Source organism: Pseudomonas sp. B19125, from assembly GCF_044218855.1.
Taxonomy (GTDB): Bacteria; Pseudomonadota; Gammaproteobacteria; order Pseudomonadales; family Pseudomonadaceae; genus Aquipseudomonas; species Aquipseudomonas edaphica.
In genome coordinates, this window is the sequence record NZ_CP162589.1 from 6,055,811 (window position 1) to 6,110,899 (window position 55,089).

The window sequence follows — 55,089 nt, forward strand, 5'->3', positions numbered from 1 at the left end:
TCACAAAGGCGATCGAACATATGCGGCACGATGTATCCACAGGTGTGCCGTTGAACCAGTCCATGGCCCACAGCGGGCTGTTCCCCGGCATGGCCATCCAGATGACGGCCATCGGTGAAGAGTCGGGCACCCTGGACCTCATGCTGGATAAAGTCGCCAACCACTATGAAGCCGATGTGGAAAACCTGGTCGATAACCTCACCAGCCTGATGGAGCCACTGATCATGGTGGTGTTGGGGGGCATTGTCGGCGCGTTGGTGATTGCGATGTATCTGCCGGTGTTCCAGTTGGGGTCGGCGTTTTGAGCCTGCTGCTGGGTGAACAACCCTGGGTCTTTGTCGGGATGGCGTTGGTGCTCGGCCTGATCGTCGGCAGCTTTCTCAACGTGCTGGTGTGGCGCCTGCCGAAGATGCTCGTGCGCGAATGGCGCGCCCAGGCCCAGGAAATACTCGGCCTGCCGGCCGACCCCGCCGGCCCTGTCTACAACCTGATGCATCCCAACTCGTGCTGTGCGCATTGCAGCCAGCCGATTCGCCCCTGGGAAAATATCCCGGTACTCAGCTACCTGCTACTCAAGGGGCGCTGCGCCCGCTGCCGCGAGTCTATCAGCGCGCGTTACCCCTTTACCGAACTGGCCTGTGCGCTGCTCTCGGCCATGGTCGCCTGGCATTTTGGCTTCGGCTGGCAAGCTGGCGCAGTGATGCTGCTGAGTTGGGGCCTGCTGGCGATGAGCCTGATCGACATCGATCATCAACTGCTGCCGGATGTGCTGGTGTTGCCACTGCTGTGGCTGGGGCTGGTCCTCAATAGCGGCGGCTTGTTGGCGACGCTGCCCGATGCGCTGTGGGGCGCAGTCATAGGCTATGTGTGCCTGTGGAGCGTGTTCTGGGTGTTCAAGGTGGTCACCGGCAAGGACGGCATGGGTTATGGCGATTTCAAGCTATTGGCCCTGCTCGGTGCCTGGGGTGGTTGGCAGATCCTGCCGATGACGCTGCTGATAGCGTCGCTGCTGGGCGTGTTCGCAGGCCTTGTCCTGATGCGTTTGCGCAAGTCCCAGGCATCGGTGCCGATGCCATTTGGCCCGTGCCTGGCAATTGCCGGCTGGATTGCATTGCTCTGGGGTGGTCAAATAACCGACTTCTATTTGCAGTCTGTCGGTTTCAGATGACCACTTGTGTCGCAACACCCTGGATTCTAGGCCTCACCGGCGGCATCGGCAGCGGTAAAAGCGCGGCCGCCCAGCACTTTATCGACCTGGGCATTGACCTGGTCGATGCCGACCATGCCGCACGCTGGGTGGTCGAACCCGGCCGGCCAGCACTCGCACGCATTGCCGAGCATTTTGGTGCAGGTGTGCTGCAGGCGGACGGCCAGTTGGACCGCGCCGCCCTGCGCAAGCTGATCTTTGAAGTTCCCGAAGAACGTCGCTGGCTGGAAGCCCTGCTGCACCCGTTGATTGGCGAAGAAATTCGCAGCCATCTGGCGCGTGCGCAATCGCCTTACGCGATCCTGGTCTCACCGCTGCTGATCGAGTCCGGCCAGTACAGCATGACCCAGCGCATCCTGGTGATCGACGTGCCGCAATCGCTGCAGATTCAGCGTACCCTGCAGCGCGACGGCATCAGCGAACAGCAGGTGCAGGCGATCCTCAAGGCTCAGTCCAGCCGTGAAGACCGTCTGAACCATGCCGATGACGTGCTGGTCAACGACAAGGACCTCGCCTGGCTGCACAGCGAGGTCGAGCGACTGCACCACTTTTACCTTACTTTGCGTGGAGGCCGATCATGAGCCAACCCTTGACCGTCGACTGCCCAACCTGCGGCGCACCCGTGGAATGGAAACCCGACAACCTCAACCGGCCGTTCTGCTCGGACCGCTGCAAGCTTATCGACCTTGGCGCCTGGGCCGCGGAAGAACACAAGATTCCGGTGAGCCCGGATGCCGAGGACGAGCTGTTCTCAGAAGACCTGCCGCCGCGCCACTAAGGCCGCATAAAGGCGTATTCCTGCTGGTCGTCGAGGTTTTCTGCAAGGTATTGCAGCTCGTCGGCCAGGTCTTCAAAACTGCGCACACCCTTGCTCTGCTGCACCACCGCACTGAGCATGGCGCGCAGGGTAAGGCCTGGGTCAAAACCGATTTCCTGTGCCGCATCCTGGCTTCTGCGCAACTCTTGCCGCGCCCATTCGTACACACTCATAGTCTGTGCCCCGCCCTGCTCAGTAAAATTTCGCAGAGCATGGGCCTGCGCGGCCGCCTGGGATTTGATCTGGATCAACGCCGCGAATCGTCATCCTTCCACGGCGCCGACAGGTAGCGCGTACGGTTGAAGGTCTCCAGCCATTCCGGGCAGAACACCACCAGGGCACTGACGACCATGCCGTTGATAAACGCCTCGGGGAAGATGATCAGCCACAGGTAACCGACGAAGTCTTCCAGCCACTCGGGCATGGCAAAACGGCCGTCAAACCACAACAACCCCAACGCCGCCAGCAGGCACAGCAGTGCCGACAGCGCTGCGGCGAAAAAGCCGGAACAGAAGATATACACAAAGGGGTTGCGCGGTTGCGCCCGCTCCACCAGCAGCGCGCAGGTCTCGGTGACCAGCACCGGCAAACCAATCAGCAGCAAACCATTGACCCCGACCGCCGCCAGGTCCTGGCGCCCCAGCAGCACCAAACCCAATTGCGCGGCCAACCCGCCGACGATAGCCAGGGGCCAATCCAGCAGCAGGGTCACGGCGGTCATGCCGATAAAGTGGTAAGACACACCGGTGTCGAAATCCCGCCGTACCAGCCAGAGCATAAACAGGGCAAACACGGTGCCGAACAGCAAATGCTGGCGCCGCCGGTCGGCAAACAACTCGACCCACGGTGCGCGCAGGATCGCCCACATGACCAATGGCGCGTAAAACAGCCAGCCAATGATGAGCGTTTGCGGCGCCAACACTGCAGCGCTGATCACGAGCGTAATGCCTTTGCAGAAAACCTCACCACACACCTCGTCCATGCAGTTGCTGTTGAATGAGCAGTCTACACCGGCGTTTCAAAGCAAGACTTCCTGCGGTCATCAATTGGACGCTAAGCTGCCAATATGGATGACTCAGATTATTTGCGCCTGCTCACCGTAGCGGCCGAACAAGCCAATGCGTTCCTGTCCAATGCCCGCAAATGGGAGCGTGAGCGTTGGGTCTGCCAGCGCCTGCTGCAAGGCTTGAACGTGCCTTACCGTGCCGAAGAGTTTCACCCCGCCGGCCAAGAGCCGCCGGACGTGTTGTTTCGCGACGCCAGTTTCGAAGTTTTTTTCGTATTGGATGAAGGCCGGCGCCTGAACGACGAATGGCGTGATGAGTTGCTGCGGCGGCGCAGTGCGTTTTCCTTGAGCCAGTTGGTGCGACGCGAAGCCAAGCCACGGCGCATTCCGGCCCATGAATTCCTGCTGCGCCTGGCGCCGACGTTGCGCAAAAAGGCACATAACTACAAAGAACGCGGCATAGACCTGGGCGAGTTGGACCTGATTGCCTTCACCAGCCTCAAGCGTGAAGTGCTGGACCTCAACAGCCATTTCCCACCGCCTACCGAATACCTGCGCCAAGGCTGGCGCTCGCTGTCGTTGGTAGGCCCGACCTTTGCGCGCGTACTGTTTGCCCACCCGGACGCACCGGACTTCTTGCGCAACAACCTGGGGCGCAGCATAGTATTCGATGTGGGCATCAGCCTGTGACGCGGGCACCGGCTACGCTTGCGGCGAGCCCGCCAACCTTCTGGCTGTAACGTGGCGCCCTTTTGCAACGTCTACCTGACGAGGCCTTTATGACCAGCCGCCTGAACCCCGATGACCAACAGCATGTCGAAGAGTACCTGCAACTCTCCCAAAACCGAGTCGAGCGCAAGCCTTTCCGGCCGTGGCTGCTCCTGGGTGTGGTGCTGTTGGTGGTGATCGGGCTCGGCCTGCTGAGCCGCCTTTTGAGTTACCTGACGCTATGAGCTGCATCGCGCTCGCGAGGGTAACTGCTCCGATTTCTTTTAGCCTTGCGAGATATCCCCATGACCCATCGTATTATTATCGTCGGCGGCGGCGCCGGCGGCCTGGAGTTGGCTACCCGCCTGGGTAAGACTCTGGGCAAGCGCGGCACCGCCAGCATCACGCTGGTGGACGCCAACCTCACCCATATCTGGAAACCGCTGCTGCACGAAGTGGCCGCCGGTTCGCTGAACTCTTCGGAAGACGAGCTCAATTACGTCGCCCAGGCCAAATGGAACCACTTCGAGTTCCAACTGGGGCGCATGAGCGGGCTTGACCGTGAACAGAAAAAAATTCAGCTGGCCGCGACCCTCGATGAAGAAGGCCGTGAACTGGTGCCTGCGCGCGTGCTGGGTTATGACAGCCTGGTGATCGCGGTCGGCAGCACCACCAACGATTTCGGCACCGAGGGCGCGGCGCAACACTGTCTGTTCCTCGACACCCGCAAACAGGCCGAGCGCTTCCATCAACAATTGCTCAACCACTATCTGCGCGCCCATGCGGGCCAGACCGACGTGGAAGAGAACATCAGCGTCGCTATCGTCGGCGCCGGCGCGACGGGCGTCGAGTTGGCTGCCGAGTTGCACAACGCCGCCCATGAACTGGCCGCCTATGGCCTGGACCGCATCAAACCGGAAAACATGCACATCACCCTGATCGAAGCCGGCCCACGGGTATTGCCCGCGCTGCCGGAGCGGATCGGCGGGCCTGTGCACAAAACCCTGGAGAAACTTGGGGTAACGGTACTGACCAACTCGGCGGTCAGCGAAGTGACCGCGGATGCGTTGATCACCAGCAGCGGCCAGGTCATTCCAGCGAGCCTCAAGGTCTGGGCTGCGGGTATCCGCGCACCGGCCTTCCTCAAGGATATTGACGGGCTGGAAACCAACCGCATCAATCAATTGCAGGTATTGCCGACGCTGCAAACCACCCGTGATGAAAACATCTTCGCCTTTGGCGACTGCGCCGCCTGCCCGCAACCGGGCACCGACCGCAATGTGCCGCCACGCGCCCAGGCCGCTCACCAGCAGGCTTCACTGTTGGCCAAGTCGCTGAAACTGCGGATCGAAGGCAAGGACCTGCCGTCCTACAAGTACACCGACTACGGTTCGCTGATCTCGCTGTCGCGTTTTTCGGCGGTGGGTAACTTGATGGGCAACCTGACGGGCAGCGTGATGCTCGAAGGCTGGCTGGCGCGGATGTTCTACGTGTCGCTGTACCGCATGCACCAGATGGCGCTGTACGGGTTCTTCCGCACGGCAATGCTGATGCTGGGCAGCAAGATTGGGCGTGGGACTGAGCCTCGGCTCAAGCTCCATTAACAGCACAAACTAATGTGGGAGCTGGCTTGCCCGCGATGGCGATCGATCAGCACAAGATGCACAGGCTGATACACCGCTATCGCAGCGGTGCGACGATTCGACAAGCCAGCTCCCACATTTTTTGCGTAATATTTAAGATTTGCGCGCACAAAAAAAATCCCCGTATCTTTCGATACGAGGATTTTTAATATGGTCGGGGTAAGGGGATTCGAACTCCTGACATCCTGCTCCCAAAGCAGGCGCGCTACCGGACTGCGCTATACCCCGGTAAAAAAAAGGCGACCTCTCAGTCGCCTTCTTCGATCAGTGCTTTTGGCCTCTGATCTTAAGATTCGATTCCAGCGTTAACTGGTCTCAAAAATGGTGGGTCGTGTGGGATTCGAACCTACGACCAATTGGTTAAAAGCCAACTGCTCTACCAACTGAGCTAACGACCCAAAAATGGTCGGGGTAAGGGGATTCGAACTCCTGACATCCTGCTCCCAAAGCAGGCGCGCTACCGGACTGCGCTATACCCCGGTTTTGAAATTGGCTCCGTGACCAGGACTCGAACCTGGGACCCAATGATTAACAGTCATTTGCTCTACCGACTGAGCTATCACGGAACTACATATTTCAAATTTACAACTTCTACTGCTTTACAACCTTCTCATCGGCTTGTCCGTATCGCTACGTTCACGTCTCTGAGGCGCGCTATTCTACAATCTTAAAAACCCCTGTCAACCCTTTAAATTGCTTTTAAGACAATGATTTGCGCTTGTTTCTGATTTCTTCTTGGGGAGAAGAAACCCGTGGGCTGACGTTGCTGCGGGGCGCACTTTACAAGCCTTTGCCTTACAGTTCAACGCCCTATCGAAAAAAAAGGCCCCGCAATGCGGGGCCTCCTCTTATCGCCTTACAGTCTGGGCTTAGTGGAAGACGATTTCGTCGTTTTCCACCGTGGCCGCCACGCTGGTCCCCGGCATGAAGCTGCCCGACAGGATCAACTGCGCCAACGGGTTCTCGATCCAGCGCTGTATCGCACGTTTCAGAGGCCGTGCGCCGTACACGGGGTCGTAACCCACCGCGATCAGCTTGTCCAACGCCTCGCTGCTCAGCTCCAGGTCAAGCTCACGCTCGGCCAGGCGGCTACGCAGACGGCCCAACTGGATCTCGGTAATACCCGCGATCTGATCCCGCGCCAGAGGCTCGAAGATCACCACTTCATCGACCCGGTTGATAAATTCCGGGCGGAAGTGCGAGGTCAGCGCATCCATCACCGCAGCGCGCTGGGCCTCACGATCACCGACCAGCTCCTGGATCTGCGCCGAGCCCAGGTTAGAGGTCATCACGATCACCGTATTGCGAAAGTCCACCGTGCGCCCGTGGCTGTCCGTCAACCGGCCATCTTCCAGCACCTGCAGCAAGATGTTGAACACATCCGGGTGGGCCTTCTCGACCTCATCCAGCAGGATCACCGAGTAAGGCTTACGCCGCACGGCTTCGGTCAGGTAACCGCCTTCTTCATAGCCCACATAGCCTGGTGGAGCACCGATCAGGCGCGCCACCGAGTGTTTCTCCATGAATTCGGACATATCGATGCGCACCATGGCCTCTTCAGTATCAAAGAGGAACTCGGCCAATGCCTTGCACAGCTCGGTCTTACCCACGCCGGTTGGGCCGAGGAACATAAACGAGCCGCTCGGACGATTCGGGTCGGACAAACCGGCCCGCGAACGCCGTACCGCATTGGACACTGCCACCACGGCCTCTTCCTGGCCGATGACGCGCTGGTGCAGCAGGCTTTCCATTTTCAGCAGCTTGTCGCGCTCGCCTTCAAGCATTTTCGACACGGGAATGCCGGTCCACTTGGAGACCACTTCGGCAATTTCTTCCTCGGTCACCTTGCTGCGCAGCAGCTGATTCTCGGGCTTGCCGTGCTGGTCAACCATTTGCAGGCTGCGCTCCAGGTCCGGGATCACCCCGTACTGCAACTCGGCCATGCGGTTCAGGTCGCCTTTACGGCGCGCTGCTTCCAGCTCCTGACGGGACTGCTCGATCTTTTGCTGGATCTGCGCAGAACCCTGCACTTCGGCTTTTTCCGAGGTCCAGATTTCTTCGAGGTCCGAATACTCGCGTTCCAGACGCAGGATTTCTTCCTGAAGTTTTTCCAGGCGTTTCTTCGCTGCGTCGTCCTCTTCTTTCTTAAGTGCCTGGGATTCAACTTTCAGCTGAATCAGGCGCCGATCCAGGCGGTCGAGCACTTCCGGCTTGGAATCGATCTCCATGCGAATGCGGCTGGCCGCTTCGTCGATCAGGTCGATGGCCTTGTCCGGCAACTGACGGTCGGTGATATAGCGATGGCTCAGTTTGGCCGCCGCAATGATCGCGCCGTCAGTGATCGCCACCTTGTGGTGCACCTCATAACGCTCTTTGAGGCCACGCAGGATGGCGATGGTGTCTTCTTCGCTCGGTTCTTCCACCAATACTTTCTGGAAGCGGCGCTCAAGGGCCGCGTCCTTTTCAATGTACTGGCGGTATTCGTTGAGCGTGGTCGCGCCAACGCAATGCAACTCACCGCGCGCCAACGCCGGCTTGAGCATGTTGCCGGCGTCCATCGAACCTTCGCCCTTGCCGGCGCCGACCATGGTGTGCAGTTCATCGATAAACAGAATGATCTGCCCTTCCTGTTTCGACAGTTCATTAAGCAGGGACTTCAGGCGTTCTTCGAACTCGCCACGGAACTTGGCACCGGCGATCAGCGAACCCATGTCCAGCGACAACAAGCGCTTGCCTTTAAGGCCGTCCGGCACTTCACCATTGATGATGCGCTGGGCCAGGCCTTCGGCAATCGCGGTCTTACCCACGCCAGGCTCACCGATCAGCACAGGGTTGTTCTTGGTGCGGCGTTGCAACACCTGGATGGTGCGACGAATTTCGTCGTCACGGCCGATCACCGGGTCCAGCTTGCCTTCTTCGGCGCGCTTGGTCAGGTCGACGGTGTATTTGTCCAGGGCCTGGCGCGACTCCTCATGATTGGGGTCATTCACCGCCTCGCCGCCACGCAGGTTGTTGATGGCGTTTTCCAGAGCTTTTTTGCTCACGCCTTGGCCCAGCAACAATTTGCCAAGCTTGCTGTTGTCGTCCATCGCGGCGAGCAGCACCAGTTCGCTGGAAATGAACTGGTCACCTTTCTGCTGGGCCAGGCGATCGGCCTGGTTAAGCAGGCGCGCCAAGTCCTGCGACATGTTCACGTCGCCGGTAGGGTTTTGGATTTTCGGCAGTTGGTCGAGCTCTTTGCTCAACTCCTTGCGCAAGCTGTTGACGTCAAAGCCCACCTGCATCAGCAAGGGTTTAATAGAACCACCTTGCTGTTCCAGGAGCGCCTGCATCAAGTGCGCAGGCTCAATCGCCGGGTGGTCGAGGCCGACCGCCAGGGATTGGGAATCCGAGAGTGCCAACTGCAATTTGCTGGTTAAACGATCAATACGCATTAGTCACCTTCCTTTTGAGCAGGCCGGAGCTAGAAATACACATCCTGAATGAAGAAACCTGCCAGATACCCTTATAGATGGGGTGGATTCTGGAAGATTCAAGCAACTGATCCTTGATGTGGATCAGCATTGACCCAAGTCAGGAGAGTCTAGCGCTCAAGCCAGATAAGGGAGGCGAACCGACCGGTGCGCGGGCTGCGACGATAGGAAAAGAAGCGTGGGTCGGTAACGGTGCATAAACCGCCACCATATACAGCGGTGACACCGCGCGCGGCCAGGCGCAGGCGCGCCAACTGGTAAATATCGGCCATGTACTTGCCGGGGTTGCGGCTAGGTACAAAGGCCTCGGCCGTGGTCGGCAATTGCTGCATGAAGGCTTCACGCACTTCGGGGCCGACCTCAAACGCTTGCGGGCCAATGGCCGGGCCTAGCCACACCAGTACTTCATCGGGCTCGGCATTCAAGCTTTCAAACGCAGCCTCCAATACACCGGCCGCCAGCCCGCGCCAACCGGCATGGGCAGCCGCCACACGTGTGCCGGCGCGGTTGCAGAACAACGCGGGCAGGCAATCGGCGGTCATTGAGGTGCAGGCGACGCCGGGCGTGCTGGTCCAACTGCCATCCGCTTCGGCAATGCGATCCGGATCAGCCTCGACCACGCGCACCCCGTGGACTTGGCGCAGCCAGGCCGGCTGAATATCAAAGGTATCAGTGAGGCGGCGGCGATTTTCAAGGACGGCCTCAAGGCTGTCCTCGACATGATCGCCCAGATTAAGGCTGTCGAACGGCGCCAGACTGACGCCGCCCGCACGGGTGGTGACGCAGGCTTTGACTCCCGACGGCGCGGGCCAGTCAGGAATCAGCCAGTCACTCATCCTACAAACGCCTCGCGATCCTGCTTGAGCAGCGACAACAACCAGACCAGATCGTCCGGCAGAGGCGATTCCCAGCTCATCCGCTTACCGCTCGTCGGATGATCCAGCTCCAGGAAACGTGCATGCAGTGCCTGGCGCGGGAAGGTTTTCAGCGATTCAACCATGGTCTGGCTGGCCGCTGGCGGAATACGGAAGCGACCACCGTAGGCCGGATCTCCGACCAACGGGAAGTTGATGTGCGCCATATGCACGCGAATCTGGTGCGTGCGGCCGGTCTCCAGCTTCACCCGCACATGCGTGTGGGAGCGGAAACGCTCCAGCACACGGTAGTGGCTGACGGCCGGCTTGCCGCCTTCCATCACAGCCATACGCTGGCGCTGCTGGCCGTGGCGGCCGATCGGGGCGTTGATCTTGCCACCCGCCACCACCACGCCGATCACGATGCATTCGTAGATCCGGCTGACACTGCGGGCCTGCAATTGTGTGACCAACTGCGTCTGCGCCTGAATGGTCTTGGCCACCACCATCAAGCCGGTGGTGTCCTTGTCCAGGCGGTGCACGATGCCGCAGCGCGGCACGTTGACGATGTCCGGCACGTGGTGCAACAAGGCATTGAGCAAAGTGCCATCAGCGTGCCCGACCGCCGGGTGAACCACCAGGCCTGCAGGTTTGTTGATGACCAGGATGTCATCGTCTTCATAGACGATATCCAGCTCGATGTCTTGGGCGACCCATTCTCCCTGGGCTTCCTGCTCGGCAGTCAGCTCAAGAATCGCACCGCCATGGACTATGTCTCGCGGGCGGATAACCGCTCCATCCACAGTCAGGCGGCCGTCTTTGATCCAGGCGGAAAGGCGCGAGCGCGAGTGCTCAGCGAATAATTGTGCGGCGACTTGATCGAGGCGTTGGCCGCCCAATTCGGACGGCACCTCTGCGCGAAGTTCAATTTTATCGGACATGCTCAGACTAGGCGTGGCACAGCCTTTGGTTTCGGCTGCGCGCTTGTGGTTAAATACGGCGTCTTTTGCCCCGAGGCTTTCAACGGGGCGCTCATCATAACAGGACGGCCCCGCCCAAGACAGCGGCCGTCATAGGGACGCAAGCCGCCATGCAAGTGAAACACCTGCTGCTGATCGCCATCCTCGCCATGACTGCTGCTTGCTCGTCAACAAAGGAAGTCGTCGACGAAAACCTGAGCGAAGTCGAGCTGTATCAATTAGCTCAAAAAGACTTGGACAATAATAGCTACACCAGTGCCACAGCCAAGCTGAAGGCCCTGGAGTCGCGCTATCCGTTCGGGCGCTATGCCGACCAGGCACAGCTCGAGCTGATCTACGCCAACTACAAGAACGCGGAGCCGGAAGCTGCAAAATCCGCCGCCGAGCGTTTCATCCGCCTGCACCCGCAGCACCCGAACGTGGACTACGCCTACTACATGAAGGGCCTGACCTCGTTCGACCAGGACGTTGGCCTGCTGGCGCGCTTCCTGCCGCTGGACATGACCAAGCGTGACCCTGGTGCTGCCCGCGACTCCTTCAACGAGTTCGCCCAGCTCACCAGCCGCTACCCCAACAGCCGCTACTCGCCGGACGCCAAGCAGCGCATGATCTACCTGCGCAACCTGCTGGCGTCCTACGAGATTCACGTGGCCGACTACTACCTGACCCGTCAGGCGTATGTAGCTGCCGCCAACCGTGGTCGTTATGTAGTTGAGAACTTCCAGGAGACCCCATCCGTGGGTGATGGCCTGGCGGTGATGACCCAGGCTTACCAGGCATTGCACCTGGATGCATTGGCAACCACCAGCCTGGAAACCCTGAAGCTCAACTACCCGGACTCCCCAAGTCTGAAAGACGGCCAGTTCGTGCCTCGGGTAGCTGAAGCAGACAACCGTTCCTGGTTGAGCAAATACACCCTGGGCCTGATCAGTTCCCGCCCACCGTTGCCGCCGGGCGAAACCCGCGCCAACCAGGACGTGATGAAGCAGTTCCAGGACGCCAAGGAAGCCATTCCTTCGGAGCTCAAGCCGCATGACGCCAATGGCGACGTGATCGAAGAAGAAGCACCGCAGGCCCTGGGCAACAATGAAGACCGTTCGTGGTTCAGCTACATGACCTTCGGCGTGTTTGACTGATTGCACACAGCGTCATCAAGAAGGAGCCTCTCGAGGCTCCTTTTTTGTGGGCGTCTTGTTATTGCGCTGTGCGCTTGCCACGCGCTTGGCTAAACTGGCGCATTCCCTGTCGAGAAACTGCCCATCATGCTTCGTCTACTGTTCTGGATTGCCGTCATTGCTGCCGCGGTATGGTTCTGGCGCAAATTCAAAAGCCCGGCGGCTAAACAGCAACGCTCCGCCGAGCCGGGCGCGGCCCTGATGGTGCGCTGCGCCCACTGCGGCGTGCACCTGCCGCAAGATCGCGCACTCAATTCACGCCAGGAGTGGTACTGCACCCAGGCGCACCTGGAACAAGGGCCGAAATCTATTCAGCGTTGATCCGACCGGCGGGCGCATACGGCGCCGGGTCAATGATCGGGGGACGCCCCAACAGCAAGTCAGCGAACAGTTGACAGGATGCCGGCGCGAGCACCAGCCCATTGCGATAATGCCCGCAGTTGAGCCAAAGCCCTTTGAAACCGGGCACTTCACCGATGTAAGGGATACCTTCCGGTGAACCGGGGCGCAAACCGGCCCAGTGACCTACGACCTGCGCGTCTGCCAGCGCGGGAATCAACTCCACCGCCGACGCCTTGAGACTTTCCAAGGCCGACTCGGTCGGGGTCTTGTCGAACCCTTCATGCTCCAGCGTGCTGCCGATCAGAATGTGCCCGTCACGCCGCGGGATCGCATAACGCCCTTTGGCCAGCACCATGCTCGACAAAAAATCCGACGCACATTTGTACAAAATCATTTGGCCTTTGACCGGCTCCACTGGCAGCGACAGACCCAGCTTGCCGAGTATTTCGCCGCTCCAGGCGCCCGCAGCCAGCACCACCTGATCGCCCAGGATCGGCCCCGCAGCGGTATTTACACCCACGACGTTGCCACCTTCAATAACAAACCCCTCCACTTCGCACTGCTCATGAAGGGTCACGCCCGGCAACGCCAACAGCGCAGCCTTGAGGGATTTGACCAGACGCGGGTTGCGCACATTGGCCACGTTCGCCATGTAGATCGCCTGGGAATATCCACCGCCCAGCACCGGCACGGCATCATGGGCGGCCGACACATCTACCTTGCTCAACGGGCGACCTTCTCGGGCAGCCCAAGCCAACGCTTGGGCTTCATCTTCCAGGTCCAACCAGTACAGGCCTGTGGTGTGAACCTCTGGATCAACCCCGGTGGCCGCAAACAGCCGCTCTGCCAACTGCGGGTAAAAATCCTGCGACCAATGGGCCAGTGCGGTGACCGCCGGGCTGTAGCGCCATGGATACAGCGGCGAAACAATGCCGCCACCCGCCCAGGAAGACTCCTGCCCAAGCCCCGACCGCTCCAGCAGCACCACGGCCTGCCCCTCCGTGGCCAGGTTAAACGCGGTCAACAAGCCGATGACACCGCCACCGACAATCACCACTTGCTGTTGCTTAGCCATCATTTGATCCAGCCGATAAAAAGGGAAAAGCGCACCCGGCGCCCATTCATCCAGTACTCTCATCATTGCCCCCAACACGCCTGGCGCGACATTTCAGGTATCGCGCCCGGGTTGCTGCGAACGCCGGTGCTGGACAAGCTGAACTCACCGCATGGGTCATTTGCCATGATGGCGCCGACTGCAGGCGAGGCGACCAGTGTGAATGACTGGGGGCTCAATGCAGTGCTGATTCTATAGTGATCATTGCCGGCAATGGCGCCGCTTGCATCAATAAAAGTGCCGTGGCGCGTGTAAAAACGTTCGAGGTGCTGCGCCTGCTCAATCAACAGTGCAACGATCTGCGCGCGGTAGGCTTTTTTCACCTGCCCGGTATACGCGGGGTAAGCAATCCCGGCCAAAAACGCGATGATCGCGACCGCGCCCAGTAACTCGATCAGGGTAAAACCTTGGCAATCCTTGCCCATTGATACGCTCCTCACTAGTGAAGTTGTCGCCATAGCACCCGATGAACGCTCAGACCGCCCTCTGCCTGTGCATAGACCGCCTCCAGCACCGTGCGCACTTGGCCACTGCTCCCAACCGCCGTCACGCGGTACAACGCGGCCGGTGTTTCGGCAGGCAAACCCGCCATCCCCACGCCCACTCCCAGGGATTGCACGCCATACAGGCCACCCTTCAGGGCAACCCAAGTGACCGCTGACACGGGGTTTGTGCCTGCCTCTATCACCTGCGACGACTCGACCGGCGGCGCACAGGAATTGATTGCCCGACACACCGGCAGTGTCGCGCCTGCCCGCCGGATCACCGACTCACCCAACCGCAGGCCACTTTCGGCGCTTTGGAATGACTGGTTTCGATGCCATACGCTGCCGGTAATCTTTTGTTGGGACACCGCCCCTTGCATCGATGCCAGGCCGATCAGTGACAGCACCAGCAGAAACACCAGGCTGATCAGTAAAACCATGCCGGCTTGCCCTGCATAAAAGCGTTGATGATTGAACATGCTGCCCTACCCCAACCGGTTTCGCAGGGCTGCGACGACGCTGTAGGCCTGATCTTTCACGCGCCCGGTCGGGTCTTGCAGCGTCATGCGCAAGCGTACGCTGCGGATCAGCGATTCATCCGCCGGGCTGGCGTCATAGCGCGCTACCTGAGGCGAACCTGGTTTGCCCGCCACGCCGAAACTGATGTCGAAGGCCTGCACGTTGTCCAACAGCACCGCCTTGGCCGGCGCCGCAGGCGTACTGACCTTCAATTGCCCAGTTTCATAGGTGTAGGTGAGTTGGCGCAGCGCAAAGCGGATCTGCCCTGGCGTCGGTGGCGGTGAATTCCCCGCGTAGGCCTGGGCCGTGCCGAGGCAGTCAGAGAGCACCGTCCAGTCAGGCGTGCCGCCCTCACCTGCGACATCGGCGGTGACCAGCGTCAGCGACCAGGAACTGCCTGCAGAATGCCAACCCACAGGTTGATCAAAGGCTGGGGGTGCGTTGTCGATAGCGGCTGTCGCCAGGCAGCCGAACATGCCCGCCTGGCGGATATCCCGGATCATCTTGCCCAGCACAAACCGCGCGTCATCCTGCAGCAGCATGGCGGCCTGTTGGCTGGCTTGAGTCGCGCGAGCGCTGATCGTCACCTGGCTGACACCCAGCACCAGCAGCAACCCGACAGCCAGCGCGAGCAACAACTCCACCAGGCTGAAGCCACGGACAAAGCTTCTCATTGAGGCACCTGCGGGTCGCTGGTAATGCGGCTGGTGAGGGTGAAGGTTTCCCGCGCCCCGGGCGTATTCGCCCCACGGGCGTCATCCCAACTGATGCTCACGGTTACCTCGCCACCGCTGATCACCACCGAGCCTTTGGCGTCCTCGCCGGCGAAGCCGATGATATTGGCTTCGAAGTCATGCAGGTCCAGGTCCCGCACGCTGGCCGTCGCGCTAAGGACGGGGGCGGTTTGCGCGCCCCCCCATGCATAGTCGGCACCTGAGTTGGCGCGGATTCGGTCGAGCATATCGTAGGCAATGAAACTGGCCTGGCTGGTCATCCTTGAGCTGTCGGTGTACTTGAGTGCATTGAGCTGGGTCACTGCGGCGCCCAGCAACCCGACGGCGAGAATCAGCACCGCCACCAGCACTTCGATCAAGGTCATGCCGGTTTGCTGTCGAGGCAGCACGCAGGGAAAAAGTCTGTTCGGGCAGGCAAGCATTACCGTCGTCATCCGTGTCGAAGGCTGAAAAAAGCAGCGCAATGCTGCTGTGAGACCCAAGACTAGCGCCGGTTTTTGGCTCGCGCTGCTATCGGAACAAAGGGAAATACTTTGGACATAAAGGCCATCATTCAGCCCCGCCGCCGGGCGCTATACCTAGGTCTCCAAACCCATTTTTACCCTTGCCCATGGAGGGACAGACTATGCAACAACGCGGTTTCACCCTGATCGAACTTCTGTTCGGCCTGTTACTGGGCGGCATCCTGGTGACCGTGGCAGTGCCCGCCTTCAAGGGGTTGCTTGCGTCGCAGCAGCAACGCAGCGCGGCACACTCACTTGCCGAAGGCCTGCGGTTGGCGCGCACTGAGGCAATCACCCGCAATCGCGCAGTGATCATTCAGGCGCTGGAGAACGATTGGAGCCGAGGATGGCAAATCATCGTGGATACAAGCGGGCGCGGCGAGCCGGGTACCGACAACCCTATACTGCTGGAACGGCAGGGCAATGGGCGCGTGCTGATGGCGGGCAATGGGCCAGTCAAGAGCCAGGTACGCTTCAGCGGGCTGGGTGAGCCGGTGTTTGCGGGAGGTGGCTTCCGCGCCGGTACGGTGCACATCTGCGGCACCGACCCGGTACAGAGCCTCTATCAAGTGGTGCTGGCGCCCAGCGGGCGCATCAGCCTGCGCAGTGAGGCCACCGAGCAGGCGCTGTGCGGCTCCGGCACCGTGGCACTCAGAGCAGCGAACGAACCCGCAGCTCTTTGGGCATGGAGAACGTGATGTTCTCTTCGCGACCGGCCAATTCATCCGCGCCGGTGGCGCCCCAGGCCTGCAGTTGCTGGATCACACCGCGCACCAGCACTTCTGGAGCGGAAGCCCCTGCGGTGATGCCAATACGCTCAACGCCGTCGAACCAACTGCGCTGCATGTCTTCAGCGCCATCGATCAGGTAGGCCGGCGTGGCCATGCGTTCAGCCAGTTCGCGCAAGCGGTTGGAGTTGGAGCTGTTGGGGCTGCCGACCACCAGAACCACATCGCATTCGTCGGCCAGTTGCTTGACCGCGTCCTGGCGGTTTTGCGTGGCGTAGCAGATGTCATCCTTGCGTGGGCCGCCAATTGCCGGGAAACGCGTGCGCAGGGCATCGATCACACGGCTGGTGTCGTCCATCGACAGGGTGGTTTGCGTCACGAAGGCCAGGCGATCAGGGTTTTGAACCTGCAACTCGGCCACGTCTTTTTCGTCTTCTACCAAGTAGATGGCGCCGCCATTACTGGCGTCGTACTGCCCCATGGTGCCTTCGACTTCCGGGTGACCGGCGTGGCCGATCAGGATGCATTCACGGCCGTCGCGGCTATAGCGCGCGACTTCGATATGCACCTTGGTCACCAGCGGGCAGGTGGCGTCAAACACCTTGAGGCCACGGCCCGCCGCTTCGGTACGTACTGCCTGGGACACGCCGTGGGCGCTGAAGATGACGATAACGTCGTCCGGCACCTGGTCGAGTTCTTCGACAAAGATAGCCCCGCGTGCGCGCAGGTCTTCAACCACGAATTTGTTGTGGACGACTTCATGGCGCACGTAAATCGGCGGCCCGAACACTTCCAGGGCGCGATTGACGATTTCGATCGCCCGGTCCACACCGGCGCAGAAGCCACGGGGGTTGGCGAGTTTGATTTGCATGCTGTGCCTCGTGTCTTGCAGGGCAAGAAATTGGATCAACTCAACTCTACAGGAGTAAGCCCCTGTGGGAACCTGGCTTGCCCGCGATGCAAACGACCGGGTGTATCAGGTACACCGAGGTGATGCTATCGCAGGCAAGCCAGCTCCCACACAAGCCGGCCCCATAAGCGCCGGTTTCGTCAGTCAGAGCGCTTTAACGTCGATGATTTCAACGTCAAACGTCAAGGTTTTACCGGCCAACGGGTGGTTGAAGTCGATGGTCACTTGCGCGTCATCGAAGGTTTTAACCACGCCGGGCAGCTCGGTGTTCGCCGCATCGTTGAAGATCACCAACAGGCCTTCCGACAGGTCCATGTCCTGGAACTGCGAGCGCGGGATGATCTGCACGTTTTGCGGGTTGGGCTGGCCAAAGGCGTTTTCCGGCAGGATCTGCAAGGTGCGCTTGTCGCCGGCCTTGAAACCGAATAGTGCCGCTTCAAAACCCGGCAGCAGGTTGCCATCACCGACTTTGAAGGTCGCCGGGGCTTTGTCGAACGTGCTGTCGACCGTGTCGCCATTCTCCAGGCGCAGTGCGAAATGCAAAGTGACTTCCGTGTTCTGGCCGATGCGTTGCTCAGCCAATACCTGATCAGTCATTGACGGTCTCTCCGGTTTTCTTGCTTTTGAACATGTCCAACGCCAGCATGATTGCACCGACGGTGATGGCGCTGTCGGCAAAGTTGAACGCCGGGAAGTACCAGCGGTTCTGCCAATGCACCAGAATAAAGTCGATCACATGGCCCAGGGCAATGCGGTCGTACAGGTTGCCCAGCGCGCCGCCCAGCACCAAGGCCAGGGCAATGGCGAGCCAGGTATCATCACGGCCCAGACGCTTGAGCCAGACCACCAGCACAGCGCTGACAACCACCGCGATCAAGGCAAACAGCCAGCGCTGCCAGCCGCCGCTGTCCGCCAGGAAGCTGAAGGCAGCACCGGTGTTGTAGGCCAGGGTCCAGCTGAAGTAGTCAGGAATGACCACAATCTGCTGGAACATCTGCAGGGAGCCTTCGAAATGAGCCTTGCTGACCTGGTCAATGACCAGGACCAGCACGCTCAGCACGAGCAAACCCAGACGTCCGAAACGACTGGAAGCATTAGGCATAGTGGCGAACCTCGCCAGCACCGCTGATGTTGTCGACGCAACGACCGCAGATTTCCGGATGCTCTGGGTTCACGCCGACGTCTTCACGGCAGTGCCAGCAACGGGCGCACTTAGGAAAGGCCGACTTGACCACTTTGAGCTTGAGGCCCGGCACTTCGGTGGCCACTGCGTCCGCAGGTGCCTGGGCAAACGGTGCCAGGCTCGCGGTCGAGGTGATCAGTACGAAGCGCAGTTCGTTGCTCAGCTTGGCCAGGTCGGCGGTCAGGCCTTCCTCGGCAAACAGGGTGACTTCGGCTTGCAGGTTGCCACCGACGGCCTTGGCCGCGCGCTGAACTTCCAGCTCCTTGTTCACCGCAACCTTGACGGCCATCACGCCTTCCCAGTACTCGCGGCCCAGTTCGAAGTTGGCCGGCAATTCGGTCAGGCCTTCGTACCAGGTGTTGAGCATCACCGATTCGTTACGCTCGCCCGGCAGGTATTCCCACAGTTCGTCAGCGGTGAAGGCCAGGATCGGTGCGATCCAGCGCACCAGCGCTTCAGAGATGTGGTACAGCGCGGTCTGCGCCGAGCGGCGCGCCTTGCTGTTGGCGCCGGTGGTGTACTGGCGGTCCTTGATGATATCGAGGTAGAAACCACCCAGCTCCTGCACGCAGAAGTTGTGGATCTTGGAGTACACGTTCCAGAAACGGTATTCGCCGTAGTGTTCCTGCAACTCGCGCTGCAGCAACAGCGTACGGTCCACGGCCCAACGGTCCAGGGCGAGCATGTCCTCGGCCGGCAGGATGTCGGTGGCCGGGTTGAAACCGGTCAGGTTCGACAGCAGGAAGCGTGCGGTATTACGGATACGGCGGTAGGCATCGGCGCTACGGGCCAGGATCTGGTCCGACACGGCGATTTCGCCCGAGTAATCGGTCGAGGCGACCCACAGACGCATGATATCGGCGCCCAGGGTGTCGTTGATCTTTTTCGGCTCGATCACGTTTTTCAGCGACTTGGACATCTTGCGGCCCGTCTCGTCGACGGTGAAGCCGTGGGTCAGCAGTTCGCGGTACGGCGCGTGGTTGTCGATGGCGCAGCCGGTCAGCAACGACGAGTGGAACCAGCCACGGTGTTGGTCCGAGCCTTCCAGGTACAGGTCGGCACGCGGGCCGGTGGCGTGACCCATCGGGTGCGAACCGCGCAGCACGTGCCAGTGGGTGGTACCCGAGTCGAACCACACGTCGAGGGTGTCGCTGATCTTGTCGTACAGCGGCGCTTCGTCGCCCAGCAGTTCGGCGGCGTCCAGCTTGAACCAGGCTTCGATGCCTTCCTGCTCAACGCGCAGCGCCACTGCTTCCATCAGTTCAACGGTACGTGGGTGCAGCTCGCCGCTTTCCTTGTTCAGGAAAAACGGGATCGGCACGCCCCAGTTACGTTGGCGGGAGATGCACCAGTCCGGACGGTTGGCGATCATCGAGTGCAGGCGCGCCTGGCCCCAGGCCGGGACGAACTTGGTGTCTTCGATGGCTTTGAGCGAGCGCACACGCAGGGTGTCGCCGCTGGTCGGCTCTTTGTCCATGCCGATAAACCACTGCGCGGTAGCGCGGTAGATCAGCGGGGTCTTGTGACGCCAGCAGTGCATGTAGCTGTGCTTGATGGTTTCGGTGTGCAGCAGCGAACCGACTTCACGCAGTTTGTCGATGATCGGCTCGTTGGCCTTGAAGATGAACTGGCCGCCAAAGAACTCCAGCGACGGCGCGTAAACGCCATTGCTCTGCACCGGGTTGAGGATGTCATCGTTGACCATGCCGTAGGCTTTGCAGGTCACAAAGTCATCAACGCCGTAGGCCGGCGCGGAGTGAACCACACCAGTACCCGAACCCAGCTCCACGTAGTCAGCCAGGTACACCGGCGACAGACGGTCATAGAACGGGTGACGGAAATTGATCAGTTCCAGCGCAGTGCCGGTGGTGGTGGCGATGACCGAACCTTGCAGCTCGTAGCGCGCCAGGCAGGCCTCGACCATTTCTTCGGCCAGCACCAGCAGGCGATCACCGACGTCCACCAGGGCGTAGGTGAATTCCGGGTGCACGTTCAGCGCCTGGTTGGCCGGGATGGTCCACGGGGTGGTGGTCCAGATCACGATGGCTGCAGGCTTTGGCAGGCTCGACAGGCCAAAGGCTTGGGCCAGCTTGTCGTCGTCGGCGATCGGGAAGGCCACGTCGATGGTCGAGGACTTCTTGTCTTCGTACTCGACTTCCGCTTCAGCCAGGGCCGAACCGCAGTCGAAGCACCAGTTCACGGGCTTGAGGCCCTTGAACACGAAACCGCCTTTGACGATTTCAGCCAAGGCACGGATTTCACCGGCCTCGTTCTTGAAGTTCATGGTCTTGTACGGGTTGTCCCACTCGCCCAGCACGCCCAGGCGGATGAATTCGGACTTCTGCCCTTCGATCTGCTCGGTGGCGTAGGCACGGCACAGTTCGCGGGTTTTATCCGCGCCCAGGTTCTTGCCGTAGGTCACTTCGACTTTGTGTTCGATCGGCAGGCCGTGGCAGTCCCAGCCCGGAACATAAGGCGCGTCGAAGCCCGACAGGGTTTTCGAACGCAGGATCATGTCCTTGAGAATTTTGTTCAGCGCATGACCGATGTGAATCGTGCCGTTGGCATAAGGAGGGCCGTCGTGCAGGACGAACTTCGGACGATCCTTGCCAATTTCGCGCAACTTTCCGTACAGGCCAATACTGTCCCAGCGCTGCAGGATCTGCGGTTCGCGCTGTGGCAGGCCGGCCTTCATTGGGAAGGCGGTGTCCGGAAGGTTTAGCGTGGCTTTATAGTCGGTCATTTAAGGCTCTTCGGTTAGCGATGGGCGCTAGGTGCGGCTAGTGCACGGGCGGCGGCGACATCCGCATTGATCGCCGTTTTCAACGCCTCAAGGGAGGCGAAACGCTGCTCTTCACGCAGCTTCTGGTGGAAAACCACCGTTAAACGCCGGTCATACAAATCACCGGCAAAATCCAAAAGGTGAACTTCCAGGTGGGCCTTTCCATCACCTGCAACCGTGGGCCTGACGCCTATGTTGGCGACTCCCGGCCACGATTGGCCGTCGATGTCGACACTTACCAGGTAAACCCCGGTGAGTGGCACACGACGACGCTTGAGCTGCACGTTGGCGGTTGGCGTGCCCAGTTGGCGCGCCAGCTTCTGACCGTGCAATACCCGCCCGGCAATGCGGAACGGGCGACCGAGCAAACGCTCGGCCAAGGCGAAGTCGGCAGCCGCCAGTGCGTTACGCACCTGGGTACTGCTCACGCGCAGGCCGTCCAGTTCGACGGTTTGCGCGGCTTCGACGGTAAAACCTTGATTCACACCAGCGTGTTGCAGGAAGTCGAAATCGCCGACGCGGTCGCAGCCGAAACGGAAGTCGTCGCCGACCTCCAGGTGCTGCACGCCCAGGCCATCTACCAGGATACGGTCAACGAACTCGGCGGCGCTGAGGCTTTGCAAACGCTGATTGAAGGCCAGGCACAGCACACGGTCCACGCCCTCTTCAGCCAGCAGTTGCAGCTTGTCGCGCAGGCGGGCCAAGCGCGCCGGAGCCGTCTCGGGGGTAAAGTATTCCCGCGGCTGTGGCTCAAAAATCACCACGCAGCTGGGCACGCCCAACTCGACCGCACGTTCACGCAGCCGGCCCAGGATAGCCTGGTGGCCACGGTGAACACCGTCAAAGTTGCCAATAGTGGCGACGCAGCCCCGATGCTCGGGGCGCAGGTTGTGGAGACCTCGAACCAGCTGCATAACGCGCTTCTTGCTCATAAAGTGGTCGATTATAACCACACCCGGCCCCGGACGACAGGCAACAGCGCAGGCCAAATGGATCGAATCGATAAAACAACCGTTTTATCACGGCAAAGTCTCTAGCCAAGCGACTTTCGATTGAAATCACGCAGACGGAAGCCTTGCAACAGCAACATCCCGAAGTACACCACCACACCTGCCACGACCAGAACACCCAGGCGCATGAAGCGTTCAAGCATATGGCCTTGATCCCAGGCGGGCATGAAGTGCATCAGGCCCAACAACACCGCCGACATCATCGCCACCGCCACCAGCAGCTTGAGGGCAAACAGGCCCCAGCCCGGCTGCGGCTGATACATCTGCTGCTTGCGCAGTTGATAAAACAGCAGGCCCGCGTTGATGCAGGCACCCGCGCTGATGGCCAGGGCCAGGCCGGCATGGGCCAACGGGCCAATAAACACCAGGTTGAGCAGTTGCGTGACGATCAGTGTGAAGATTGCGATCTTGACCGGCGTGCGGATGTTTTGCTGGGCGTAGAAGCCCGGCGCCAGCACTTTGATCACGATAATGCCGAGCAGACCGACGGAGTAGGCGACCAGTGCGCGCTGGGTCATTGACGCGTCAAACGCGCTGAACTGGCCGTATTGGAACAGCGACACGGTCAACGGCTCAGCCAGAATGCCCAGGGCCAGGGAACACGGCAACACCAGCATAAAGCACAGGCGCAGGCCCCAGTCGAGGATGCGCGAGTACTCCTGGCGGTCCTTGCTGGCATAGGTGCGCGACAGCGTCGGCAGCAAGATTGTGCCCAAGGCTACACCCAGTACGCCGGACGGCAACTCCATCAAGCGATCGGCGTAGTACATCCAGGAGACCGAACCGGACACCAGCAAGGATGCGAACGCAGTGTTGATGATCAGGGAAATCTGGCTCACCGACACGCCCAGGATCGCCGGCAGCATATTGCGCATCACGCGCCATACGCCGGTGTCCTTGAGGTTCAGGCGCGGCAGCACCAGCATGCCGATTTTTTTCAGGTGCGGCAGTTGGTACAGCAGCTGCGCCAGGCCGCCGGCCAGCACCGCCCAGCCCAGGGCCATAACCGGCGGGTCGAAGTACGGCGTCAGGAACAGCGCGAAAATAATCATGCTGACGTTCAGCAATGTCGGCACGAAGGCCGGTACCGAGAAACGGTTCCAGGTATTGAGGATCGCCCCGGCCAGGGAAGACAGCGAAATCAGCAATATATAAGGAAAGGTCACCCGCAACAGGTCAGTGGTCAGCGCGAATTTTTCCGGGGTATTGGCAAAACCGGGGGCCGTGGCCCAGATCACCCAGGGCGCGGCAAGCATGCCGACGAGGGTTACCAGCATCAGTACCAGGGTCAGCAAGCCCGAGACATAGGCAATAAAGGTACGGGTCGCCTCTTCGCCCTGCTGGGTTTTGTATTCGGCCAGGATCGGCACGAAAGCCTGGGAGAATGCGCCCTCGGCGAAGATCCGCCGCAACAGGTTGGGCAGTTTAAAGGCAATAAAGAACGCATCCGTGGCCATGCTGGCGCCGAAAATGCGCGCCAGCAGGGTGTCACGCACAAACCCTAAAACCCGGGAGATCATCGTGATAGAGCTGACGGCAGCCAACGATTTGAGCAGATTCATTGAAAGAGTTTGCGCCTTTAGATAAAGAGCAGGCGAACAAAGCGCCCACTTATGCGATACTGCGCGCCTGCAACAGCACAGAGCCAAAGCTCGCGAGTTTACAGGTCAAGCGCCGGAAATAAATCACCCGCCTCTTCAGATCGACCACTCAGCAGTTCGCATCAGCCGCCCTTGACAACCCATCAAGTCATCGGCATGATTCGCGGCCTATTTTGTTTGCTATTTCCTAAAAAGTCTTTCGAGGAGCTCGACGGTGGCCAACACACCTTCCGCCAAAAAACGTGCAAAACAGGCTGAGAAGCGTCGCAGCCACAACGCCAGCCTGCGTTCCATGGTTCGTACCTACATCAAGAATGTAGTTAAAGCCATCGACACCAAAGACGCTGAAAAAGCTCAAGCTGCTTACGTTCTGGCTGTGCCTGTTATCGACCGTATGGCCGATAAAGGCATCATCCACAAGAACAAAGCCGCTCGTCATAAGAGCCGCCTGAATGGCCACATCAAGGCTCTGAACGTCGCTGCAGCAGCCTAAGTGGTAACAACTGCCGCGTAACTCAGGTTACGTAACAGTTAAGAAATGCCCCGAACCGAAAGGTCCGGGGCATTTTTGTTTGTGCTCAATAACTTGGGCGCACGGATCAAAATGTGGGAGCGGGCTTGCCCGCGATTGCGGTGGGTCCGTGGTGAACAGGCCAGCTGACACGCCCCCATCGCGGGCAAGCCCGCTTGTGTCTTGATCTGGGAATAAACTCTGAGGTGAGAGGGGTGGATGGCAAGCTGTGAGTCCGCGGTGCTAGAAGCACGAGTGGGAGCAAAGCTGCCATCCACCTTTCCACTCTGGCCGACAAGCCCGAACAGTTGGACGAGCACCACTCGAATCACAAGCGTGGGCATAGCCAGAGCACTCTCACTCCTGAGTGTAAGAGGGTTTTGCCATGATTTCCTGGGTCGGCATCGATATCTCTAAATTAAACCTTGTTGTCTGGGTTCAACCTCAGAAAGAAGGCTTCGAGATTCCAAACACATCTGAAGGCTTTGTTGAGCTGATCAAACGATTGAGCTGCTATGAGGTTGGCCGGGTATTGCTGGAGGCCACGGGAGGCTACGAGCGCCAGGTCATGGCGGCACTGCAACAGACGAATTTCCAAGTGCTCCGAATCAATCCTCGTCGGGCCAGAGCCTTCGCGGTGGCCATGGGCAAAAATGCCAAGACCGACCCGATTGATGCGGCAGTTCTGGCTGATTTTGCCGAAGTGCTGCATGGGTCTCACGAAAAGGTCATTTCTCCTGAGCGCGAAGCTCTGCGCGAACTGATCCAATTACGTGAGCACTTCGTTCAGCAGCGCGACGACAATAAGCGTCGACTTCAGCAGGCTCAGTTGCCAACCGTTGTCAGCGCTACCAAAGATCATATTCGCTACCTGCAAGCGCAGATCAAAGCCCTGGAAAAACACCTCGTTCAGGGCATGTTTGATTTGGATGCAGAAAAGGCCAGGCGACTCATGTCTGTGAAGGGGATTGGCAAAGTCGCGGCCGCCAGTTTGCTGGTTTACTTGCCGGAGTTGGGCGAGTTGGATCGCAGAGAAGTGGCGGCGTTAGCGGGCATAGCCCCTTACAACGACGACAGCGGAAACCACAATGGAAAACGGCAGATATACGGAGGAAGAACCCGTGTCAGGCATGCGTTATACATGTCGAGTTGGGTTGTTATCCGCTTTCAAGCAGACTTTAAAACGCGCTACGAGGCTCTAAGGGAGCGAGGCAAGAGCGCGAAAGTCGCGCTCATCGCCTGCATGCGGATACTGCTGATCAGACTAAATGCCATGCTGCGAGACGGTACAGAATGGCGCTGACGGACGGTGGGTTAAGACAGTTGCTCCCACATGGCTGTGCCTGTTATCGACCGTATGGCCGATAAAGGCATCATCCACAAGAACAAAGCCGCTCGTCATAAGAGCCGCCTGAATGGCCACATCAAGGCTCTGAACGTCGCTGCAGCAGCCTAAGTGGTAACAACTGCCACGTAACTCAGGTTGCGTAACAGTTAAGAAATGCCCCGAACCGAAAGGTCCGGGGCATTTTTGTTTGTGCGCGATAAGATCAAAAATGTGGGAGCGGGCTTGCCCGCGATTGCGGTGGGTCAGTGATGTATAAGGCGGCTGACACGCCCTCATCGCGGGCAAGCCCGCTCCCACACTTGAACTGCAGTGTATTTTCGGGCGCAAAAAAAACGCCCCGAACCAGTCGGGGCGTTTTTGCTACCTATTGATCAAACCACAATCAATGGTGATGACCGCCTTCACCGTGGACGTGGCCGTGGGCCACTTCTTCCTGGGAGGCGTCGCGGATAGCAACGATCTTCACTTGGAAGTTCAGCCGCTGACCAGCCAGAGGGTGGTTGCCGTCGACAGTCACGTCGTCGCCGTCCAGATCGCGGATGGTGACGATCTGCATCTGGCCGTCCGGAGCGGATGCGTGGAACTGCATGCCCACTTCCAGCTCATCAACGCCTTCGAACATGCTGCGGCTCAGGGTGCTGACCAGTTCGGCGGAGTATTCGCCGTAAGCATCTTCAGGTTCTACGGCGACAGTCAGTTCGTCACCGACGTTCTTGCCTTCCAGAGCCTTCTCCAGGCCCGGGATGATGTTACCTGCACCTTGCAGGTAGACCAGCGGCGCGCCGCCGGCGGAGCTGTCGATGACCTCACCAGCGTCGTTGGTCAGGGTATAGTCGATGGAGACAGCCTTGTTAGCGGCGATCGTCATGGGGCGAGACCTTTTGCATAAGAATGAAGAACGGACAAGTCTAAACAAGGATTTGCCCGAAAGCGAACAGAACCCGGACAGACGGAACCGATCAACGGCATCCTTCATCATCGGTTTCCATCAGGATGAGGACAACCATTGGGTGGCCGAGCTGTCTTGCGGCCACACCCAGCACCTGCGCCACCAGCCGCCATGGCAGTCGCGCGCCTGGGTACTCGATACCGCGCAACGTCTTGAAAAAATAGGCCAACCCTTTACGTGCGGCTGGTGTGCGCAAGCGCCTGAATAACGATAACCTTGGTGCCTGATTCCCGGTAGGCGCTCAGCCATAGAACGCCACCGAAGCCATGCACCTCCAGAGAATTCGCATGCAGACTTTTTTTATCGCGCCCACCGATTTTGGTGTGGGTCTGACCTCCATCAGCCTTGGGCTGGTGCGCACCCTTGAGCGGGCCGGGCTGAAAGTCGGCTTCTTCAAACCGATTGCCCAGCCACATCCGGGTGACACCGGCCCCGAGCGCTCCACCGAACTGGTGGCGCGCACCCACGGCCTTAAGCCACCACAACCCTTGGGCCTGGCCCATGTGGAACGCATGCTCGGCGACGGCCAGCTCGACGAGCTGCTCGAAGAAATCATCACCCTGTACCAGCAAGCCGCCGTGGGCAAAGACGTGCTGATCGTCGAAGGCATGGTGCCGACCCGCAGCGCCAGCTATGCGGCGCGGGTCAACCTGCACCTGGCCAAGAGCCTCGACGCAGAAGTGATCCTGGTGTCGGCACCGGAAAACGAAGTGCTCACCGAGCTATCGGGCCGCGTGGAATTGCAGGCCCAACTGTTCGGCGGCCCCAAAGACCCGAAAGTGCTGGGCGTGATCCTCAACAAAGTGCGCACCGACGAAAGCATGGAAGCCTTCTCGGCGCGCCTAAAAGAGCATTCGCCCCTGTTGCGCAGCGGCGATTTCCGCCTGCTCGGTTGCATCCCTTACCAGCCCGAACTCAACGCCCCGCGCACCCGCGACGTGGCCGACCTGATGGGCGCACAGATCCTCAACGCCGGCGACTACGAAACCCGGCGCATGACCAAGATCATCATTTGCGCGCGCACCATGCGTAACACCGTGGAGCTGCTAAAGCCGGGCGTGCTGGTGGTAACGCCGGGCGACCGTGACGACATCATCCTGGCCGTCAGCCTCGCCGCGATCAACGGCGTCCCCTTGGCCGGCCTGCTGCTGACCAGCGACACCCTGCCCGACCCGCGCATCATGGACCTGTGCCGTGGCGCCTTCCAGGCCGGGCTGCCAGTCCTTTCCGTGAGCACTGGCTCCTACGACACGGCCAACCAGCTCAACAGCCTGAACAAAGAAATCCCGATTGATGACCGCGAGCGCGCGGAGATCATCACCGATTTCGTCGCCAGCCACCTCGATGCACGCTGGCTGCACCAACGCTGCGGCACGCCACGGGAAATGCGCCTGTCGCCCGCGGTGTTCCGCTATCAGTTGATCCAGCGCGCCCAGGCCGCCAACAAACGCATCGTGTTGCCCGAGGGCAGCGAGCCGTTGACCGTGCAGGCCGCCGCCATCTGCCAGGCCCGGGGCATTGCGCGCTGCGTGCTGCTGGCCAAACCTGCCGACGTGGAAGCCGTCGCCCGCGCCCACGGCATCGAATTGCCCGAAGGCCTGGAGATTCTCGACCCGGACCTGATTCGCCAGCGCTATGTCGAGCCAATGGTCGCACTGCGCAAGAGCAAGAGCCTCAACGCGCCGATGGCCGAGCAACAATTGGAAGATACGGTGGTGATCGCCACCATGATGCTCGCGCTGGATGAAGTGGACGGCCTGGTTTCCGGGGTTATTCACTCCACCGCCAACACCATCCGCCCTGCCCTGCAGCTGATTAAAACGGCGCCGGGCTGCACCTTGGTGTCGTCGGTGTTCTTTATGCTGTTCCCCGAGCAGGTGCTGGTGTACGGCGACTGCGTGATGAACCCGCACCCAAGCGCCGTGGAACTGGCGGAAATCGCCCTGCAAAGTGCCGACTCCGCCGCTGCCTTCGGCATTACGCCACGGGTGGCGATGATCAGCTATTCCAGCGGTGATTCGGCCAGCGGCGAAGAAGTGGAGAAAGTCCGCGAAGCCACCTTGCTCGCCCACGAACAGCAAAGCTCGCTGCTGATCGACGGCCCATTGCAATACGACGCCGCCGCCAATGAAACCGTCGCCCGGCAGTTGGCGCCCAACAGCCAGGTCGCCGGTAAAGCCACGGTGTTTGTGTTCCCGGACCTGAACACCGGCAACACCACGCACAAGGCCGTGCAACGCAGCGCCGACTGCGTAAGCCTGGGCCCCATGCTGCAAGGCTTGCGCAAACCGGTGAACGACCTGCCGCGCGGTGCACAAGTGGACGACATCGTGTACACCATCGCCCTGACGGCGATTCAAGCCGCCAACCGACCTATGGATATCTAAATGCTGGATTTTCTACCTGCCGCCGTACGCGGGGTAATCGCGTCCTTGTTGTTGGCGCTGAACACGATCCTGCTGTGTTCGTTCCTGTTTGTTGTCGCGCTGTTCAAGGCGCTGCCATTTGCCAAACGCTTCAGCGAATGGCTGATGAACCACACCCACGAAGCCTGGGTGACCAACAACAAGGGCTGGATGAACCTGGTGCGACGCACACGCTGGCACCTGACTGGCCTTGAAGGCCTGGACTACCAGCACTCGTATCTGGTGACCAGTAACCACCAGAGTTGGGTCGACATCATGGTGCTGCAATACGTGCTCAATCGCCGGATTCGGCCGCTGAAGTTCTTCCTCAAGCAGGAACTGATCTGGGTGCCGGTGATTGGCCTGGCATGGTGGGCGCTGGGCTTCCCGTTTATGAAGCGCTACACCAAAGCTTATCTGGAGAAGCACCCGGAGAAGAAAGGCAAAGACCTGGAAACCACGCGCAAGACCTGCGCGAAGTTTCGCGACAACCCGGTGGGTATTTTCAACTTTGCCGAAGGCACGCGGTTTACGCCGGGCAAGCACGCACAGCAGAAATCGCCGTTCCGTTACCTGCTCAAGCCCAAGGCCGGTGGCATTGCGTTTGTGCTGGATGCCATGGGCGAGCAGCTCAAGTCATTGGTGAACGTGACCATCCACTACCCGGCCGGGCGTCCAGGGTATTGGGATTTGTTGTGCGGGAATGTGAAAGACGTGGTGGTGCACTTTGAGGAAGTGCAGATTCCAGCCGTGTTTATCGGCAAGAATTATGAGCAGGATGGGGAATATCGGTTGGCGTTCCAGGGGTGGATCAACCGGTTGTGGGAAGACAAGGATGCGCTGCTGGATAAGCTTCACACAGAATACCCAGGCCGCCACTGACCGACCTGTGAATGCAATCTAACGTGGGAGCTGGCTTGCCTGCGATAGCTGACTGTCAGTTGATGGGTATGTTGCTGACCCACCGCTATCGCAGGCAAGCCAGCTCCCACAGTGACCGCGCCAGACCTTGAGAAAGTAAAAAGCCCGCCACCGAATGATCGGTGGCGGGCTTTTTTGTGGCGGCGAGGTTTAGATCGCGCCGCGCTGGCGCAACAGCTCCAGCACTTGCTTGACGCTGTCTTCCAGCGACGTGGCCTGGGTGTCGATCACCAAGTCGGCATTCAACGGCACGTCGTACGGGAAGGACTCGCCTGGGATGTTGTCCCCGCCCGCCGCGTACAGGCCTTGCGGATCACGCTCGGCGCACACCAGCGGCGAGGCCTGCACGTAGACGGTGAGCAAGCGGTCGCTGCCGATTAACGCCTTGGCCTGTTCACGGCCTTCGGCATCCGGGGCAACAAACGCGGCCAGGGTCAGCAGGCCGGCTTCGTTGAACTGACGCGCCACGTGAGCAGCACGGCGCCAGTTTTCGGTACGCCCGACGCGGTCCTGCGGCAAGCCCTTGTTCAAGTCGCGGCGCAGGTTCTGGCCATCCAGTACGAATACCGCACGGCCCATGTCAAACAGCTTGCGCTCAACCGCGTAGGCCAAGGTGCTTTTGCCGGCGCCGGACAGGCCGCTGAACAACACGGTAGCCGGTTGCTGGCCGAAGCGTTGGGCGCGCTCTTCGGTGGCTACATGAGCAAGGCGGCCGTGTTGCGCAGCGCCACCATGGCCCACCGGCGGCGCAATAATCATGCCCGCAGCCACAGTACCGTTGGTCAAACGGTCGATGACGATAAACGCACCAGTGGTGCGGTTGCTGTCATAGCCATCCAACGCAATGGCGGCGTCGAGGCTGACCTTGACCCGGCCAATCTCGTTCAGTTGCAGCGAACTTGCCGGGCCTTCGGCCAGGGTGTTCACGTCCACGCGGTGCACGATGCTGGTGATCGAACCCGGCACGTAGCTGGTGGCGCGCTTGATGTCATATTTCTTGCCCGGCAGCATCGGCTCTTCGGCCATCCAGACCAGCATGGCGTCGAAAGCGTCGGTGACTTGCGGCACGTTGTCGGCATGCACCAACAGGTCCCCACGGGAGATGTCGATCTCGTCTTCCATGGTCAGGGTCACGGCCTGGCCTGGGCCTGCGTGTTCCAGCTCGCCCTCGAAGGTGACGATGGATTTGACGCGGCTGCTCTTGCCCGACGGCAGCACCACGACTTCATCGCCCTTGTGCACGATGCCGCTGGCGAGGGTGCCGGCGAAACCACGGAAGTTCAGGTTCGGACGGTTGACGTACTGCACCGGGAAACGCAGGTCGGTGTAGTTGCGGTCGTTGGCGATCTCGACGGTTTCGAGGATCTCCATCAGCGACTGGCCGGTGTACCAGGGCGAGCGCTCGCTCTTGTTCACCACGTTGTCGCCCTTGAGCGCCGACATCGGTACGAACGCCATGGTGCTCGGCTTGAACGCAATGCCCTCGGCAAACTTCAGGTAATCGGCCTTGATCGACTCGAACACGCTTTGGTCAAAGCCATTGATGTCCATCTTGTTGACGGCAATCACGATGTGCTTGATGCCCAGTAACGAGGCGATATAGCTGTGGCGGCGGGTCTGGGTCTGCACGCCGTAGCGGGCGTCGATCAGAATGATCGCCAGGTCGCAGGTGGACGCACCGGTGGCCATGTTGCGGGTGTACTGCTCATGGCCGGGGGTGTCGGCGATGATGAATTTGCGCTTGGCGGTGGAGAAGTAGCGGTAGGCAACGTCGATGGTGATGCCCTGTTCACGCTCGGCCTGCAGGCCGTCGACCAGCAAGGCCAGGTCGATATCGTCACCGGTGGTACCGGATTTTTTTGAATCACGAGTGATGGCTTCCAGGTGATCTTCGTAGATCATCTTGGAGTCGTGCAGCAGGCGCCCGATCAGGGTGCTCTTGCCGTCGTCGACGTTGCCGCAGGTCAGGAAGCGCAACATCTCTTTGCGCTCGTGCTGGCCCAGGTAGGCGAGGATGTCCTCGCTGATCAAATCAGATTGATGCGACATTGGTGACAGCCCCTTAGAAATAACCCTGACGTTTTTTATCTTCCATCGAGCCTGCGCCATCGTGGTCGATGACCCGGCCCTGGCGCTCGGAAGTTCGCGTCAGGAGCATTTCCTGAATGATGTCCGTCAGCGTCTCGGCTTCGGACTCCACCGCGCCCGTCAACGGGTAGCAGCCAAGGGTACGGAAACGTACTTTCTTTTTGACGATTCGGGCTTTGTCTTCGTCGGACAAGTGCTCGAGGATGCGGTCGTCGTCGATCATGATCAACGTGCCGTTCTTCTCGATCACGTCGCGCTCGGCGGCGAAGTACAGCGGCACAATCGGGATGCCTTCGAGGTAGATGTACTGCCAGATGTCCAGCTCGGTCCAGTTGGACAGCGGGAACACACGGATCGACTCGCCTTTGTTGACGTTGCCGTTGTAGACGTTCCACAGCTCCGGGCGCTGGTTCTTCGGGTCCCAGCGGTGTTTGCTGTCACGGAACGAGTACACACGCTCTTTGGCGCGGGACTTCTCTTCATCGCGACGGGCACCGCCGAAGGCTGCGTCGAAACCATGCTTGTCCAAGGCCTGCTTGAGGCCTTCGGTCTTCATGATGTCGGTGTGCTTGGCGCTGCCGTGGGTGAACGGGTTGATGCCCTGCGCCACACCATCAGGGTTGACGTGGGTGATCAGGTCCAGGCCCAGTTCTTCGACCATTTTGTCGCGGAACTTGTACATCTCCTGGAATTTCCAGCGGGTGTCGACGTGCATCACCGGGAACGGCAATTTGCCCGGGAAGAAGGCCTTGCGCGCCAGATGCAGCATCACGGCGGAGTCTTTACCGATCGAGTAGAGCATCACCGGGTTGTCGAACTCGGCGGCGACCTCGCGGATGATGTGGATGCTTTCCGCCTCCAGCTGTTTCAGATGCGTCAGTTTGTCGACCATGGCTACTCACGGAAAAACGATCTTATGGACGGCCAGCGGGCCGTGTTCGAGCGGGGCATGCTAGCACAGCACCTTCTTCTATTCAGGGAGCCAGCTAGATCGAAACGGTATATGAATATGCCCCTCAGTTTGGCTTGTGGTAGCTGGCTTGTCTGCTCTACAGGCACCTCAGTCATTCAGGCAAACCGAGGTGATGCAATCGCAGGCAAGCCAGCTCCCACATTTGAGCCTTGGTGTTCTTTAGATTGGGTTGGGGCAATCGATGAACAGATGTTCCAGCGCGAAACGCCGTGCCAGATAGTCACCCAGTGCCTGCACGCCATAACGCTCAGTAGCGTGATGGCCCGCAGCAATAAAGCTGATGTCGTTTTCCCGCGCGCTGTGGAAGGTCTGCTCGGACGCTTCGCCGCTCAGATACAAGTCAACGCCTGCGGCAATAGCATCATCAATGTAGCCTTGGCCGCCGCCGGTGCACCAACCCACCCGGCGGATCATCTCGCTGCCTTCGATCAACAGTGGCTCGCGACCCATTACATCCTGCACGCGTCGGGCAAAATCACGCGGCGACAAGGGTTCGGCCAGGGAGCCGACCAGGCCGACGATTTTCGGGTTGCTGGGGTCCAGCGGGCCTTCGACGGTGATGTCCAGCTGACGGGCGAGTTGCACGTTGTTGCCCACCTCCGGGTGCAGGTCCAGCGGCAGGTGGTAGGCCAGCAGGCTGATGTCGTGCTTGAGCAGGGTTTTCAGGCGGCGTTGCTTCATGCCGGTGATGCACGGGTTTTCGCCCTTCCAGAAATAACCATGGTGCACCAGCACCAGGTCGGCCTGGGCTTCGACGGCGGCGTCCAGCAACGCTTGGCTGGCCGTGACGCCGCTGACAATGCGCATCACCTGCGGGCGCCCCTCGACCTGCAAGCCATTGGGGCAATAATCGGCAATTTTTGCGCTGCCAAGGTAGCGGTCCGCTTCCTCGACCAGGGTGCTAAGGGGGACAGCCATAAAAGACTCCTAAATATCCCGTTCCGAGGCGCTCGCAGCCTCGTATAATGCGCGACATTATGGGCGCTATCCCGCCCCCTGCAACCTGTCAGGACTTACTTGATGCTCAAGGCACTGCGTTTTTTTGGATGGCCATTGTTGGCTGGCGTGCTGATCGCGATGCTGATTATTCAGCGTTATCCCCAATGGGTGGGCTTACCCAGCCTTGATGTGAACCTGCAACAGGCCCCACAAAGCAGCTCGGTGGTGCAAGGCCCGGTCACCTACGCCGACGCGGTGGTCATCGCCGCGCCTGCAGTGGTCAACCTGTACACCACCAAGGTCATCAATAAACCGGCGCATCCGTTGTTTGAAGACCCGCAGTTTCGCCGCTATTTCGGCGACAACGGGCCCAAGCAGCGCCGGATGGAATCCAGCCTCGGTTCCGGGGTGATCATGAGCCCGGAAGGTTACATCCTCACCAACAACCACGTGACCACCGGCGCCGACCAGATTGTGGTGGCCCTGCGCGACGGCCGTGAAACCCTGGCCCGCGTGGTCGGCAGCGACCCGGAAACCGACCTTGCGGTGCTGAAGATCGACCTCAAGAGCCTGCCCTCGATCACCATCGGCCGCTCCGAAGGGCTACGCGTCGGTGATGTCGCGCTGGCCATCGGCAACCCGTTCGGCGTCGGCCAGACCGTGACCATGGGCATCATCAGCGCCACCGGGCGTAACCAGTTGGGGCTCAACAGCTACGAAGACTTTATCCAGACTGACGCGGCGATCAATCCGGGGAACTCTGGCGGCGCATTGGTGGATGCCAATGGCAACCTGACCGGTATCAACACGGCGATTTTCTCCAAGTCCGGCGGTTCCCAGGGCATCGGCTTTGCGATCCCGGTGAAGCTGGCAATGGAAGTGATGAAGTCGATCATCGAGCACGGCCAGGTAATCCGTGGCTGGCTGGGCATCGAAGTACAGCCGTTGACCAAGGAACTGGCCGAGTCGTTCGGCTTGACCGGGCGCCCGGGCATCGTGGTGGCCGGGATCTTCCGCGACGGCCCGGCGCAGAAAGCCGGCCTGCAATTGGGCGATGTGATCCTGAGCATCGACGGCGAACCGGCCGGTGATGGCCGCAAGTCGATGAACCAGGTGGCGCGGATCAAGCCGACCGATAAGGTGTCGATCCTGGTAATGCGCAACGGCAAAGAGATCAAGCTGTCGGCAGAGATCGGCCTGCGCCCGCCACCCGCCCCGGTGAAAGAAGAGGAATAACGGCTACGGGAGCCCGTTCGCGGGCTCCTGTTACCGAATATTTCAAAAGAAATCCATTCTCAATGGTCATGTTATATTGTTTCAATATCGCTATTGGAACGCTCTATCATGCCGTCTCAAAGATTCGCCCCCGTTGCTGGCCTGGCCTTGGGTTTGCTGCTGGACCCCGCCTACGCCGATGACAACACTGTCGAACTGGACACCATCAGCGTCACCTCCGACGCCTATGAATCCGCCACCGGCCCCGTCAAAGGCTACCGCGCCACCCGTTCCGCCAGCGCGACCAAAACTGACACCGATCTGCGCGACATCCCACAATCAATCAGCGTGATTCCTGCCACGGTGCTCGAGGACCTGGGCAGCACCAGCGTGGAACGTGCTCTGGAGTTTGCCGGCGGCGTGTCCAAGCAAAACAACTTCGGCGGCCTGACGCTTTACGAGTACAGCGTGCGCGGCTTCACCACGTCGGAGTTCTACCAGGACGGTTTCAGCGCCAACCGTGGCTACCCGAGCACCCCGGACGCGGCCAACATCGAGCGCATTGAAGTGCTCAAAGGTCCCGCAGCCAGCCTGTACGGCCGTGGCGATCCGGGCGGCACCGTGAACATTGTCACCAAGAAGCCGCAGCCCGAAGCCTTTACCACCGTGCAAACCAGTGCCGGCAGCTGGGACCGCTATCGCACCGCACTGGATGTGAACACGCCGCTGGACAGCGAAGGCCGCGTGCTGTCGCGGGTCAACCTGGCCGTGGAAGACAACCACAGCTTCCGCGATCACGTCGACGCCCAGCGCGTGTTCGTCGCGCCATCATTCAGTTGGCAGTTGGACCCCGACACCAGCCTTCTCGTAGAAAGCGAGTTCGTGCGCCACAGCTCCACCTTCGACCGGGGCATCGTCGCCAACCATGGCATGTCCCGCTCGACCTTCCTCGGCGAACCCAACGACGGCAATATCCGCAACCACAACAATCGCATCCAGGCCGCGTTGGAACATCACCTTAATGACGCCTGGAAACTGCGCCTGGCCAGCCACTACAAACAGGGCAGCCTGTGGGGTGACGCCTCGGAAAGTCGTGCGCTGAATGCCAACGGCCATACCGTTAACCGCCGCCTGCGGGAACGCTCCACCGGTTGGCACGACAGCATCACCCAGCTGGAACTGCGCGGCCAGTTCGACATCGGCAGCTGGCAGCACGAACTGTTGATCGGCGGCGAATACGAGGACTACCGCAAGAAGGAACGCGTGTCGGCGGTTGCCGGCAGCCTCTACCCCATCGACATCTATAACCCGATCTACGGCCAAACCAAACCCAACGGCGCACGCACCGGCACCGACGTCTTCGAACAGACGAAAAGCCAGGCGCTGAACCTGCAAGACCAGATCATCTTCACCGACCGCCTGCGCGGCATGCTCGGTGCGCGCTTCGAGCATGTCGAACAACGCACCGACGACTTCACCCGCAACCACGCCAAGAGCCGGCATACCCACGACGCCCTGACTCAACGCGCCGGTCTGCTCTATCAGCTAACGCCGCAAGTCGGGGTGTTCGCCAACGCGTCAACCTCGTTCAAACCCAACAACGGTGTGGATGCCGGCGGCAAATCCTTCAAGCCCGAAGAAGGCGTGGGCTATGAAGTGGGGATCAAGAGCGAGCTGTTCGACGACCGTTTGAGCACCACGCTCGCCGCCTTCCATATCGAAAAAGAAAATGTTCTGACCCAGGACCCGGCCACCCTCAACAACAGCCGCGCCATAGGCAAGGCGCGCAGCCAGGGCTTTGACCTGCAACTGAGCGGGCAAGTGACGGACGCGGTACGCGTGATCGGCGCCTTTGCCTATATCGACGCCGAAGTGACCAAGGGCGACAAATCCATCCCCACCGGCAGCCGGATTCTGGGCGTAGCCAAGCGCAGCGGCAGTCTGCTGGGTGTGTATGAATTCCAGAATGGCGCGCTGCGCGGCTCGGACCTGGGCGCGGCGTTCACCTACGTTGGTGATCGCTCCGGCGAGGCCGGCAGCCAGTTCGAACTGCCCGCCTACCACACCGTCGACCTGCTGGCGCATTACAAAGCCAGCGATAGCGTCACGGTGGGCCTGAACCTCAACAACCTATTCGACGAAAAGTACTACGAGCGCTCCTACAGCAATTACTGGGTCACTCCCGGCGAGCCGCGCAACTTCACCGTCAGCCTGACCCTTAACCTGTAAAAGGATGCCCCATGCAAGCCTTCAAATCCCTGGCCGTGATCGGCCTGCTGTTTGCCAGCCAAGTCTCGGCCCACGGCCTGTGGACCGAACAACGACGCGGCAATATCGAAGTGATCTACGGCCACGGCGCCGAAGACAATGCCTTCAAGGCGCAGAAAATCAGCGGCGCCTGGGCGTATGACGCCAGCGGCAAAATGATCCCGGTCACCGTGGAGCGCCTGGCCGACCACGCACGCCTCAAGCCACTCAAATCGCCCGCCGTTTTAGCCGTGGCGTTGGATAACGGGATGTGGTCGCAGACGCCGGACAAGAAGTGGATCAACCAGGGCCGTAGCCAAGTGCCAGGCGCGATTGAGTCGACCCAGACCTTCAAGTACAGCCTGGCGATTTACCAGCCGGGGGCGAAGCTGCCCAAACTGGATCAGATCAAGCTGCTGATCCTGCCGGAAGTCGACCCGCTGACCGTAGGGCCAGGCAAGTCACTGCCGGTGCGGGTGCTGCTGGACGGCAAACCGGCGGCGGGGATCAAGCTGGTGGGCGATTATCGCAATGCGCCGAACACCTTGAGCACTGAGACCGACAAGGACGGCCGCGCCCAGGTGCTGGTGCGTAATGAAGGGTTGAATGTGATTGCCGCGCAGGTGGAGATTCCGCTCAAGGACAACGCCGACGTGGCCACCCGCGGGCTGTTTACTTCGTTGACCTTCCTCGGTGAACCGCATCACGAATAAACCCTGAAAAACACTGTGGGAGCGGGCTTGCCCGCGATGGCGGCCTATCAGTCACCCAATATGTCGACTGACAAACCGCCATCGCGGGCAAGCCCGGCTCCCACAGTTGATCTCTATCGTTTCGACACTCGGACTACAGCGCTACTGGCGCCCGCTCGCACAGCGTATTAAGCGCCACCGCCCACTGCGGCTCATCGTTCAAGCACGGCACCAACACCAACTCCTCGCCCCCTGCCTCGCGGAACTGCTCCAGCCCGCGATCACCAATTTCTTCCAGCGTCTCAATGCAGTCCGCTACAAACGCCGGGCACATCACCAGCAGCTTTTTCACGCCTTGCTGGGCCAAGGTCTCCAGGCGGGCCTCGGTGTAGGGTTCGATCCACTTGGCACGGCCCAGCCGTGACTGGAACGCCACCGACCACTTGCCCTCCGGCAAGCCCATGCGCGCGGCAAAGTCGCGCGCCACGCTGAAGCACTGGGCGCGGTAGCAGGTGGCAAGCACCTCGGGCGAAGCGTTCTTGCAGCAGTCAGCATCCTTGAAGCAATGCTGGCCTGTGGGGTCGAGTTTTTTCAGATGGCGCTCAGGCAACCCATGGAAGCTCAGCAACAAGTGATCGAATTCCTGTGCCACGTACGGCCGGGCGCTGGCGACCAAGGCGTCGAGGTATTCCGGCTGATCGTAGAACGGCTGCAAGATAGAAAACTGCACGTTGAGCTTCTTGTCGCGGACCACACGCTTGGCTTCTTCGATCACCGTGGTCACGGTGCTGTCAGCGAACTGCGGATACAACGGCGCCAGGGTGACTTTTTGAATGCCTTGAGCCGCGAGGCGCGTGAGGGTGGTTTCAAGCGACGGCTCGCCGTAGCGCATCGCCAGCTCCACCGGGCCGTGTGTCCACTGCTGGGTCATTTGCGCTTGCAAGCGACGGCTCAGGACCACAAGCGGCGAACCCTCTTCCCACCAGATCGAGGCGTAGGCATGCGCCGATTGCTCAGGGCGCTTGATCAGGATCAGCGACACCAGCAAGCGCCGCACCGGCCACGGCAGGTCGATCACATAAGGGTCCATCAGGAACTGATTAAGGTAGCTGCGCACATCGGCCACCGAAGTGGACGCCGGTGAACCCAGGTTGACCAGTAACAACGCGTGATCCGTCATGCAACATCCTATGGCTAGAGGCGGCTGGACAAGTCTTCCAGTGCCGCGTGCAACTCAGTGAACTGAAAAGTGAAACCGGCGGCCAGCAACCGTTCGGGGACGGCCTTCTGCCCGCCCAGCAACAACCCGGACAACTCGCCCAGGCCGACCTTCAAGGCAAACGCCGGCATCGGCATGAACGCTGGGCGGTGCAGCACCTGGCCCAGGGTGTTGGCAAACTCGCGATTACGTACCGGGTGTGGCGCGCAGGCATTATAAGGACCACTGGTGTCGCCGTTGTGCAGAAGAAAATCAATCAGGGCGATTTGATCTTTGATATGGACCCACGGCATCCACTGCCGACCATTGCCGATCGGCCCGCCCAGCCCCAGTTTGAACGGCAGCAGCAGGCGCGACAAAAAGCCGCCCTTGGCCGCCAACACCAGGCCAGTGCGCACCAGCACCACGCGGGTGCCGAAGGCTTCGGCGCGCAACGCGGTTTCTTCCCAGGCGATGCACAGTTGGCTGGGGAAATCATCCTGCACCGGGCCACTGGCTTCGGTCAGTTCGCGCTCGCCGCCGTCGCCATACCAGCCTACTGCAGAGCCGGAAATCAACACCGCCGGCTTTTGCGCCAGGCCTTGCATCCAAGCCAGCAAGGTTTCGGTGTGGCCGATGCGGCTGCTCCACAGCAATGCCTTGCGCTTTTTGGTCCATGGGCGATCGGCAATCGGCGCGCCCGCCAGGTTGACCACCGCATCCACCGTGCCGATCACGTCTTGCAAGCGGCCAACACCGAGCACCTCGGCACCGCACCATTTGGCCACGGTATCCGGCTCGCGGCTCCACACGGTCAGGCGATGCCCTTGGGCAAGCCAGTGCAGACAGAGTTGGCGACCGATCAAGCCCGTACCGCCGGTCAGCAAAATATGCATGGGTTTCTCCTCATGTAACGTTTGCCGCCCATCGCTAGTCTATTTTATAAGCATGGATCTTTTGTAAGTGGGCGTTACGTTGGTTTCAGAGGCCGGTTCAGGCCTCCTTCTTAACCCCTCACCCTTAACCTTAGGTCACGCCGTTAGAACAGGTACGCCAAAACTTATACCAAAAAACAATATTGTACAGCTATGGGTGTCGGCGTAGTCTGTACCCAAAGGTAAAACGAGGCCCCCAATGACTGTTCCCATCGCGATCATCGGCACCGGCATCGCCGGTCTTTCCGCCGCCCGAGCGTTACGAGACGCGGGGCACGTTGTACAACTCTTCGATAAAAGCCGTGGCAGTGGTGGCCGCATGTCCAGCAAGCGCAGCGATGCCGGCGCGTTGGACATGGGCGCACAATACTTCACGGCCCGCGACCGGCGCTTCGTCAACGAAGTACAGCGCTGGCAAAGCAACGGCTGGGCCGAACAGTGGAAACCGCAGCTGTACAACTTCAAGTCCGGCCAGCTCACGCCCTCCCCCGACGAGCAGATCCGCTGGGTCGGCACGCCGCGCATGAGCGCCATTACCCGCGCACTGCTTGACGACTTGCCGGTTGAGTTCGGTTGCCGCATCACCGAAGTGTTCCAAGGCAAGCAGCACTGGAACCTGCTGGACGCCGACGGCGGCAATCATGGCCCGTTCAGCCACGTAGTCATTGCCACGCCGGCGCCCCAGGCCACCGCCCTGCTGGCCGCTGCGCCCAAGCTTGCAAGTGCGGCCGCCGGGGTGAAGATGGACCCCACCTGGGCCGTCGCGCTGGCCTTTGACACGCCGCTGGATACGCCGATGCAAGGCTGCTTTGTGCAAGACAGCCCGCTCGACTGGCTGGCGCGCAACCGCAGTAAACCCGGGCGTGACGCCACCCTCGACACCTGGGTGTTGCATGCCACCAGCGCCTGGAGCAAGGCCAATCTCGACTTGCCCAAAGAGGCGGTGATCGAACACCTGCACGGCGCCTTCGCCGAACTGCTGCACAGCGCCATGCCCGCACCGTCCTTTAGCCTGGCCCATCGCTGGCTTTACGCCAGGCCGTCGGAGCGGCATGAATTTGGCGTGCTGGCCGACGCCGACCTGGGCTTGTATGTGTGTGGTGACTGGTGCCTGTCCGGGCGGGTCGAAGGCGCGTGGCTCAGCGGCCAGGAGGCCGCACGCCGCCTGATCGAACACCTGCAATGAACCGCCTCAACCCGACGAAATTGCTGTTGTCGAAGTGGACAGCAGCACGCCCGCGCAACAAGGAAAAACACTTCCTCGTCACCGAACTGTTCCGTGATGACGAAGGCACCGTGCTCGAAATCGAGCTGCAAGCGGTCATGACCCGCCGCGCCGAACGCCTCCCGTGGCAAACCCTGCAAAATGCCGAAGACTGGCGCATGGGTTGGAAATAGCGGGCGCTGAAAATACTTATACAAACAATTTGACTTGTACAGCATCAAACCTATGATGAGATTTAATTGTACAGAGTTATAAATCTGTATAGGAATTTCGCAGAGGGTTGAGCATGTCCAGCAGCGCAAAACCGAAGATCGCCATCAGTGCCTGCCTGCTCGGCGAGAACGTGCGCTTTAACGGCGGACACAAACAATCCCTGCTGTGCAGCCAAACGCTCGCCGACTATTTCGACTTCGTGCCGTTGTGCCCCGAAGTGGCGATCGGCATGGGCATCCCCCGCGAACCGATTCGCCTGGTGGGCGACCCTGCCCACCCGCAGGCGGTCGGCACCGTGCACCGTGACCTCAATGTGACGCAGCCATTGGATGCTTACGGCCAGCAGATGGCTGTGGAACACACAGACCTGTGCGGCTACATCTTCATGCAGAAGTCGCCGTCGTGCGGGCTGGAGCGGGTCAAGGTCTACCGCGACAACGGCACGCCCGTTGATGGCGGCGGGCGCGGCATTTATGCCCAGGCGTTTTGCGCACGCCACCCCAACCTGCCGGTGGAAGAAGACGGCCGGTTGAATGACCCGGTGCTGCGCGAGAACTTCCTCACCCGCGTGTTCGTGTACGCCAGCTGGCAAGAATTGCTGGCTGAGGGCATCACCCGTCACCGCCTTTTGGCGTTCCACGCGCGCTACAAATACCTGCTGATGGCCCACAGCCCTGTGCATTACAAAAGCCTTGGCCACCTGCTGGGCAGCATGGGCAAGAGCATCAACCTGGATGAACTGGCCGCCGGCTATTTCAGCGAGTTGATGACCGGCCTGAAAAAGTGCGCCACACGCGGCACCCACACCAATGTGCTGCAACACATCAGCGGCTACCTCAAACAAGCCATCAGCGCCGAGGACAAGCAGGAAATGCAAACCGTCATCGGCCAATACCGCACCGGCATCGTGCCGCTGGTGGTGCCGCTGACCTTGCTCAAACATCACTTTCGCCAACACCCGGACCGCTACATCGCGCAGCAGGCGTACCTGCAGCCGCACCCGGAAAACCTCAGCCTGCGTAATGCGATCTAGACCATGACACCTGCCCTGCAAGACGACCCTGTCGAAGACATCGCCCAAGCCATCGAAGACGGCTGGCTGCCGATTCGCGAAGTGGCGCGCCAGACCGGCGTCAACGCCGTGACCCTGCGCGCCTGGGAGCGCCGTTATGGCCTGATCGTGCCCCAGCGCACGCCCAAGGGCCATCGGCTGTTCAGCGCCGAACATGTACAACGCATCCACACCATTCTGACCTGGCTCAACCGTGGTGTGCCGGTCAGCCAGGTCAAAGGCTTGATCGATTCCGCCCAGGCCAGCCCCGACAGCGTCGAAAATGAATGGCATGTGCTGCGTCATAAACTGCTCACCGTAATCAGCGAATTGGCCGAACGCCGGGTCGACGACCTGTTCAACCAGGCCATGGCGCTGTACCCGCCGCGCACCTTGTGTGAGCAATTGATGCTGCCGCTGCTCAACGCGCTGGAGCAACGCTGGCAGGGCCAGTTCGGCGCGCAAATGGAGCGAGTGTTTTTTCTGTCCTGGCTGCGCAGCAAGTTCGGCGCGCGCATTTACCACAACAACCGCCAGCTCCAGGGCGCGCCGTTGCTGCTGGTCAACCAGTCAGACGTGCCCCTGGAGCCACACCTGTGGCTTAGCGCCTGGCTGGCCAGCAGCGCCGACTGCCCCGTGGAGGTTTTTGATTGGCCTTTGCCGACCGGCGAACTGGCCCTGGCCGTGGAACACCTGCAACCGCGTGCGGTGCTGCTGTACTCAAGCAAAGCCCTCCACTTGTCGGCACTCGGCAAACTGTTGGGCGGCATCAGTTGCCCAATTTTGATTGCCGGACCAACGGTATGCATCCACCAGGACGAGTTAGCCGTATTAACCCGTGACACTCCTGAATTGTTCGTGGCCGAAGACCCCTTGTCAGCCCACCAGTTACTGATCCAGCGTGGAATTGTCTAAATGCATTTGATCTGGCTGCGCACCGACTTGCGCCTACACGACAACACCGCCCTCGCCGCCGCCTGCCAGCGCGGCCCGGTTGCCGCCGTGTACCTGATCACGCCGCAGCAATGGCTGGCCCATGATGATGCACCCTGCAAAGTCGATTTCTGGCTGCGTAACCTCAAGCACCTGAGCCAGGCCCTTGGCGAACTGAACATTCCCTTGCTGATTCGCACCGCCGACACCTGGGACCAGGCGCCCGCCGTGCTGGGCAAACTGTGCCGGGAACTGTCAGTGGAGTCGGTGCACGTCAACGAGGAATACGGCATCCACGAGAGCCGTCGCGATGTGGCCGTAGCCAACGCCCTGGAGGCTGACGGTGTGACGTTCCACAGCTACCTCGACCAACTGTTTTTCCAACCCGGCAGCGTGCTGACCAAAACCGGCACTTACTTTCAGGTGTTCAGTCAGTTCCGCAAGGTCTGCTACAGCCGCCTGCACAGCGCCTTGCCGCGCCTGGTGGCCACGCCGCAACAACAGGCACCGCAGGATGTGCACAGCGACGCCATCCCGGATCAGGTCGACGGTTTCGCGCCGCCCAGCGAAACCTTGCGCGCTTTCTGGCCCGCCGGTGAAGAAGAAGCCCGGCGTCGCCTCGACGCCTTCGCCGACCAACAGATCAGCTACTACAAAGACGAACGCGACTTCCCGGCCAAACCCGGCACCAGCCAGCTCTCGGCCTACCTCGCCGCCGGTGTGGTCTCGCCGCGCCAGTGCCTGCACGCCGCCCTGCAAACCAACCAGGGCGAGTTCGAAAGCGGCGATATCGGCGCCATCACCTGGATCAACGAGTTGCTGTGGCGCGAGTTCTATAAACACATTCTGGTCGGTTACCCACGGGTCTCACGCCACCGTGCGTTCCGCCCCGAAACCGAGGCACTGGCCTGGCGCGATGCGCCCAAGGACTTGGCCGCCTGGCAGCAAGCGCGCACCGGCCTGCCGATCATTGACGCAGCCATGCGCCAACTGCTGGAAACCGGTTGGATGCACAATCGCCTGCGCATGGTGGTGGCGATGTTTTTGACCAAGAACCTGCTGATCGACTGGCGCGAAGGCGAGCGCTTCTTTATGCGCCACTTGATCGACGGCGACCTGGCCGCCAACAACGGCGGCTGGCAGTGGAGTTCGTCCACCGGCACCGACGCGGCACCGTACTTCCGGATTTTCAGCCCGTTGAGCCAGTCGGAAAAGTTCGACAGCGAAGGGGTGTTCATCAAGCACTGGCTGCCAGAGTTGGCGGCGCTGAACAAAAAAGAAGTGCACAACCCCGAAGCCGCCGGTGGCCTGTTCGGCGCGGCAGATTACCCACGCTCGATTGTCGACCTGAAAAAATCCCGCGAGCGCGCCCTCGCCGCCTTCCGCAACCTGCCTTCACGCCAGGAGGTCGCCGAACATGAGTGACTTCCTGCACCGGTTCGCCCAAGCCTTTACCACGCTGGACAAGCACAACCTGCACCTGCTCGACAGCTTGTACAGCCAGGACATTGCCTTCACCGATCCGCTGCACGAAGTGCATGGGCTGCCCGCTTTGCGCGGTTACTTCACCGAGATGTACAGCAACATCAGCCAGTTGCGTTTTGACTTCCATGGCTTCGACCAGGTCGCCGAAGGTGAAGGCTACCTGCGCTGGAAAATGAGTTTTTGCCACCCGCGCCTGGCCAATGGCAAGGTAATCCGGGTGGAAGGTTGCTCGCACCTGATGTGGCGCGACAAGGTCTACCGCCATCGCGATTATTTCGATGCGGGCGCGTTGCTCTATGAACACTTACCGGTAGTCGGCCGTGTGGTCAGTTGGCTAAAAAGGAGAATGGGATGAGCCTTGTACCGCCCCGCCGTTATTGGTTGACCGGCGCCAGCAGTGGCATCGGTGCCGCACTGGCCGTCGAACTGCTCAACAGTGGCGCGCATGTGGCGCTCAGCTCGCGCAGCAAAGGCCCGCTGGAAGCGTTCGCCCAGCGTTATCCAGGCCAAGTGCTGGTGGTAGCCGGCGACCTGACCAACAGCCAGACCGTGCGCGAGATCGGCGAACGCATCGGCGAGGTCTGGGGTTCATTGGACACGGTGATCCTCAACGCCGGCACCTGTGAGTATGTCGACGCCCGGCAATTCGACTCCTCCATCGTCGAGCACGTGGTGCGCACCAACCTGCTTGCCAGCAGCTATTGCATCGAAGCTGCACTGCCGCTGTTGCGCAAAGGGCTCACCCCACATCTGGTCGGCGTTGCGAGCGCCGTGACCTACCTGCCAATGCCACGCGCCGAAGCCTATGGCGCGTCCAAGGCCGGGCTGCGTTACCTGTTCGAATCGCTGCGCATCAGCCTGTCGCCGGAGAACATCGACGTCACGGTGATCAGCCCGGGCTTTGTCGACACCCCGCTGACCGAACGCAATGATTTCCCGATGCCGCTGAGCTGGTCCGCCGAAAAGGCTGCGCGGCATATCTTCGCCAAATTGGAAAAGCGCCCGCTGGAAATCGCCTTCCCCGCGATGTTTATCGCCACCTTGTGGCCATTGTCGAAACTGCCCAACCGCGCGCAACTGATTATCGGCAAACGCATGCTGCGCAGCCCGCCACCGAAGAAGGACGACCTGTGAAGATCGCCATCATCGGCAGCGGTATCGCCGGGCTGACCAGCGCTTACCTGCTCAGTCGGCGCCACGACATCACGCTGTTTGAGGCGGGCGAGCGCATTGGCGGGCACACCCACACGGTCAACGTCACGGTCAAAGGTAAACCCTATGCCGTGGACACCGGTTTTATCGTGTTCAACGACTGGACCTACCCTAATTTCATCCGTCTGCTCGGGCAGATTGGCGTGACCTTCAAGCCCACCGAAATGAGCTTTTCGGTGTGCGACCAGAACGCAGGTTTCGAGTACAACGGTAATAACCTCAACAGCCTGTTTGCCCAGCGCCGCAATATTCTCTCGCCGGGATTCTGGGGCATGTTGCGCGACATTCTGCGCTTTAATCGCCAGGCACCGCTGGACCTGCAAGAGCAACGCATCAGTGCCGATATGACGCTGGGCGACTACCTCGAGGCCGGGGGTTATGGCCCACGCTTTATCCGCCATTACATCGTGCCGATGGGCGCGGCGATCTGGTCGATGTCGCTGGCGGACATGCTCGGTTTTCCGTTGCAGTTCTTTGTGCGGTTCTTCAAGAACCACGGGTTGCTGTCGGTGAACAATCGGCCGCAATGGTGCGTGATCGAAGGTGGTTCCAGCAGTTATATCGAACCTTTGACCCGCAGTTTTCGCGAGCAGATCCGCCTGAACTGCCCTGTGGATAAAGTCGAACGCACAGGCGACGGCGTGGTTATCCACAGCCTCGCCGGCAGCGAGACCTTTGACCGCGTGGTGTTCGCCTGTCACAGCGACCAGGCCTTGGCGTTGCTGGCCGACCCGAGCCAGGCTGAGCAGGACATTCTTGGTGCCCTGCCCTACGCCGACAATGACGTGGTGCTGCACACCGACACGCGCCTGCTGCCCGATCGCAAACTGGCCTGGGCCAGCTGGAATTATCGCCTGAGCGGCAGCGCGCAAACCCAGGCGGCCGTCACTTACGACATGAACATCCTGCAAGGCATCCACAGCGACACCACCTTTTGCGTCAGCCTCAACCAGACGCCGATGATCAACCCGCTGAAGATCCTCGCGCGCTACACCTATGCGCATCCGCAATACAGCCTGGCGGCAGTGGCCGCACAAAACCGCTGGGAAGAATTGCACGGTGCGCGGCACACCTTTTACTGCGGCGCCTACTGGGCCAACGGTTTTCATGAAGACGGCGTGAGCAGCGCATTACGCGTGGCCCAGGCCTTTGGCGAAACCCTATGAACAGCGCCCTGTACAGCGGCTGGATCGCCCATCGCCGGTTTGCGCCCAAGGCCCACGCCTTTCGCTACCGCATCGGCCTGCTGTACCTGGACTTGAGCGAACAAGACGAAGTGCTCGGCCTATCACCCCTGGCCGGCAACAGCCGCCTGGCGCCCTTCGGCTTTCGCCAGCAGGACTACCTGCGTGAATTCACACGTCACGGCATGAGCTTGAGCGATGCCGTGCGCCAGGAAGTCGGCAAGGCACTGGGGCGCGAGCCCCGGGGCGTTATCTGCCTACTGACCCAGGCCCGCAGTTGGGGCCTGGCTTTTAACCCGGTGAGTTTCTTCTACTGCTTCGAGGCCGACGGGCAACTGGCCGCGATCCTGTGTGAAGTAACCAACACCCCGTGGCGCGAGCGTTACCACTATGTGCTGCCGGCCCAGGCGCTCGGCGCCGAGGAACACCAGCACTTCGCCGTGGCCAAGGCGTTCCATGTGTCGCCGTTTTTACCCCGCGACCTGGAATACCGCATGAGTTTCAGCCCGCCGGCCGACAGGCTTGGTGTGCACATGGCCGATTGGCAGGGCACGCAAAAAGTCTTCGACGCCACCTTGAGCCTGCAAAAAGAAACGCTGACCCGCGCCAGCCTGCACCGTTACCTGTGGCGCTTCCCGTGGATGACCGCCAAGACCTGCCTGGCGATTTACTGGCAAGCCATGCGCCTGTTGCTCAAACGCACACCGATTTTTTCCCATCAGGCCGCCGATGGCGCCTCTCGCACCGCAGTCGGGTATACCAAGGATCGCCGCCATGAAATCCCCTAGCTTATCGGTCAAGACCAACCGCCTGAACGTCAACGGCGTGACCAGTGCGCTGTTGCGCAAAGGTGTGCTGCGCCAGCTCAGCCAACTGCGCCACGGCCAGTTGGTAGTGATTGAAGAGGGTGAACGCCAGGTGTTCGGCGCACGCGAAGCGCATTTGTTGGGCGAAATCCAGATCCACGATTCGGCGGTCTGGGGCTTGGTGGCCGCCAATGGCTCGATCGGCGCCGGCGAGGCGTTTATCCACGGTTACTGGAGCAGCCCGGACCTCACCGCCGTGGTGCGTGTGATGGTCAGCAACCTTGATGTGCTTGACGCAATGGAAGGCGGCCTGGCGCGCTTGGCGCGACCGTTCACCCAAGGCCTGCACTGGCTTAACCGCAACACCCGCAAGGGCTCGCAGAAAAATATCGCCGCCCACTATGACCTGGGCAACGACCTGTTCGAGGAATTCCTCGACCCGACCATGATGTATTCGGCGGCGCAGTTTCTGACGCCCGACGACAGCCTGGAACAGGCGCAGTTGAACAAGCTGGAACGCATCTGCCAGAAGCTTGCGCTCAAACCCACTGACCATTTGCTCGAAATCGGCACCGGCTGGGGCAGCATGGCGTTGTATGCGGCGCAGCACTATGGCTGCAAGGTCACCACCACGACCTTGTCCAAAGAACAGTTTGCCTACACCGAAAAACGCATCGAGGCCTTGGGCCTCAAGGATCAGGTGAAGCTGCTGCTGCAAGATTATCGCGACCTGACCGGTCAGTACGACAAGCTGGTGTCCATCGAGATGATCGAAGCGGTCGGCCATCGCTTCCTGCCCACCTACTTCAAGCAATGCGCGCACCTGCTCAAAAGCGACGGCCTGATGCTGCTGCAAGCCATCACCATTCGTGAGCAGCGTTTTGAGCAGGCCAAGAACAGCGTCGACTTTATCCAGCGCTATATTTTCCCCGGTGGCGCCCTGCCTTCCGTGCAGAACATGTTGCAGATCGTCAGCCGCGACACCGACATGAACCTGCTGCACATGGAAGACTTCGGCTTGCACTACGCGCGCACCTTGCGCCTGTGGCATGAGAACTTCCGTCGCGCCCATGGCCGCCTTGCCGAGTTGGGCTACGATGAATACTTCCTGCGCCTGTGGGAATTCTACTTGTGCTACTGCGAAGGTGGGTTTATGGAGCGAACGATCGGTACCGCGCAGTTGCTGCTGGCCAAGCCTGCGGCGATCAACCCGCCGTTGCTCGGGCGTTTCAGTGCTTAAAACGCTGGCCAATGCCGTGCTGTTCCAGTGCGGTTGGTTTGCCTGTGTGCTGGGCGGTGACACCCGTTGGTTATGGGGGGGCGCTGGTGTGCTGGTCATCCACCTGCTGTGGACAAGCTCATGGTCTGAAGACGGCCAAGTGCTCCTGGCCGTGACCCTTTTGGGCACCGTGGTCGATACCTCGTTGCGTACCTTTGGCGTGTTTCACTTCGGTTTTCCAGGGCCGCTGATTCCCTTCTGGCTAATCATGCTATGGGCACTGCTCGCGACTACGCTGCGCCATTGCCTGGCCTGGAGCGCACAACCCTGGTGGCGCGCCAGCCTGCTGGGTGCGGTGGGCGGGCCGTTGTCTTACTACGCCGGCAGCCAATTGGCCGGTGTTCGTTTCGGCTACGACACAACACTGACACTGATCGGCCTGGCGCTGCTTTGGGCGATCCTGTTCCCCGTCATGCACTGGGTGGCGCGACAGCTTGGCCACTGACGTCCGTCAGAGCATTCATGCGCACCCAGCGCGCTTGCCTTACACTGCGCGCCTATGACCAACATCCCCCACACTCAAATCACCGACCCCGCCGTCACCTGCTCGACGTGCGCGGCCTGCTGCTGCCAGCTGGAAGTCATGCTGATTACCGACACGGGTGTGCCGCAACGCTATATCGATACCGACGACTGGGGCGGTGAAGTGATGCTGCGCCTGGATGACGGCTGGTGCGCGGCGCTGGATCGGGACACGATGATGTGCACGATCTACGAGCGGCGGCCGTTGATCTGTCGGGAATTCGAGATGGGTGCGCCGGAGTGCCTGGAAGAGCGCCAGGGCATTGCGACGGCGTATCGCTGATCCAACATGTGGTGGATATAAAATGTGGGAGCTGGCTTGCCTGCGATAGCATCACTTCGGTGTAACTGATAAACCGAGGTGTCTGCATCGCAGGCAAGCCAGCTCCCACATGGTTTTGCGCAGGCTTGAGAGTTACAACGGGTAGGTGTAGTGCAACGAGTAGCTCTCTACCCCGTCGTTATTGCTGCTGATGCCCGCATTGGAATAGTGCGTGGCGCGAATGCCCACTTCATGCCCACCGGCAAAGCGCAAACCAAAGCCCAGTCGGTCTTCGAACTGGAAGGCCTGGCCGATGTTGTTGTCTTCAACCCGCGTACGTGAAAACACCGCGACACCGATCCCGGCTTCTATATAGGGCTTGACCTTCTCCCCGGCAAACTCGTACACAAACACCGGCGAGAACGACAGGCTGCTGACACTCGCGCGTTTGTCGCCATCCCAGTAGGTGTAAGCGCCGCTCCAATAGCCGGTCAGTCGGCCCGTATCACTCTGCCACCAGCTTTTATCCCAATCCGACGTCAGCCCCAATCGATAGGTCATGGTCGAATCGCTGGTGCCCCCCACCCCAAATTCCAGGCCGGCGGCCTGGGCCGAAACTGAGTGTCCCACCACAGCGGCCGCAATCGCAGCCAAACAGAACAAGCGCTTCATAAGAGCACATCCTTTGAGATCGAAGTCGTATGGTTTTGTACAGGCTAACGCTATAGAAGCTTGCGCGATGCCAGAAGTTCAGCTTCTAACCGCGATGTTTCACGAATTTTTCACAAGCCAAAATTACGCACAACACCGGGAGATTTCCAGAGTGTCGGTAGGATATTTCTTAGGTGATCGACGTCGCCGCTGGTCCAGAACTGCGCTGGCTCAGGCTTGCCGGGCGACAGCAGGTTACGTTCGCCCAACAGACGCTTGAGCTGACGCGCCACGGCAGCGCCGGTGTCGATCAGGATGATGCTAGGGGGAAGCATCTGTGCCAGAAGCGGCTTGAGGAAGGGGTAATGGGTACAGCCGAGGATGATGGTGTCACAACCGGCGCTCAGCAGCGGGTCGACATAGCCCTGCAACAGCTGGCGCAGCCCGGTGCTATTGAGGTCACCGGTTTCGATCAACTCCACCAGGCCCGGGCACGGCTGGGTAATCACCCGCACGTCGGTGGCAAAGCGGTCGAGTAATGCTGCGAACTTGGCACTTTGCAATGTGCCGGTGGTGGCGAGCACGCCGACCACGCCACTGCGGGTGGCAGCGGCGGCTGGCTTGACCGCCGGCTCCATACCCACCAAAGGCCAGTCGGGATAGTCCTGGCGCAAATCAGCCACGGCGGCGACGGTTGCGGTGTTGCAGGCAATCACAAAGGCTTTGGCGCCTTGTTCACGAAAAAACTCGGCGACCAAACGGCTACGCTCAAGAATGAACGCCGGGGATTTTTCACCGTAGGGGATATGCCCGCCATCAGCCACGTACAGCAGCGACTCATGGGGCAACAACTGCTGGATTTCATCCAGCACCGACAGGCCGCCGACGCCGGAATCGAACACACCGATGGGCGCGTCCTTAAGCATGGGCCGTCCCGCAAACGCTGCAGCCGGGGTCGCGCTTGACGCGCAGTTCGCGAAAACGCGTGGTCAAGGCGTCGATCAGTAGCAAGCGCCCCACCAAGGGTTCACCAAAGCCTGCCAGCAACTTCAGCGCTTCCAGTGCTTGCAGGCTGCCGACCAGCCCGACCAACGGACCGACCACACCGGCTTCGCTGCAGGTCAGCTCGGTGTCGCTGCCGTGCCCATATAAACAGTGGTAGCACGGGCTTTCGTCGCGGCGCGGGTCGAACACTGACAATTGCCCTTCCAGGCGAATGGCCGCACCGCTGACCAATGGTTTTCCAGCCGCAACACAAGCGGCGTTGACGGCTTCACGGGTGGCGAAGTTGTCGCTGCAATCGAGCACCACGTCTACCGCGGCCACTGCGGCGGCGAGTGAATCGGCATCCAGCGCAGTGCGATGGGCGACCAACGTAATTTCGGGGTTGATGCCGGCCAGGCGACGCATGGCCGAATCGACCTTGGCCTGCCCGACGCTGTCGGTGTCGTGGATGATCTGGCGTTGCAGGTTGGTCAGGTCGACAGTGTCGAAGTCTGCCAGGTGCAACTCGCCCACGCCGGCAGCGGCCAGGTACAACGCGACTGGCGCACCCAAGCCGCCGAGGCCGACAATCAGCGCATGGCCGTTTTTAAGACGCAGCTGGCCTTCGATGTCGACATGTTGCAACAGAATCTGTCGGCTATAGCGCAACAGCTCCTGGTCGGTCAGCACGGGCGGCGCCCCAACGTGATGCGTTCGTGGCCGCCGAGGTCGATGCGGCTGTGGACCTCTTCAAAGCCCTCACCCGACAACAAATCACGTACCGCCGCAGCTTGGTCGTAACCGTGTTCGAGCAGCAGCCAGCCACCGGTATTCAAGTGGGCTGGGGCCTGGGCGATGATCAACCGCAGATCGTCCAGCCCATCATGGCCCGCCACCAAGGCGCTGGCCGGTTCAAAGCGCACATCGCCTGCCACCAGGTGCGGATCATTATCGGCAATGTAAGGGGGGTTGCTGATGATCAAATCGAAGCGCTGGCCTTGCAGCGCGCTGAACCAATGGCTGTTCAACACCGTGGCGTTCTTCAGGTGCAGGCGCTGGCGGTTGCGTTCGGCCAGGGCTACGGCTTCGAGCACACGGTCAACGGCAGTGACCTGCCAGGCCGGGCGTTCGCTGGCCAGGGCCAGGGCGATCGCGCCGCTGCCGGTGCCCAGGTCGAGGACCTTGGCAGGCGTGGCCGGCAACAATTCAAGGGCGGCTTCCACCAGCAGCTCGGTTTCCGGGCGCGGGATCAGCGTGTGCGGCGCGACCTCCAGGTCGAGCTTCCAGAAACCCTGCTGACCGAGGATGTAGGCCACCGGCTCACCCGTGCGGCGACGCTGCAGGTAATCGGCAAAGGTCAGCGCATCTTCGCTGCTGACGATTTTTTCCGGCCAGGTGTGCAAGTAGCTGCGCGATTTGCCCAAGGCAGCGGCCAGTAACAGTTCCACATCCAGACGCGCGGTGGGCGAGTCAGGCAGGTCAGCGGCGCGCAGGAGGCTGGCAATAATGGTCATTTATTCACCTATCGCCGCCAATTGATCGGCCTGGTATTCGGCCAGCAAAGGCTCGATCACCGCATCAACGCCGCCGGCGAGAATTTCGTCGAGGGAGTAAAGCGTGAGGTTGACCCGGTGGTCGGTGACCCGGCCTTGGGCGAAGTTGTAGGTGCGGATGCGTTCGGAGCGGTCGCCCGAGCCCACCAGCAGCTTGCGCTCGCTGGCAATCGCGTTGGCGGCGGCGCTGGTCTGCTGGTCGTTGAGCTTGGCCGACAGCCAGGACATGGCCCGCGCACGGTTTTTGTGCTGGGAACGCTCTTCCTGGCATTCGACCACGATGCCCGACGGCAAGTGGGTGATCCGGATCGCCGAGTCGGTCTTGTTCACGTGCTGACCACCGGCGCCCGACGAACGGTAGGTGTCGACACGCAAGTCCGCCGGGTTGATCTCAATGGCTTCCTGCTCGTCCGGCTCGGGCAACACGGCCACGGTGCACGCCGAGGTGTGGATACGGCCCTGGGATTCAGTCGCCGGAACCCGCTGCACGCGGTGCGCGCCGGACTCGAATTTAAGCTTGCCGTAGACGTTGTCACCTTCGACCCGGGCGATGACTTCTTTATAGCCACCGTGCTCACCTTCATTCTCGGACAAAATCTCGACCCGCCAGCCACGTCGCTCGGCGTAGCGCGAATACATGCGGAACAGGTCGCCGGAGAAGATTGCCGCCTCGTCGCCACCAGTGCCGGCGCGGATTTCGAGGAACACGTTGCGCCCGTCGTTCGGGTCTTTGGGCAGCAGCATGCGCTGCAGGTCGCCTTCCAACTCGGCCAGCTTCTCTTTGGCTTCGCGGACTTCTTCCACGGCCATTTCACGCATGTCCGGGTCGCTGTCCTTGAGCAGCGCCTGGGCGCCTTCGAGGTCGGCCTGCACTTTCATCAGGCTTTTATAGGTGGCCACAATCGGCTCAACTTCGGCGTATTCCTTGGAATAGGCGCGGAACTTGGTCTGATCGGAGATGACCTCGCCATCGCCGAGCAAGGCGGTCAGTTCTTCGAAACGGTCCTGGAGCACGTCCAGTTTATTGAGCAGTGACGCTTTCATTGCGGTTTTTTATCCGAAGAGCTATCTGACGCGCCCTCACCGAGGGCAAAGAGTTCCTGGGCCATGGCCAGCGCATCGAGGCGGCCTTCGGCGGTAAGCTTTTTCAACTGAACGCTGGGGGCGTGGAGCAATTTGTTGGTCAGGCCACGTGCCAATTGCATCAGCACTTCTTCGGCGCTGCTGCCGTTGGCCAGCAAGCGCTGGGCCTTGATCAATTCTTCATCGCGCAGGCGTTCACCCTGCTGACGATACGCCTTAAGCACGTCGACCGCCGCCAGCTCACGCAGGCGCACCATAAAGTCTTCGGCGCCGGTGCTGACCATTTCCTCGGCGGCCTGGGCTGCGCCCTGGCGACTCTTGAGGTTTTCGGCGACCACTTCGTGCAGATCATCGACGCTATAGAGGTAAACGTCGTCCAACTCGCCGACTTCAGGCTCGATATCACGGGGAACAGCGATATCCACCATGAAGATCGGTTTGTGCTTGCGCA

Annotated in this window: 58 protein-coding genes, 4 tRNA genes and 1 pseudogene (2 of these 63 only partly in view); 31 read left to right on the forward strand and 32 right to left on the reverse strand. The window is 60.4% G+C overall.

What is annotated here, in order from left to right; all coding sequences use genetic code 11:
* The 4 genes in view from AB4P96_RS27690 to yacG are tightly spaced (each overlapping or abutting the next) and all read left to right on the forward strand, a layout consistent with a single transcriptional unit that may run on beyond the window.
* Positions 1–305 carry the end of a type II secretion system F family protein gene (locus tag AB4P96_RS27690; RefSeq protein ID WP_395600320.1) on the forward strand. It extends 904 nt beyond the left edge of the window, so the window shows 305 of its 1,209 coding nt (coding positions 905–1,209); its start codon lies beyond the left edge, outside the window; its stop codon occupies positions 303–305.
* Positions 302–1,168: an A24 family peptidase gene (locus AB4P96_RS27695; protein WP_275942351.1), complete on the forward strand. Its 867-nt coding sequence runs from the start codon at positions 302–304 to the stop codon at positions 1,166–1,168. The genes AB4P96_RS27690 and AB4P96_RS27695 overlap by 4 nt, the downstream gene beginning before the upstream one ends.
* Positions 1,165–1,788, forward strand: a complete 624-nt coding sequence (gene coaE, locus AB4P96_RS27700; protein ID WP_017134508.1) for a dephospho-CoA kinase — start codon at positions 1,165–1,167, stop codon at positions 1,786–1,788. Before AB4P96_RS27695 ends, coaE begins: the two co-directional genes overlap by 4 nt.
* Positions 1,785–1,985, forward strand: a complete 201-nt coding sequence (yacG, locus tag AB4P96_RS27705; RefSeq protein ID WP_017134507.1) for a DNA gyrase inhibitor YacG — start codon at positions 1,785–1,787, stop codon at positions 1,983–1,985. Before coaE ends, yacG begins: the two co-directional genes overlap by 4 nt.
* Here the strand turns inward: yacG and AB4P96_RS27710 are convergent.
* Positions 1,982–2,197, reverse strand: coding sequence for a hypothetical protein (locus AB4P96_RS27710; RefSeq protein ID WP_003171680.1), 216 nt, complete (start codon positions 2,195–2,197; stop codon positions 1,982–1,984). The genes yacG and AB4P96_RS27710 overlap by 4 nt on opposite strands.
* A 74-nt stretch (positions 2,198–2,271) precedes the next feature.
* Complete coding sequence (locus tag AB4P96_RS27715) at positions 2,272–2,961, reverse strand: energy-coupling factor ABC transporter permease (RefSeq protein WP_099550506.1); 690 nt, start codon at positions 2,959–2,961, stop codon at positions 2,272–2,274.
* A 129-nt stretch (positions 2,962–3,090) separates the two neighbouring features.
* Between AB4P96_RS27715 and AB4P96_RS27720 the strand changes: the two genes are divergently transcribed.
* The 3 genes from AB4P96_RS27720 to AB4P96_RS27730 all read left to right on the forward strand — a co-directional run bounded on the left by AB4P96_RS27720 (position 3,091) and on the right by AB4P96_RS27730 (position 5,342).
* Complete coding sequence (locus AB4P96_RS27720; protein WP_017134504.1) at positions 3,091–3,720, forward strand: DUF1780 domain-containing protein; 630 nt, start codon at positions 3,091–3,093, stop codon at positions 3,718–3,720.
* Positions 3,721–3,809: 89 nt separating this feature from the next.
* Positions 3,810–3,983 carry a DUF3094 family protein gene (locus tag AB4P96_RS27725; RefSeq protein WP_017134503.1) on the forward strand — a complete coding sequence of 58 codons (174 nt, stop codon included), beginning with the start codon at positions 3,810–3,812 and terminating at the stop codon, positions 3,981–3,983.
* 60 nt (positions 3,984–4,043) lie between these two features.
* Complete coding sequence (locus AB4P96_RS27730; protein WP_017134502.1) at positions 4,044–5,342, forward strand: NAD(P)/FAD-dependent oxidoreductase; 1,299 nt, start codon at positions 4,044–4,046, stop codon at positions 5,340–5,342.
* A 190-nt stretch (positions 5,343–5,532) separates the two neighbouring features.
* Here AB4P96_RS27730 and AB4P96_RS27735 read toward each other — a convergent pair.
* From AB4P96_RS27735 to rluD, 7 genes are all read right to left on the reverse strand, one after another.
* Positions 5,533–5,609, reverse strand: a tRNA-Pro gene (locus AB4P96_RS27735).
* Positions 5,610–5,703: 94 nt separating this feature from the next.
* Positions 5,704–5,779: transfer RNA gene (locus tag AB4P96_RS27740), tRNA-Lys, on the reverse strand.
* Positions 5,780–5,784: 5 nt separating this feature from the next.
* Positions 5,785–5,861: transfer RNA gene (locus AB4P96_RS27745), tRNA-Pro, on the reverse strand.
* 10 nt (positions 5,862–5,871) lie between these two features.
* Positions 5,872–5,947, reverse strand: a tRNA-Asn gene (locus AB4P96_RS27750).
* A 303-nt stretch (positions 5,948–6,250) separates the two neighbouring features.
* Entirely contained in the window at positions 6,251–8,815 is a 2,565-nt protein-coding gene (gene clpB / locus AB4P96_RS27755) for an ATP-dependent chaperone ClpB (protein ID WP_017137594.1), read from the reverse strand.
* Positions 8,816–8,964: 149 nt separating this feature from the next.
* Positions 8,965–9,690: a peptidoglycan editing factor PgeF gene (gene pgeF / locus AB4P96_RS27760; RefSeq protein WP_177033704.1), complete on the reverse strand. Its 726-nt coding sequence runs from the start codon at positions 9,688–9,690 to the stop codon at positions 8,965–8,967.
* On the reverse strand, positions 9,687–10,649 hold the full coding sequence (gene rluD, locus AB4P96_RS27765) for a 23S rRNA pseudouridine(1911/1915/1917) synthase RluD (RefSeq protein ID WP_017137596.1): 963 nt from the start codon (positions 10,647–10,649) through the stop codon (positions 9,687–9,689). The genes pgeF and rluD overlap by 4 nt, the downstream gene beginning before the upstream one ends.
* Positions 10,650–10,798: 149 nt before the next feature.
* Here rluD and AB4P96_RS27770 point away from each other — a divergent pair, with 149 nt between their 5' ends.
* Both AB4P96_RS27770 and AB4P96_RS27775 read left to right on the forward strand, forming a co-directional pair.
* Entirely contained in the window at positions 10,799–11,824 is a 1,026-nt protein-coding gene (locus AB4P96_RS27770) for an outer membrane protein assembly factor BamD (RefSeq protein ID WP_017137597.1), read from the forward strand.
* A 126-nt stretch (positions 11,825–11,950) separates the two neighbouring features.
* Positions 11,951–12,184 carry a PP0621 family protein gene (locus AB4P96_RS27775; RefSeq protein WP_017137598.1) on the forward strand — a complete coding sequence of 78 codons (234 nt, stop codon included), beginning with the start codon at positions 11,951–11,953 and terminating at the stop codon, positions 12,182–12,184.
* Here AB4P96_RS27775 and thiO read toward each other — a convergent pair.
* The 5 genes from thiO to pilV form a co-directional block, all read right to left on the reverse strand.
* Positions 12,171–13,280 (reverse strand): glycine oxidase ThiO, encoded by a 1,110-nt coding sequence (gene thiO, locus AB4P96_RS27780; protein ID WP_017137599.1) that lies wholly within the window; start codon positions 13,278–13,280, stop codon positions 12,171–12,173. The genes AB4P96_RS27775 and thiO overlap by 14 nt on opposite strands.
* 62 nt (positions 13,281–13,342) lie before the next feature.
* Positions 13,343–13,744, reverse strand: a complete 402-nt coding sequence (locus tag AB4P96_RS27785; protein ID WP_395600321.1) for a type IV pilin protein — start codon at positions 13,742–13,744, stop codon at positions 13,343–13,345.
* A 14-nt stretch (positions 13,745–13,758) separates the two neighbouring features.
* Positions 13,759–14,283, reverse strand: coding sequence for a PilX N-terminal domain-containing pilus assembly protein (locus tag AB4P96_RS27790; RefSeq protein WP_138451309.1), 525 nt, complete (start codon positions 14,281–14,283; stop codon positions 13,759–13,761).
* 6 nt (positions 14,284–14,289) lie between these two features.
* A complete protein-coding gene (locus AB4P96_RS27795; protein WP_177033708.1) occupies positions 14,290–14,997 on the reverse strand; it encodes a prepilin-type N-terminal cleavage/methylation domain-containing protein in 708 nt (235 codons plus the stop codon).
* Entirely contained in the window at positions 14,994–15,479 is a 486-nt protein-coding gene (pilV, locus tag AB4P96_RS27800) for a type IV pilus modification protein PilV (RefSeq protein WP_177033710.1), read from the reverse strand. The genes AB4P96_RS27795 and pilV overlap by 4 nt, the downstream gene beginning before the upstream one ends.
* 203 nt (positions 15,480–15,682) lie before the next feature.
* Here pilV and AB4P96_RS27805 point away from each other — a divergent pair, with 203 nt between their 5' ends.
* Complete coding sequence (locus tag AB4P96_RS27805) at positions 15,683–16,258, forward strand: GspH/FimT family protein (RefSeq protein WP_138451313.1); 576 nt, start codon at positions 15,683–15,685, stop codon at positions 16,256–16,258.
* Here AB4P96_RS27805 and ispH read toward each other — a convergent pair.
* The 6 genes from ispH to murJ all read right to left on the reverse strand — a co-directional run bounded on the left by ispH (position 16,212) and on the right by murJ (position 23,735).
* A complete protein-coding gene (gene ispH / locus AB4P96_RS27810) occupies positions 16,212–17,159 on the reverse strand; it encodes a 4-hydroxy-3-methylbut-2-enyl diphosphate reductase (RefSeq protein WP_017137605.1) in 948 nt (315 codons plus the stop codon). The two genes, AB4P96_RS27805 and ispH, sit on opposite strands and share 47 nt — an antisense overlap.
* A 183-nt stretch (positions 17,160–17,342) precedes the next feature.
* A complete protein-coding gene (fkpB, locus tag AB4P96_RS27815) occupies positions 17,343–17,780 on the reverse strand; it encodes an FKBP-type peptidyl-prolyl cis-trans isomerase (protein WP_010213263.1) in 438 nt (145 codons plus the stop codon).
* A 7-nt stretch (positions 17,781–17,787) separates the two neighbouring features.
* Complete coding sequence (lspA, locus tag AB4P96_RS27820) at positions 17,788–18,300, reverse strand: signal peptidase II (protein WP_017137607.1); 513 nt, start codon at positions 18,298–18,300, stop codon at positions 17,788–17,790.
* A complete protein-coding gene (gene ileS, locus AB4P96_RS27825; protein WP_017137608.1) occupies positions 18,293–21,124 on the reverse strand; it encodes an isoleucine--tRNA ligase in 2,832 nt (943 codons plus the stop codon). Before ileS ends, lspA begins: the two co-directional genes overlap by 8 nt.
* Before the next feature lie 14 nt (positions 21,125–21,138).
* The gene (gene ribF / locus AB4P96_RS27830; protein WP_016971190.1) at positions 21,139–22,077 is read right to left on the reverse strand and encodes a bifunctional riboflavin kinase/FAD synthetase; all 939 of its coding nucleotides are present in this window, start codon (positions 22,075–22,077) and stop codon (positions 21,139–21,141) included.
* Positions 22,078–22,196: 119 nt separating this feature from the next.
* Positions 22,197–23,735 carry a murein biosynthesis integral membrane protein MurJ gene (murJ, locus tag AB4P96_RS27835; protein WP_056859107.1) on the reverse strand — a complete coding sequence of 513 codons (1,539 nt, stop codon included), beginning with the start codon at positions 23,733–23,735 and terminating at the stop codon, positions 22,197–22,199.
* A 253-nt stretch (positions 23,736–23,988) separates the two neighbouring features.
* Here murJ and rpsT (AB4P96_RS27840) point away from each other — a divergent pair, with 253 nt between their 5' ends.
* The 3 genes and pseudogenes from rpsT (AB4P96_RS27840) to rpsT (AB4P96_RS27850) all read left to right on the forward strand — a co-directional run.
* Positions 23,989–24,267 (forward strand): 30S ribosomal protein S20, encoded by a 279-nt coding sequence (gene rpsT, locus AB4P96_RS27840; protein WP_003171647.1) that lies wholly within the window; start codon positions 23,989–23,991, stop codon positions 24,265–24,267.
* Between the two features lie 403 nt (positions 24,268–24,670).
* The gene (locus tag AB4P96_RS27845) at positions 24,671–25,588 is read left to right on the forward strand and encodes an IS110 family transposase (protein ID WP_017139096.1); all 918 of its coding nucleotides are present in this window, start codon (positions 24,671–24,673) and stop codon (positions 25,586–25,588) included.
* 33 nt (positions 25,589–25,621) lie between these two features.
* A pseudogene (gene rpsT, locus AB4P96_RS27850) lies at positions 25,622–25,741 on the forward strand (30S ribosomal protein S20); the annotation flags it as partial.
* Positions 25,742–26,015: 274 nt separating this feature from the next.
* Here rpsT (AB4P96_RS27850) and AB4P96_RS27855 read toward each other — a convergent pair.
* On the reverse strand, positions 26,016–26,501 hold the full coding sequence (locus AB4P96_RS27855; protein ID WP_003188398.1) for a peptidylprolyl isomerase: 486 nt from the start codon (positions 26,499–26,501) through the stop codon (positions 26,016–26,018).
* On the opposite strand from AB4P96_RS27855, the gene AB4P96_RS27860 reads away from it, so the two are divergent.
* The 3 genes from AB4P96_RS27860 (at position 26,500) to AB4P96_RS27870 (ending at position 29,869) form a co-directional block, all read left to right on the forward strand.
* Positions 26,500–26,790 (forward strand): DUF3565 domain-containing protein, encoded by a 291-nt coding sequence (locus AB4P96_RS27860; RefSeq protein WP_017137610.1) that lies wholly within the window; start codon positions 26,500–26,502, stop codon positions 26,788–26,790. The two genes, AB4P96_RS27855 and AB4P96_RS27860, sit on opposite strands and share 2 nt — an antisense overlap.
* A 79-nt stretch (positions 26,791–26,869) precedes the next feature.
* Positions 26,870–28,969, forward strand: a complete 2,100-nt coding sequence (gene pta, locus AB4P96_RS27865; RefSeq protein ID WP_056859109.1) for a phosphate acetyltransferase — start codon at positions 26,870–26,872, stop codon at positions 28,967–28,969.
* Positions 28,970–29,869, forward strand: a complete 900-nt coding sequence (locus AB4P96_RS27870; protein WP_138453572.1) for an acyltransferase — start codon at positions 28,970–28,972, stop codon at positions 29,867–29,869.
* Between the two features lie 189 nt (positions 29,870–30,058).
* Here AB4P96_RS27870 and cysN read toward each other — a convergent pair whose 3' ends face one another.
* From cysN to AB4P96_RS27885, 3 genes are all read right to left on the reverse strand, one after another.
* Positions 30,059–31,957: a sulfate adenylyltransferase subunit CysN gene (gene cysN / locus AB4P96_RS27875; RefSeq protein ID WP_017137613.1), complete on the reverse strand. Its 1,899-nt coding sequence runs from the start codon at positions 31,955–31,957 to the stop codon at positions 30,059–30,061.
* Between the two features lie 13 nt (positions 31,958–31,970).
* A complete protein-coding gene (gene cysD, locus AB4P96_RS27880; protein ID WP_017137614.1) occupies positions 31,971–32,888 on the reverse strand; it encodes a sulfate adenylyltransferase subunit CysD in 918 nt (305 codons plus the stop codon).
* Between the two features lie 240 nt (positions 32,889–33,128).
* On the reverse strand, positions 33,129–33,887 hold the full coding sequence (locus AB4P96_RS27885; protein WP_017137615.1) for a Nif3-like dinuclear metal center hexameric protein: 759 nt from the start codon (positions 33,885–33,887) through the stop codon (positions 33,129–33,131).
* A 102-nt stretch (positions 33,888–33,989) separates the two neighbouring features.
* Between AB4P96_RS27885 and algW the strand changes: the two genes are divergently transcribed.
* The 3 genes from algW to AB4P96_RS27900 all read left to right on the forward strand — a co-directional run bounded on the left by algW (position 33,990) and on the right by AB4P96_RS27900 (position 38,083).
* On the forward strand, positions 33,990–35,144 hold the full coding sequence (gene algW / locus AB4P96_RS27890) for a Do family serine endopeptidase AlgW (protein WP_017137616.1): 1,155 nt from the start codon (positions 33,990–33,992) through the stop codon (positions 35,142–35,144).
* Between the two features lie 108 nt (positions 35,145–35,252).
* Complete coding sequence (locus AB4P96_RS27895) at positions 35,253–37,352, forward strand: TonB-dependent siderophore receptor (RefSeq protein ID WP_176991537.1); 2,100 nt, start codon at positions 35,253–35,255, stop codon at positions 37,350–37,352.
* Between the two features lie 11 nt (positions 37,353–37,363).
* Entirely contained in the window at positions 37,364–38,083 is a 720-nt protein-coding gene (locus AB4P96_RS27900) for a DUF4198 domain-containing protein (RefSeq protein ID WP_017137618.1), read from the forward strand.
* 133 nt (positions 38,084–38,216) lie between these two features.
* On the opposite strand, the gene hemH is transcribed toward AB4P96_RS27900, so the two are convergent.
* Together hemH and AB4P96_RS27910 are read right to left on the reverse strand one after the other, a co-directional pair.
* Positions 38,217–39,242, reverse strand: a complete 1,026-nt coding sequence (gene hemH / locus AB4P96_RS27905) for a ferrochelatase (RefSeq protein ID WP_138451169.1) — start codon at positions 39,240–39,242, stop codon at positions 38,217–38,219.
* Positions 39,243–39,256: 14 nt separating this feature from the next.
* Positions 39,257–40,156: a TIGR01777 family oxidoreductase gene (locus AB4P96_RS27910; protein WP_017137620.1), complete on the reverse strand. Its 900-nt coding sequence runs from the start codon at positions 40,154–40,156 to the stop codon at positions 39,257–39,259.
* A 238-nt stretch (positions 40,157–40,394) separates the two neighbouring features.
* Between AB4P96_RS27910 and AB4P96_RS27915 the strand changes: the two genes are divergently transcribed.
* From AB4P96_RS27915 to AB4P96_RS27970, 12 genes are all read left to right on the forward strand, one after another.
* On the forward strand, positions 40,395–41,381 hold the full coding sequence (locus tag AB4P96_RS27915; protein WP_017137621.1) for an NAD(P)/FAD-dependent oxidoreductase: 987 nt from the start codon (positions 40,395–40,397) through the stop codon (positions 41,379–41,381).
* On the forward strand, positions 41,378–41,593 hold the full coding sequence (locus tag AB4P96_RS27920) for a TIGR02450 family Trp-rich protein (RefSeq protein ID WP_017137622.1): 216 nt from the start codon (positions 41,378–41,380) through the stop codon (positions 41,591–41,593). Before AB4P96_RS27915 ends, AB4P96_RS27920 begins: the two co-directional genes overlap by 4 nt.
* 113 nt (positions 41,594–41,706) lie before the next feature.
* Positions 41,707–42,666 (forward strand): DUF523 and DUF1722 domain-containing protein, encoded by a 960-nt coding sequence (locus AB4P96_RS27925; protein WP_017137623.1) that lies wholly within the window; start codon positions 41,707–41,709, stop codon positions 42,664–42,666.
* A gap of 3 nt (positions 42,667–42,669) precedes the next feature.
* Positions 42,670–43,599 carry a MerR family transcriptional regulator gene (locus AB4P96_RS27930; RefSeq protein WP_395600322.1) on the forward strand — a complete coding sequence of 310 codons (930 nt, stop codon included), beginning with the start codon at positions 42,670–42,672 and terminating at the stop codon, positions 43,597–43,599.
* A complete protein-coding gene (gene phrB, locus AB4P96_RS27935; protein WP_017137625.1) occupies positions 43,600–45,042 on the forward strand; it encodes a deoxyribodipyrimidine photo-lyase in 1,443 nt (480 codons plus the stop codon). It abuts the gene before it with no gap.
* Entirely contained in the window at positions 45,035–45,457 is a 423-nt protein-coding gene (locus tag AB4P96_RS27940; RefSeq protein ID WP_017137626.1) for a nuclear transport factor 2 family protein, read from the forward strand. The genes phrB and AB4P96_RS27940 overlap by 8 nt, the downstream gene beginning before the upstream one ends.
* Positions 45,454–46,236 (forward strand): SDR family oxidoreductase, encoded by a 783-nt coding sequence (locus tag AB4P96_RS27945; RefSeq protein ID WP_017137627.1) that lies wholly within the window; start codon positions 45,454–45,456, stop codon positions 46,234–46,236. Before AB4P96_RS27940 ends, AB4P96_RS27945 begins: the two co-directional genes overlap by 4 nt.
* Entirely contained in the window at positions 46,233–47,480 is a 1,248-nt protein-coding gene (locus AB4P96_RS27950; protein ID WP_176991535.1) for an FAD-dependent oxidoreductase, read from the forward strand. Before AB4P96_RS27945 ends, AB4P96_RS27950 begins: the two co-directional genes overlap by 4 nt.
* Entirely contained in the window at positions 47,477–48,286 is an 810-nt protein-coding gene (locus AB4P96_RS27955) for a DUF1365 domain-containing protein (RefSeq protein ID WP_017137629.1), read from the forward strand. Before AB4P96_RS27950 ends, AB4P96_RS27955 begins: the two co-directional genes overlap by 4 nt.
* The gene (locus tag AB4P96_RS27960) at positions 48,273–49,544 is read left to right on the forward strand and encodes a cyclopropane-fatty-acyl-phospholipid synthase family protein (protein WP_099549226.1); all 1,272 of its coding nucleotides are present in this window, start codon (positions 48,273–48,275) and stop codon (positions 49,542–49,544) included. Before AB4P96_RS27955 ends, AB4P96_RS27960 begins: the two co-directional genes overlap by 14 nt.
* The gene (locus AB4P96_RS27965; protein ID WP_017137631.1) at positions 49,537–50,028 is read left to right on the forward strand and encodes a DUF2878 domain-containing protein; all 492 of its coding nucleotides are present in this window, start codon (positions 49,537–49,539) and stop codon (positions 50,026–50,028) included. Before AB4P96_RS27960 ends, AB4P96_RS27965 begins: the two co-directional genes overlap by 8 nt.
* A gap of 54 nt (positions 50,029–50,082) precedes the next feature.
* The gene (locus AB4P96_RS27970) at positions 50,083–50,388 is read left to right on the forward strand and encodes a YkgJ family cysteine cluster protein (RefSeq protein ID WP_395600323.1); all 306 of its coding nucleotides are present in this window, start codon (positions 50,083–50,085) and stop codon (positions 50,386–50,388) included.
* A gap of 132 nt (positions 50,389–50,520) precedes the next feature.
* Here AB4P96_RS27970 and AB4P96_RS27975 read toward each other — a convergent pair whose 3' ends face one another.
* From AB4P96_RS27975 to hemA, 6 genes are all read right to left on the reverse strand, one after another.
* On the reverse strand, positions 50,521–51,039 hold the full coding sequence (locus tag AB4P96_RS27975; protein WP_017137633.1) for an acyloxyacyl hydrolase: 519 nt from the start codon (positions 51,037–51,039) through the stop codon (positions 50,521–50,523).
* 110 nt (positions 51,040–51,149) lie between these two features.
* On the reverse strand, positions 51,150–51,944 hold the full coding sequence (gene murI / locus AB4P96_RS27980) for a glutamate racemase (protein ID WP_177033719.1): 795 nt from the start codon (positions 51,942–51,944) through the stop codon (positions 51,150–51,152).
* Positions 51,937–52,692 (reverse strand): molybdopterin-synthase adenylyltransferase MoeB, encoded by a 756-nt coding sequence (locus AB4P96_RS27985; RefSeq protein ID WP_017137635.1) that lies wholly within the window; start codon positions 52,690–52,692, stop codon positions 51,937–51,939. The genes murI and AB4P96_RS27985 overlap by 8 nt, the downstream gene beginning before the upstream one ends.
* The gene (gene prmC, locus AB4P96_RS27990; RefSeq protein ID WP_138454213.1) at positions 52,686–53,516 is read right to left on the reverse strand and encodes a peptide chain release factor N(5)-glutamine methyltransferase; all 831 of its coding nucleotides are present in this window, start codon (positions 53,514–53,516) and stop codon (positions 52,686–52,688) included. Before prmC ends, AB4P96_RS27985 begins: the two co-directional genes overlap by 7 nt.
* Positions 53,517–54,599 (reverse strand): peptide chain release factor 1, encoded by a 1,083-nt coding sequence (gene prfA, locus AB4P96_RS27995; protein ID WP_099549221.1) that lies wholly within the window; start codon positions 54,597–54,599, stop codon positions 53,517–53,519.
* Positions 54,596–55,089, reverse strand: partial view of a glutamyl-tRNA reductase gene (gene hemA, locus AB4P96_RS28000; protein ID WP_017137638.1) — the 3' portion only. Its footprint extends 796 nt past the window's final position; only the last 494 of its 1,290 coding nucleotides appear in the window; the start codon falls outside the window, past its right edge; the stop codon is at positions 54,596–54,598. The genes prfA and hemA overlap by 4 nt, the downstream gene beginning before the upstream one ends.

Excerpts from the sequence above, each read along its gene's own strand:
- pilV (WP_177033710.1), bottom strand. The coding sequence starts at position 15,479 with ATGCTTGCCTGCCCGAACAGACTTTTTCCCTGCGTGCTGCCTCGACAG.
- hemH (WP_138451169.1), bottom strand. The coding sequence starts at position 39,242 with ATGACGGATCACGCGTTGTTACTGGTCAACCTGGGTTCACCGGCGTCC.
- AB4P96_RS27895 (WP_176991537.1), top strand. The coding sequence starts at position 35,253 with ATGCCGTCTCAAAGATTCGCCCCCGTTGCTGGCCTGGCCTTGGGTTTG.
- AB4P96_RS27970 (WP_395600323.1), top strand. The coding sequence starts at position 50,083 with ATGACCAACATCCCCCACACTCAAATCACCGACCCCGCCGTCACCTGC.
- AB4P96_RS27960 (WP_099549226.1), top strand. The coding sequence starts at position 48,273 with ATGAAATCCCCTAGCTTATCGGTCAAGACCAACCGCCTGAACGTCAAC.
- clpB (WP_017137594.1), bottom strand. The coding sequence starts at position 8,815 with ATGCGTATTGATCGTTTAACCAGCAAATTGCAGTTGGCACTCTCGGAT.
- rluD (WP_017137596.1), bottom strand. The coding sequence starts at position 10,649 with ATGTCCGATAAAATTGAACTTCGCGCAGAGGTGCCGTCCGAATTGGGC.
- AB4P96_RS27845 (WP_017139096.1), top strand. The coding sequence starts at position 24,671 with ATGATTTCCTGGGTCGGCATCGATATCTCTAAATTAAACCTTGTTGTC.
- cysN (WP_017137613.1), bottom strand. The coding sequence starts at position 31,957 with ATGTCGCATCAATCTGATTTGATCAGCGAGGACATCCTCGCCTACCTG.
- pgeF (WP_177033704.1), bottom strand. The coding sequence starts at position 9,690 with ATGAGTGACTGGCTGATTCCTGACTGGCCCGCGCCGTCGGGAGTCAAA.
- AB4P96_RS27855 (WP_003188398.1), bottom strand. The coding sequence starts at position 26,501 with ATGACGATCGCCGCTAACAAGGCTGTCTCCATCGACTATACCCTGACC.
- AB4P96_RS27805 (WP_138451313.1), top strand. The coding sequence starts at position 15,683 with ATGCAACAACGCGGTTTCACCCTGATCGAACTTCTGTTCGGCCTGTTA.
- yacG (WP_017134507.1), top strand. The coding sequence starts at position 1,785 with ATGAGCCAACCCTTGACCGTCGACTGCCCAACCTGCGGCGCACCCGTG.
- coaE (WP_017134508.1), top strand. The coding sequence starts at position 1,165 with ATGACCACTTGTGTCGCAACACCCTGGATTCTAGGCCTCACCGGCGGC.
- AB4P96_RS27930 (WP_395600322.1), top strand. The coding sequence starts at position 42,670 with ATGACACCTGCCCTGCAAGACGACCCTGTCGAAGACATCGCCCAAGCC.
- murI (WP_177033719.1), bottom strand. The coding sequence starts at position 51,944 with ATGCTTAAGGACGCGCCCATCGGTGTGTTCGATTCCGGCGTCGGCGGC.
- AB4P96_RS27885 (WP_017137615.1), bottom strand. The coding sequence starts at position 33,887 with ATGGCTGTCCCCCTTAGCACCCTGGTCGAGGAAGCGGACCGCTACCTT.
- AB4P96_RS27730 (WP_017134502.1), top strand. The coding sequence starts at position 4,044 with ATGACCCATCGTATTATTATCGTCGGCGGCGGCGCCGGCGGCCTGGAG.
- AB4P96_RS27925 (WP_017137623.1), top strand. The coding sequence starts at position 41,707 with ATGTCCAGCAGCGCAAAACCGAAGATCGCCATCAGTGCCTGCCTGCTC.
- AB4P96_RS27710 (WP_003171680.1), bottom strand. The coding sequence starts at position 2,197 with ATGAGTGTGTACGAATGGGCGCGGCAAGAGTTGCGCAGAAGCCAGGAT.
- AB4P96_RS27945 (WP_017137627.1), top strand. The coding sequence starts at position 45,454 with ATGAGCCTTGTACCGCCCCGCCGTTATTGGTTGACCGGCGCCAGCAGT.
- phrB (WP_017137625.1), top strand. The coding sequence starts at position 43,600 with ATGCATTTGATCTGGCTGCGCACCGACTTGCGCCTACACGACAACACC.
- ribF (WP_016971190.1), bottom strand. The coding sequence starts at position 22,077 with ATGCAGCTGGTTCGAGGTCTCCACAACCTGCGCCCCGAGCATCGGGGC.
- murJ (WP_056859107.1), bottom strand. The coding sequence starts at position 23,735 with ATGAATCTGCTCAAATCGTTGGCTGCCGTCAGCTCTATCACGATGATC.
- AB4P96_RS27785 (WP_395600321.1), bottom strand. The coding sequence starts at position 13,744 with ATGGGCAAGGATTGCCAAGGTTTTACCCTGATCGAGTTACTGGGCGCG.
- prmC (WP_138454213.1), bottom strand. The coding sequence starts at position 53,516 with ATGACCATTATTGCCAGCCTCCTGCGCGCCGCTGACCTGCCTGACTCG.
- AB4P96_RS27725 (WP_017134503.1), top strand. The coding sequence starts at position 3,810 with ATGACCAGCCGCCTGAACCCCGATGACCAACAGCATGTCGAAGAGTAC.
- AB4P96_RS27940 (WP_017137626.1), top strand. The coding sequence starts at position 45,035 with ATGAGTGACTTCCTGCACCGGTTCGCCCAAGCCTTTACCACGCTGGAC.
- AB4P96_RS27795 (WP_177033708.1), bottom strand. The coding sequence starts at position 14,997 with ATGAGAAGCTTTGTCCGTGGCTTCAGCCTGGTGGAGTTGTTGCTCGCG.
- AB4P96_RS27975 (WP_017137633.1), bottom strand. The coding sequence starts at position 51,039 with ATGAAGCGCTTGTTCTGTTTGGCTGCGATTGCGGCCGCTGTGGTGGGA.
- AB4P96_RS27915 (WP_017137621.1), top strand. The coding sequence starts at position 40,395 with ATGACTGTTCCCATCGCGATCATCGGCACCGGCATCGCCGGTCTTTCC.
- thiO (WP_017137599.1), bottom strand. The coding sequence starts at position 13,280 with ATGGCTAAGCAACAGCAAGTGGTGATTGTCGGTGGCGGTGTCATCGGC.
- prfA (WP_099549221.1), bottom strand. The coding sequence starts at position 54,599 with ATGAAAGCGTCACTGCTCAATAAACTGGACGTGCTCCAGGACCGTTTC.
- AB4P96_RS27860 (WP_017137610.1), top strand. The coding sequence starts at position 26,500 with ATGGGGCGAGACCTTTTGCATAAGAATGAAGAACGGACAAGTCTAAAC.
- AB4P96_RS27955 (WP_017137629.1), top strand. The coding sequence starts at position 47,477 with ATGAACAGCGCCCTGTACAGCGGCTGGATCGCCCATCGCCGGTTTGCG.
- pta (WP_056859109.1), top strand. The coding sequence starts at position 26,870 with ATGCAGACTTTTTTTATCGCGCCCACCGATTTTGGTGTGGGTCTGACC.
- AB4P96_RS27770 (WP_017137597.1), top strand. The coding sequence starts at position 10,799 with ATGCAAGTGAAACACCTGCTGCTGATCGCCATCCTCGCCATGACTGCT.
- AB4P96_RS27900 (WP_017137618.1), top strand. The coding sequence starts at position 37,364 with ATGCAAGCCTTCAAATCCCTGGCCGTGATCGGCCTGCTGTTTGCCAGC.
- AB4P96_RS27720 (WP_017134504.1), top strand. The coding sequence starts at position 3,091 with ATGGATGACTCAGATTATTTGCGCCTGCTCACCGTAGCGGCCGAACAA.
- AB4P96_RS27870 (WP_138453572.1), top strand. The coding sequence starts at position 28,970 with ATGCTGGATTTTCTACCTGCCGCCGTACGCGGGGTAATCGCGTCCTTG.
- ileS (WP_017137608.1), bottom strand. The coding sequence starts at position 21,124 with ATGACCGACTATAAAGCCACGCTAAACCTTCCGGACACCGCCTTCCCA.
- lspA (WP_017137607.1), bottom strand. The coding sequence starts at position 18,300 with ATGCCTAATGCTTCCAGTCGTTTCGGACGTCTGGGTTTGCTCGTGCTG.
- cysD (WP_017137614.1), bottom strand. The coding sequence starts at position 32,888 with ATGGTCGACAAACTGACGCATCTGAAACAGCTGGAGGCGGAAAGCATC.
- ispH (WP_017137605.1), bottom strand. The coding sequence starts at position 17,159 with ATGCAAATCAAACTCGCCAACCCCCGTGGCTTCTGCGCCGGTGTGGAC.
- AB4P96_RS27920 (WP_017137622.1), top strand. The coding sequence starts at position 41,378 with ATGAACCGCCTCAACCCGACGAAATTGCTGTTGTCGAAGTGGACAGCA.
- AB4P96_RS27790 (WP_138451309.1), bottom strand. The coding sequence starts at position 14,283 with ATGTTCAATCATCAACGCTTTTATGCAGGGCAAGCCGGCATGGTTTTA.
- AB4P96_RS27775 (WP_017137598.1), top strand. The coding sequence starts at position 11,951 with ATGCTTCGTCTACTGTTCTGGATTGCCGTCATTGCTGCCGCGGTATGG.
- algW (WP_017137616.1), top strand. The coding sequence starts at position 33,990 with ATGCTCAAGGCACTGCGTTTTTTTGGATGGCCATTGTTGGCTGGCGTG.
- AB4P96_RS27910 (WP_017137620.1), bottom strand. The coding sequence starts at position 40,156 with ATGCATATTTTGCTGACCGGCGGTACGGGCTTGATCGGTCGCCAACTC.